The organism is Paraburkholderia piptadeniae (assembly GCF_900007165.1).
GTDB lineage: Bacteria > Pseudomonadota > Gammaproteobacteria > Burkholderiales > Burkholderiaceae > Paraburkholderia > Paraburkholderia piptadeniae.
The window spans coordinates 62,617-120,287 of the sequence record NZ_CYGY02000063.1 but is presented as its reverse complement, the minus strand read 5'-3'; the positions used below and the strand labels follow the sequence as shown (position 1 = coordinate 120,287).

Below are 57,671 nucleotides of genomic sequence, written 5' to 3'. Positions count from 1 at the left end.
GTTCGCCACGATAGTTTGTGCTGCGGAAACATCTTTGTCATTCGCGGAAAAATGACAAAGTAGCGTCGATCATTCAAAGACGGAGAGATTGGGTAGCATTGGACAAAATAGTAGAGCCTCGCGCGATAGGGGTGCGCGAGCGGAATAAAGTCAACACTCAGGCTAACATCTTGGACGCCGCGCGAATTCTCTTCGCGGAAAACGGCTATTCTGCGACTTCCATCGAAACGATCGCCTCTTCGGCGGGTCTGTCGGCTACTACCCTTTACAACCATTTTGATATGAAAGCGCAGATCCTCTTGGCAATAATCGCTCAATCGGATGCAGAAATGATGCAGTCGGAGCAACCAACTCGGCGGGCAAGAGATAATAAGGCTGATTATATCGCGGGTTTTCTGAGTCGGCTTACGCAGCATTCGCTGAAACGTATCGATCGTAGAACGTGACGATATGCGATCGCGTATTCCTTGATCAGTGGGAAGAACGAAGACATCAATGATCAATATCGCCAGATCAATGAGAATCTGCTGGCCTATCTGGTACCGATGCTCAAGGTACTAATCACGCGTGGGAAGCTTCCGCCCGTCAGTGAAACCCATGCATTGGGGCAGATAATATTCGACATGTGCCAATGCTGTTCATTTGTCTGATCTCGAGTGACAAGTTATCTGAACAGGATCATCAACAAGCGCTCCGTCGTTATGTTTCATATGCTATCGGTGCCGAAGTTGAGACCGAAAAATCTGCAGCGAAGCAGTTTTAATCGACTCTCCAAGGCTAACTATGTCGATTCCGTATCCTCAAACACGCCCGTCCTGGGCAGTGCAAAGCGTTGTCGCCCTCGCATACGCAGGACTCGGCTCCTTGCTGACCACGCCAGATGAACCTAAGCCTGGTTGTTTTGCATTTTTTGGTGTTCCGTTTGTAGGAATACGAATCAACGAAGTCGGTTGGCGTGGGCGGTCCAGACGGTTTGCGTCAGGGCTCTTTCGCGGTTGCGCCCTTATAGCGTGGACCTATGTCAATTCCGTCGAGACCAACGGGGTCTCCGATTCCGGCGATGTAGAGGTCAACCCGATGAGCTATGACATCGGCCTGTCCAACACCGAATCGGTGAATCGGTCATCAAGGCAGTCCTTAAGTGCGGTCACACGCCGGTGGTAGCTGGCGAGATTCACACCATCTCTGAAGCCACGATCCGTGCTTTCTCAGAGCATCACGACAAGAACATTGACGTCGTTAGGTTCGACGGCCACCCCGATCTGATGGATAACTACAAGGGGGATCGCCATTACTGCGGGTGTCCAATGCGCCCCTTGATCGAGAGTGGTCATATCGATCCGAAGAAGGTCGCATTCCTGGGGCTGCGCGGCTTCGCGAACGCAGCCGGCGGAATCAAGTACAGGCCGGGATCTGGGCGTGCGTTTTTATACAATGGAGGAGTTCTGTGAGCGCGGTCTCAAACCTGTCATGCAGGAAGCGATCGAGCGTGTGACCGACGGTACGGACCGCGTCTGCTGTACTTTCGACACGGATGTGCTCGACCATGCTGCCGCACTTGCAACGCAGTTTCCGGGGCCGCTAGGATTACCTGCGTACGACGCGATGAGGCTCGTGCAAGGCTTCGCGCAAGCCGGCGCTGGTGCGTTTATGGCGCGACGATCTGGATGAGAGGTTCTCATCTTGATTGCTGCGCGGTATGCGTTCGACATCACGGAATACGCACCTCTGATCGACGCGAATCGCAGTACCGGGAGCCTGCTTCCAACCCCGATGCATCGTCGTCGGTGCGAGTTGAGACACTCCCATGATGTTCGGGGTTTTTGCTGACCTGCAACGCGCCCCTCGGATGGATTTTGGGTGGGAGCGCAATCGAGTACCTTTTCAATAACGGAAGCCGAGGGTTTTCTCAAGGTGAAATTGGTTTGCCCTCGATCAAGCTCTACCACGGCATTCTATCCTATCCTGTGCTTGGCGGTAGTGGGTTCATCCGCTCATATTTTCTTCTGCAAGACTCCGACGTGTATCGAAAGAAGCCAAGTATCGTGTGTTGATACAGGCGATCGCGTGAGGAATTTTATACGATAAAGCAGATCGTAGAGTTTTTTCATAGTCAATCATGGTCTGGTGTCGATTATCAACTGATTTTCTTCGAACGAATGAGGTCGGTTCGATAATGCATGGCATGTCTTGTGTTGGTGGTGTTCGAAATGAGAGCGTCGGTGACTGGAGATGAGATCTAGGACTTTAAATGGCTGACGAACTCGCGTCGACTCGTTCATGCTCGATTCTGCGAATCTATGGGGGAGTTCACGGAGTAGGATCAAGCGCTTGTCGCATATGTCTGGAGAAGGTACGGTTGCCCGGTGACGTGTTGAGTTGCGTAGCCATGTCGGGATCGTGCCTATGCCTTATCGGACGACGGAATTGAGCAGTCTAGCAAGCTCTTCCGGGCACCGGCTTTGCCGGCGGTCGTGGCTTACAGCTTGGCGCCAACAAGCGCTCGCGCGAGCCGAAAGGGGAGTTTTCACTGGGTATTGAGTGGTAGTGCAAATTTAGTGGGGGGTGTATGGAAGCGTCAACAAATGAATTGCCGGGCAACGCTGGGCAGGCAAACTGGTCGAATTGGCACTGGCAGATGAAGAATTCGGTGACCACGCTGGAACAGCTCGCGAGGTGGATTCACGTCACGCATGCTGAACGCGATGCGATCGAATCCGTTAGAGGCAAGTATCTTTGGCGTATCACGCCATACTATGCCTCTCTCATGGATCCAGAGGATGCGGACTGTCCTGTGCGTCTTCAATCGGTCCCGTCCGCCGCGGAAATGCTGATATATCCGGGTGCCGGAATCGATCCGGTCTCCGATGCATCGTATCGCAAGACGAATCGAGTGATCCACAAGTATCCCGATCGCGTCGTGTTCCTCGTCACGTCGATGTGCCCCGTGTATTGTCGGCACTGCACGCGAAAATACCATACAACGGACGTTGCGGGCACCTACTTCGGGGAGAGTGAAGGCGTATCGATGGAGCCTGACTTTGACTATCTTGCTTCGCATGCGGAAATTCGCGACGTGCTATTGACGGGGGGTGATCCTCTCTCGTATAACGATCGGAAGCTAGAAGAGATCGTCTCGCGGCTTAGGATGATCCCTCACATTGAGATAATTCGTATTGGAAGCCGGTGTCCCGTTGTTTTACCGATGCGAATTACAGAGGAGTTGTGCCGGATGCTGGATAAGTATCAGCCAATCTGGTTTCAGACGCACTTCAATCATCCAAAGGAGATTACCAAAGAGGCTTCTGCTGCATGTGATCGACTGTTGCGGCACGGAATTCCGGTCCAAAATCAATCAGTCTTACTAAAGGGTGTGAACGATAGCGTCGAAATCATGCGGGCGCTCGTTACCGGACTTCTGCGCATCCGCGTCAGACCATACTACCTTTACCACTGCGACAATGTTACGGGTGTGTCGCACTTCATGACCACTCTCGAAAAAGGTCTCGAAGTAATTGACGGTCTGTTCGGACACACGACCGGCTTCGCGGTACCTGACTACATCATTACTACCGATCTTGGAAAAATCCCCGCCGGCCGCAGCTACGTCAGGCGATTGGACGACGGCTGCGAAATCCGAAATTACCTCGGGCAGACAGAGATCATCCAAAACCTTTAACTGGTACATACAGACGGGGCTTATGGCGCGGCTTCCATTCCTAGCCGCTCGCAATACGGAAACCGAAGCATCGTGCGCGGCGAACTGTACCGCATGGCCCTGTCGGCTGATGCTGCCACACACTTAGCCGAGGCACTGAAGCGCATTGCCGATATGCTCGACCGCGACTGGAATGCGATCGGCATGCATCGCGTGGAGTTACGTAAGCTTGCCATGGCTGATACGAAACCACAGGAGTGCTGCCACCGGTGCCGCGGAAAGCACTGCGCGGTACGCGTCGTCCACGCGCGGATGAGCGGCGTTTCAGGATTCAGCCCGCATTTGAAAATCCCTAACGACTTCCTTCCTTCGGTGCAACTCATGGTAGCCAACGTGCAAGACGCTCTCGTAGTCCGTTCAGCGGTGCTCGAAGATGCGGATTCCCTCAGCAGAGTCGCAATCGCGGCCGTGCCGTTTTCATGTCCACCCGATACGACCGAAGAAGCGTTGTCCGCGTTTGTAAGAGAAAACCTTCAGCCCGAACACTTCATTGAACACATGACGGCTTCGACGCGTACGCTGTTGGTTGCGGAGTGTGCCGGTCAGATTGCCGGCTTTTCGCTTCTATACGACGAGGACGTGCCGGATTGTGTGCCCGGCGCTAGCCCGATTGAGCTTCGACGCATCTATGTGCACGCGGACTATCACGGCGCTGGAGTTGGACCTGCCCTGATGGATGCGTCGATAGGGCATGCGCGGTCCCTGGGAAGAGACTCCATCTGGCTGGGTGTATCTGAGTCCAACGAACGCGCACAACGGTTTTATGCGAAGAACCGGTTTGTCAAGGTCGGCGAACACTTCTTCCAAGTTGGACATGAGCAACAGTTGGACTATCTACTCGCCAAGCGGGTTGATACGTCCATGTCACAAGTATCGGAGTGAGCAATGACCAGCGACTTTCCGCAACCGATGGCCGCACGTCTGGTGCCACGTTTCGCTGGTATCCCGACATTCATGCGTTTGCCACACGATACAAACCCAAGCAGTACCGAACCCAACAGGAGACAGACTGTAGTGGCAAGTGCCGAGGCGAACATCTGCCAATTTTCGGCGACGATTTGCCAGTTCATGATTGCTCCCCGTTGCTTATCGCGCCCCAGTGGCGGCGCCAGTGTGGTATTTTGTGGAAACGTGTTTCAATCCAAGCAGCGACAGCGGGCAGGAACCAAATAGATCAGCTGAGACCTTCGAGCAGTTTTCGATGTTCGGCTACATGGCCCACTTACAGCAAAACCGGTTCACCTCGCGGTCCTCAAATGAGAAGATAAATTTGGACAACTATGCATCTCGCTGCGTCATGCGCATGGCGTAGTTTTTCATGACTCTAGCACGTCATTGCAGTACTTGTTGTGCGAACAGCTTCCGCACCAAGAAATCGATCCACGGAGAAGATCCTCCCCAGCCAGTCTTATACCAGATTATCTCGGCCTTGATCAAAGATTTTTGCGCTTCGTCTGGTATTCCAGTGTGGAAGCCTGGGCGTCCTCCTATTGAATGGAAACTGATCACCAATCTGCCGGTTTGCTCTCGTGCCGCGGCAATCGAGAAGCTCTAGTGGTACGCGATGCGCTGGAAAATCGAGACCTTCCACAAAATCCTGAAATCGAGCTGCAAAGTGGAAGAATCCCGGCTTCGTACAGCGGATCGGCTAGCGGACCTGATTGCAGTTCTGCGTCCTAAGCTGGCGCATATTCTGACTCACAATGCTCGGCCGCTCGGCGCCGCAGGCCCGCGCAGAGCTCGCGTTCACACGCACCGAAATTGAACTGCTTGAACACGTCGTTCACGACACGTCGACACGTCTCACAATGCGCAGGCACCGCCGCTCGTGCGCAACGTGATAAGGCTCGTTCAGTTCGGCGGTTACCTTGCGCGCGCCAGCGACCCTCCGCCAAGCAATACCATGATGTGGCGCGGGATGCGACGTCTGACTGACATCCAGTTCGGCTATGAGCTCGCGTTGCTTGCAGGCAGATCAGGAGTCGAATGCATGGACTCAGTCGATGTCTCGAAAATGCACACCTGTCCTGTTCCAGCCGGGGCGTCCATGTTATAGGGCTACCACTACCCTGCTCGCAAACAGCGCCGACCCCATGAGGCAATATCCGACACCCACCCCTCGACACATCTGCGACGGATGCGTCTCGAATTCGGATAGCCGGTTGGTCGCGCGGCGCCAGCCGCCTCGACAGCTACGCCTGCGCCGACGGCATTGGGACATTCACGTGACCGGCCGCAACGATGCTCCGATCTTCGCCCGCAGGAACTCGAAAATCGTCGCAGAAGCACGAGCCCTCGCCTCTGGTTCGACGCCCGTGCCATGGCCGCCGTCGCGATGTTCCATGTACCAGACTTCGTCGTGCCCGAGAGCCTGCATCTTTGCAGCCATCTTGCGCGCGTGGCCGGGGTGCACACGATCGTCTGTCGACGACGAAGTGAAAAGAACGGGTGGATATGAAACATCTTTTTTCACATTTTGATACGGCGAGTAGCCCATCAATATTCGGTAGTGTTCCGGGTTATCTGGATTACCAAACTCGTCGACCCACAGCGCTCCCATCGATAGCAAGTTAAATCGCGACATGTCGAGTACCGGCACTTCCGAGATAACCGCGCCGAACAGCTCAGGACGCTGAATCATGCACGCTGCAGTCAACAAGCCACCGTCGCTTCCCCCTCTGATAGCCAGCCGTTCAGGGGTGGTGACTCCGGAGGAAATCAACGCCTGCGCAACAGCAGTGAAATCGTCGAAAGCCACCTGCCGCTTCTCACGTTGCGCCGCCCGATGCCACTCAGGGCCAAACTCCCCGCCACCCCGGATGCTGGCGATCGCATAAACGCCACCGGGTTCCAGCCACGAGAATCCCATCGTGCTCAAATAATGTGGACGGTCAACTCTGACTCGATAGCCGCCATATCCGTACAGCAGACAAGGCTGAGGGTTGCCTTCAAGATTGGACTCACGGCCAATCAGCCAATAAGGAATCTGCACGCCATCGGGCGCCGTGGCATGCCGTCGCAGTGCAACTAGTCCAGTTGAATCGAATCTCGGACGAAGCCGACGAAGCAGGCGCCAAGGGGCAGCTTCAGCGAGATCGGCGAAATACAGTGCCGGCGGCGTCAGAAAGTGGTCAAGGTAAATCAAGGCAGTATCGTCACGCGTCCAGTCGACAGCCGTCACCGATACCTCGCACCCCTCCGGCAACGAAAGCGCTCGCGCTTCCCACGTACTATCTGGCGAGGCCGGAGAGCGCCAGAGGGTTATGCGCGCCACGCTCTCGTTCCTGCAAGTGACCATCAGCAAATGCTTTGTGTACCGCACACCTGATAACACTTCCGTCTTCGACGGTACGAAAAGTACAGTGAAGTGGCGGTCGCCTTCGAGAAACGCATCACGGCGGATAACCAGCAAAGATCCTGCACTATATATCGTGGGATCGACATTCCAGTCGGTGCGCGGCGTGACGAGCAGCCATTCATTCCACTCGAAAATTCCAGCATCAGGCTGCACATCGAACCGCCGCCATTCGTTGGAACTCTCGTCGAGCCAATAGCGTTCCGCTTCAAAAAACGTGGTCGAGCGCGATGCGCGATGGCGAGCGTAAATCGGGTCGTAACGTGCTACCACAGCCAAATCGCCGGGCTCACATTCGAACACAATCGGTGCGTCTGCAATGTGGGTTCCGCGCGCCCATCTGCGCACCTGTCGTGGAAAGCCGGTGACGGTGACGGCCGGAGCCGCGTTTACCGCGCTGTCATCCCACTCCACATATACCGTATCACGATCGATCCACGTTACTTGGTGATGACCGGGTTCTGGCAATTGAAACCCGTCCTTCACAAAAGTGCGGGCTCCTACGTCGAACTCCCGCACAATGCAGGCATCGGAGCCGCTAGGCGAAAGGCGTACTAGCGCGCGATCATACGTCGGATAGATCAAGGTGAAGCTGGCTAGAACCCACCGCGTATCATCACCGTCCCGCTGGTTCAGGTCAAGCGCATCGATGTCCAGCACAGTCTCCCATCGTGGCTGACTCGCGACCCATGCGTCCCATGGTGTGCGCCGAATGAAGCCGAGAGGGTGCTGTTGGTCGTTCCAGATGTTATAGCCCCAGTCACCGTAGCGCGTGCATGTAGCGATGCGATCCTGGGCCAGCATGACGTCGGCAATCCGTTCGGTTAGCACGTCAGCGTGTGTCGTATTCCCATACATAGCCATGGTACGTGCGGTCTGCGCACATACCCATGAATCGACTGCTGGATTGCTGAGTTCCTCCAAACCGATATACGGGTCTGAAGCGGCGTCCAGTGGGGACCACATGATCTCGGATTGCGAAGCAAACATAGCTCTTCCGTTTGATTGAAAACGTTGTTCGGCAACCCCTTTCGGTGGGAGTTGGTTGGCTCGTCAAGCTGCTTATCGTTTAATAACTCGATGCGCTCAGATTAGGACAGTGTGCGGCGCCAGATGCGCCGACACCGAAGGCTTCGGGTCCACTTCTCAATATGGAAATGCACTGTATCGCGCATTGGGAAGCCTGTTGGCGGTGGACTAGCACTGCTTAGCATGCCACTATTTTGGCAGCCCAATCGCATATGCCCTTGATTGATATCAATGTGCGCGTCGAACTGCGGGCGTTTGAGCTTGCCCGAAAGCCCGTCTTCGAGCAGGTCTTGTGCTACTCGATCTGAAGGATGAGAAAGGACCGATAGTGGGACACGAACTAGGCTCTGTAGAAAAAGTCATGTTCTGCTAACTCGCGAGCCTCTTCCCGGCAGTGCCGAATCTTCTTTGGTGCACCCCGCCGATTATCGATGACTGAGGCTGACCCGGAATCAGGGCACCGCTCAGAATTGGAAATGTCCGGCTCCGTTGGATGGGCCGAATTCGCTCGACACGCTTGCTGGCGAGCTAATTCGGCCGGCGTCATCCACTGCAGTGCAGAATGGGGACGCGCCTCGTTATAGTACTCAGGCCAGACATCGATTTTGCACCTGGCATCTTCCAGCGACAAGAACCAGTGCGAGTTCGAGTTCAGGCACTCCTCGCGGAAGCGTCCATTGAACGACTCATTCTTTGCGTTATCGGTCGGCTTGCCGGGACGTGAGAAGTCTATTTCTACGCCGTTCTCGTATGCCCATCGGTCCAGCGCCTTCGAGATGAATTCGGACCCGTTGTCTGCGCTTGATAAAGCGCGGTAGTGGCCGATCTGATGTGATGCGATCCAGCGCGGCAACCACGTCTTCGCCTCTGAGCGAGGCCTTGACATCGATAGCCAGACACTCACGCGTGTAGTTATCAACGATCGTGAGCGTGCGCAAACGCGACCATCAAACAACGCGTCAGCTACTAATGGTATGGTCCACCCGCTTCTTCTATGGTAGTGGGCACTACCACCCCATGGAGGCTGCCATGAACTCGGTAACTTTAGGGATCGACCTCGGAAAGCGCTGGTTTCACGTCGTCGGCTGCGATGGTGGCGGCCGTGTCCTGCTGCGCGAGAAGTTTAGCCGCAGTCAGCTACTGCAGTTCATGGCGCAACATCAACCATGCCTTGTCGGAATCGAAACATGCTGCGGTTCGCAGTATCTGGCCCGCAAATTCCAGGGCTTCGGACACGAGGTCAGGCTTTTACCGGCACAGTACGTCAAGCCGTTCGTCAAGTCGCAGAAGAATGACTTCAACGACGCGCAGGCTATTGCCGAAGCTGTCAGACTTCCCACGATGCGGTTCGTGCCGCTCAAGACCGAGGAACAGATGGATGTTCAGGCGCTGCATCGTGCCCGCGAGCGGGTGCTCCAGCAGCGCCTGGCATTGACCAACCAGATTCGCGGACTGCTACTCGATCGCGGTATCGAGATCGCACAAGGATTCTATGCCCTGCGCACTACCTTGCCTGCGCTACTCGAGGACGACGACTCGGGCCTGACGCCCATGTTGCGTGATCTCGGACGCATGCTGCTCGATATGTGGAACCGTACGGAAGCAACAATCGACCAGATGAACAACCGGATAACGTGCATGTCTCGCGACAGCGAACTCTGCCGGCGTCTTCAGACCATTCCGGGCATCGGGGTCCTGCTGTCAACTGCGATCGTCTCCGCTGTCGGCGACGCGTCCGCTTTCAGGCGTGCCCGCGATCTCGCTGCCTGGGTTGGACTCGTGCCACAGCAGCATACAACCCGCGGCAAGCCACGTCTGCTGTGCATCACCAAGCGCGGGAACGGTTATCTGCGACGTCTCTTCGTGCAGGGTGCACGCGCGTTGTGGGTATGGAAAGACAAGCACCCCAACGATCCGGTCCAGCGGTGGCTGCTGCAGCTCGCCGAGCGTCGGCACATCCACATTGCGATCTGCGCACTGGCCAACAAGCTCGTACGCATTGCATGGGCTGTCATGCGCAGTGGTATCGAATTTCAGCACCGGTACCACATCTGAGCACCAGCGAGTGTCCCGATCATCATTACCTTCCGCAACCCGCGCAGCGAAACGGCATGGCGCAAACGACCACCCGTCGCTTCCCCAAACCCGTCTGGACTTCCGGCAGTCAACATGCCGCGCAACTAATCGGGATGGGAGCGTGCGACTACATCATGCAGGCCAGATCCGCCAGCAAGCGGATCACGACAGGCCGGATAGATAAACGCGAGTCGTCCACCGCCACCAGTCCGCGCTTGCGGTTTGCGGGTGGACCATAGAAAAATCCATACTCCAGATCTCGTTGACCGCGGTGACTGTCTGCTTCGGTTGTCGCGGTCTTGCTGACCTGTTTCGCCTGGGCCGCTTGTGTCGCAAGGACAAACCCTGCTCGCGATAGAGCCCGTAGACCCTTTTTGTGGTTATCGCGCCAGCCTTCCCGGCGCAACATCACGTCTGACTGGTCCAGAATCCCGGGTCAGCCTCATTTTCGGAGAAGAAGACGAACATGAAGAAGCGCTTTGAAAAAGCGCCGGCCCTTGAATGCGGGTAGCCGACCGATCGTGATCGTATAGACGCAATGAAGGCGACGCCATGCTTTCCCCAGAGCACAAATGTGACTGTGTCCATAAAGGATGTTCGCGTTGAGCATGGCCGTCTACAACCTGGTACGCACGCGCTCACCGGGACAGGTCTTCCCGTAGTGGCAGCAATCGTGGTAATGAGGCGAAAACAGGTCTCAATCCGTCGAAAAAGAATCTGGGTTTGAGTACAAACTTCGCAATGGAAAATTGCGACGATAGCAGCATAGAGCGAGGAACGTTGCTTCTGGAAAGGTGTATTTTCACATCCTTTTAGTTTAGTTAGCAGGACGGTACGACACCTGATGTTGCCACTGACAACTCAGCATATAGTTGTCTCCGCCCTCGACGATTGGATTTTCCTCGCGCGAGAAGGTCTGCAAGAAATCATCCAACGAGGCGCCAGAAGTCGCGAAGGATGGAGCCAGTGGCGGCCGTTGCGCGGCAACCGCGATGCAGGGTGAAAACCAATGGTTACCGTGAAGCGCCTCAGCGCTGCTTGTAGCATGTATGACAGATGTGGGCGGTTTGTAGCGGACGTGACATCGCAAACTTGATAAGTCACAATTTGCAAAAACTGTAACAGTGCGGTGTAGCTGGCGTTTCCGACAATATCCCACGATTGGTACAGAAAGTGCCCGAGAGCATTAGCAATGAGTGATGCCCACGAGGGGATATTTTCAAATTTAGCTATCTAGACTGCGCGCGTTACTAGTCGCGAAGAATACTTGAACGTGTCAACTTTCGCCACCCTTCTTCTACGGAACAGGTGGCGTCGACAAGGTCCAAGAATGCGCTTGCGGTGCTGAGGGACGGTGGGAAGAAAGTCATCATCATTCAGTGTATCTCGAATGCGGAACATCGACGGGATCGAAAGGCAAATCAACGGACAGGGAAGTACGTTGCCGGACAACCAGTCACAAGTCGGGAAGACCATAACTGAGCCGACTGCCTGACGAATGCCGAACTACGGATATCGCGCAGCGTCCCGATTGCGGAGTGTCGCGACGACTTGCACTGAACGTGAGCTATGAGCAAAGGACGGACGAGGCGGAACATGGAGGTAGCCACTCGTGATCTGCAGAGATAGTGTTTTCGAACGCCCTGTTGCGACCGACCGACTGAATCTTAGCTGAGGAGTGAGAGATGTTTAGCCGCACCTTGATGCGCAAGCTTGAGGACTTTGAAAATCCCCGAATCGTCGAGTTGAATAGCGACCTATATGGAGCGAGCTTTTTTCTTATGAAGCTGCTACCAGCGCGGTTTATGCTTGAGCGAGCCGTAGAGGAGGGCTTTCTTAGACCCGGAGGCACCATTTGTGAGTCGTCTTCCGGCAGCTTTGGTCTCGCATTAGCCATGCTTGCTGCACGGCACGGTTACAAACTTGTTTTGGTTAGCGATTGGACATTAGATCGGCATCTTCGGAGGCGCCTGGTCCAACTCGGCGTACGCTTGGATATTGTCGACAAACCTGCGCGCAGTGGTGGGCTTCAGCAGGCCCGCTTGAACCGGCTCGCCCAGCATTTAAAGGAGATGCCCGGCAGCTTTTGGCCCTCCCAATATTCAAACCTAGCTAATCCTCTAGCTTACGGTAAATTCGCCGAATTACTGATTGAGAGGCTGGGAGAAATTGATTGCTTGGTGGGCCCGGTCGGATCAGGAGGATCCATGTGCGGGACGACACGCGTTCTCAGAGCCTCGTTCCCCGAACTGCATGCGATCGGTGTTGATACACCAAATTCGGTGTTGTTTGGTCAGCCTAGTGGAAAGCTTGTAAGATTAGCTGGTCTAGGAGGGGAGATCGTTCCCTCCAACGTCGATCATAGAGAATTCGACGAAATTCATTGGCTGACTCCCGTTGAAGCGTTTCACTCAACTCACCAACTGCATAGGAATCGAGGACTATTTATGGGGCCCGCCAGCGGTGCCGCCTACAGAGTGGCCAACTGGTGGTCAAGTAAGCATCCGAGAAAAAAGGTTGTTGCTATCTTTCCCGATGAGGGTCACCGCTACGGCGAAACAGTTTACGACGACGCCTGGCTCAAGTCATTTGCTGGGTGGCCTGATGCAGTTCGTCGAGAACCCGTGGCCGTAGAGACGCCTACGGAAAGCTTGAAGGGCTGGTCGTGCTATACATGGGGAAGGCGGACACTGGAGCAGGTCCTTTCTAGTCTTCTCGCTCCTGTATCGACAAGTTTGATCGAAACGCGGCTGCAGCCTTTGACTCAGCATCCGGTCGAACCTAGTCCGAAACAACGAACTGAGCCGGGCGAATCTTCGAAAGGCGACGTCAGTCCAACGCTGATTGCCTTGTCCCATTCCGATGGTGCACTTGTTAGCCATCTAGAATTGGACCATGATCAGGCGCAGTTCGTGGATCCCTTGTACGTGGTATTTTCTGAGTTGCGCAATAGCTCGAATCCGAATCTGGAGCACCCTTTCTCGGTTGCGATCCGGGACGAAATCGTTGGGTTTTTCGTCCTTCGTGAAAAAGCTGCTCTGCCCGAATGGGCACCGCCAGATGCTATTACTCTTCACAGCCTTCGTATAGCTCGATCACGTCAAGGCAATGGGTACGGTAAGGCGGCACTTCATCTAGCCAAACAATGGGTCAAGTCGAATAGATTAAGCGTCAATCGACTCATGCTCGGTGTTAATACGCGCAATCGCAAAGCTAGGCGACTCTATAAACAAACGAATTTTCTTGAAACAGGTGCTAGTTACTGTGGTCCGCATGGAATGCAGGATATACTTGAATGCGAAATAGACTCTCGAAACTGAACTGCCTAACGAACGCGGATACTCTTTCGAGGAAGTTTTGGAAATTTTTAAACGACGAGAACGAACGGTCCACGATCAAGGATTGTTGTGGGGGCCATGCCGGACGAGTGAGAGTCGCGGCCTGCCGCAATGCGGATGTTTCGTGACTTCGAAATGGGAGTAGTGGCGTGAAGGCCCTTCACCCTTCAACTTATAATAGTATGTCGATGGGGGTGTATATGCCCCTGTCGTTCAGAGAGCGATCGACCGTAGTTGTCCACGATGCAGTGCACGTCGAGGTCGGCCGGCACCGCCTTGTCAATTTCGCGCAGAAACGACCGGAATTCCTGATGCCGGTGACGCGGTTTGCAGGTGGCGAGTACGCGCCGTTGAGTACGTTCAGGGCGGCGAACAGCGTGGTAGTGCCATGACGAACGTAATCGTGGGTGACGCCTTCGACGTATCCGAAACCCATCGGCAGCATGGGTTGCGTACGCTCGAGCGCCTGACATTGGCTCTTCTCGTCTACGCACAAGACCAGGGCGTTCTCCGGCGGGCTCAGGTAAAGGCCGACCACGTCGCGCAATTTCTCGATGAAAAACTGATCGGTCGAGAGCTTGAAGCTTTCGCTGCGATGCGGTTGCAGACCCAACAGCTTGAAGTAACAGTGCACACTGGTCGGCGAGATAGCTGTTTCGGCGGCAATCGTCCGTACGCTCCAGTGCGTGGAGCCATCGGCGGCCCTGGTGTGCAGGGTCTTGTGAATCAGCTGAGCCACCCGCTCATCGTCGATCGTGCGCGGCTTGCCGGGGCGCACTTGGTCATAGAGTCCGTTGATGCGCGATCCAGAAACCGAAGACGCCACTTGTCCACCGTAGCGCGCGTGAGTTGCAGGCGCTGCGCGATCGCACTGTTGGGCTCTCCGTCAGCCGCAGCCAGCACGATGCGCGCCCGCTTGACCAGCGCAGCCAAAATCGAGCGAGAACGTGTGATCGATATCAGTTGCGAGCGCTCGTCTTCGTTCAGCACCAGTTCCGCCTTAGGTCGTCCCATCGACGTGCTGATGTCTCCCGTTCCACTGACGCCAACATGCTACACGAACATAGATCAGTTAACAATGGAACGGAGCACTAGGAACAGGACTCGAAGGAAGTGCTCGTGAAGAAAGAGCGCCCGATGGGGCACAATGCGCTGCTTGCCGGGGCGCAGCGGCTTATGAGGTCGGCAAATAAAAGCGCCTCGCGCAACGCCAGTCCGTCAGGCACGCTACGGATTGGTGGCGCAGCCAAGTTGCTGGATAAGGGTGCCCCGCTTTAGAGCAGGTCCTTCGGTATGCTGAGGCTTTTCGAACGGGCAAGAACGTACATCTCGCCAAGCTCATCAAACAATGAACCCTCGAGGCCGATAACGTCTCCTTTGAGCTTTGGATTGGGTTCGACGGACACTATGCGCCATTCCATGCGTAGGGTCTGCCCTACTAGCACGGCTTTGCGGAACTGGAACTCGAACTCCAGACCAAGACCCGCCCTGCGCTCCGTCAGGAAGGTTGCAACCATGCCCATCATCAGCGCCGAATATTGCGTGCCACTGACGACGAGCTTGCCGAATCTGGTTGCTTTGGCAAACACGTCGTCGTGATGCAAGAGACTGTGGTCTCCGGCAAGTGTCGCAAACCGCCGTACGGAATCAACATCGAACGTAACCAGTTGCGATGTGGTTTCGCCTACTTTATAGCTAGAGTCTGGCATGCAATGGCTCCACGAACTGTCTGGATTGGAGGTCAATAATTGCTGTGGTCAAACATCAGAGCAGCGACATGAGATCGCTTATGGTGCCTCTGCCGGAAGGGAATCCATGTAGCAACGAAAGAAGGTCACCGGCGCTTTCGTTCAGTTTCGTATCTTGCGTGTGTCTGACGCATTTAATAAACTTCTGATCGATTTCCTCCAGACTCATGGGGTTCTTGGGATTGCCCTTGGGGTAATCGATCGAGTCCTTCAGGCTCGAGCCATCTCTGAGATGAATATCGATCTTAATTCTCCCATGGGCTCCCAGCTTGGGGTCTTCGCATTCTGGATCGTGCAGCGATTGCACTTTCCGGCTAACCGCCAGTACGTCTGCGCGGCATATGGCTTCTTCGGTGAAGTCATTTATGAACAGGTCTCCCGTCAGCAGCGCCGTTGCAATGTTGTACGCGACGCTGAATCGCGCCTCCACTACGCTCGACGGAGTCTGTTTCCCCTCGACTGGCAAACATACGAGGTCCCGTATCTGCTGGTTTGTTCTGATCTCAATACGATCAATCTCGTCCGCGTGCCACGTCTTCTGACCAGCGAGCGATCGGGCAAGTGCTACGGCTGACGTATTTGGACGGCACGTCGGATAGGGTTTGAAGGCGATATGGTCAACGTTCCTGAAGTCCCTTCCAAGGTTGTCTTCGATGACATTGAGATTTGAGCCTGGCTCAAACGCAGAATAGTAGCCCCATCGCCCTGTCAGAAACTGATTCGCTCCGCTCAATCCGGCAGCGGCAAGTAGAACGGCTTTGACTGCATGCGATGCCACGAGACCCTGCTGGTAAAAAACCGCGGACGCGCCGTCGATCATACATTGTGTTTCGCCGAGGGCCGATGTGTAGGCGAGTCCCATCGCATTGACAAGAGCCCGCGCGTCCAGTCCAAAAAGTTTGCCGGCTGCCGCGGTAGCCGCGATTACCTTGCTGAGGTCATAGCGACCGCTTTCCAGAAGCGTTTCGCGGCGAGCTTTTCCGAACCGAACAGACAAATCCTGTCCTACCGCGTACGCCACCAGAAAATCGAGCCCGCTGATCGGCTTTTCGGTCAGTTCGGCCACGGCGAGCAAAGGAGGGAAAATCGCCACGCTCGGATGCATCCCTAGCGAATCGACCACATCATCGAAGTCGAATACTCGCGAAGCCGCGCCATTGAGCAGGGCGGCCGATGGCGCAGGCAAGGCGCGTTGACGCCCGAGCGTACGGCATTGCCCTTCACCGCCCCATTGCTCGACCACATCGGCAAGCAGCCGCACCTCCGGCTCTGATGATCCCGCGAGTGTTACGCCCAGAATGTCGATCAGTGATTTTTGGGCGACCTGCACGGCCGGCTTACCGACGCTTTCCGGCGTCGCGTCAATAACATGTCTTGCAATGTGCATTTCGAGAGTCACTGGTGTCCTCCAACCGTTGAATGCAATGTAAAGAAGTTCTTTAGGCGATCGTCAGTGACGGTGCGGCGATTTCGTTCACTGGTTCTATCCGGATCAGTGTTTCGCCAGCCCTAACGGTCTGGTTTTCTGTCACCGTAATACCCCGTACGACGCCGTTGACAGAAGCGTTCAGCGTCGTAATCATTTTCATTGCTTCCACACGCATCACCGGGTCGTTGACATGCACATGACTACCAATATGGACCAAGATTTCCAGCACGGTGGCCGGCATTGGAGCGACAATCAGTGGAGATTTACTACCCGTCCGTTTTGATTCGGACATAACCGATGCACGCTTCCGTCCGGCGCGGACGTCAAACTGCGCCGCATAGCCGTCCGCAAGCACATGAATGCGGCCGTCGGCGGTCTTGCCGATACTGAATTCGCGCGGAACGCCGTCTACGGTGCAGTGCAAACGGCGTGGCATGGAGCATTGATCGACGCCACAGTCGACGTGCTGTATTTCAATATGGAGACGCGTCTCATCGACGATCACGTCGATGATGTTCGCGTCGGCACTAGCAAGCGTGACGTCGACGGATTCGTTCGAGTCGGCGTCACTGGTGACATGAAAAGCGGCAGTCCTGCTACGCCCTGTTCCATTTAGGTTCGACACTGATACTCTCCTAGATTACGTCAACGTACGAGCGTAGTTGGTTGCGCATTCGCCAGGGCGACGCGGGCGCAGCCGTTGTCGCCACGTCCGCCGACGGCTCCCTGCGTCTTGCGAGCCAGGCCGACACTGCGGCAATAGCGACAAGACCCTTCTGGATCTCAGTTTTCTCGGGGGCAGAGACGCTGAACTCCCCCACCAGTCCCAGGTTGTAGCCGCCGCGAATGAAATCCGGATGGCGAAGCAACCAGTGGTGAAAGGCAACGTTGGTGGGAAATCCCACGACCTTAAACTCCCGAAGCGCCTCTGTAGCCCGAAACAACGCTTGGGTCCGATCGCGGCCGTGCACGATCAGCTTCGTGCACAGGCTGTCAAAGAGCGGGGACTGCACCATGCCAGACGTAATCCCGGAATCGACGCGAATTCCCGGCCCTTCCGGCACGGCATAGGACAACACAACGCCGGCTACCGGGAAGAAGCTGTTCAGCGGGTCCTCCGCACATATCCGAAATTCGATGGCATGACCGGCCAAGTGAATGTCGTCCTGTTCAAGCGCCAGCGGCTCGCCACTCGCCACCCGGATCATCTGTTCCACGATGTCAACGCCGCAGACCGATTCGGTTACCGGATGCTCGACCTGGATACGAGCGTTCATCTCGATGAAGTAGAAGCGGCCGGTGGGATCCACGAGAAACTCAACCGTCCCCGCACTGTCGTATCTGATTGCCTTTGATATACCCAACGCCGAGCGATACAGACTCCGGCGAACGCGAGCACTCAGGTTGGGGGCGGGCGCCTCCTCGACGAGTTTCTGGCGCCGCCTCTGGACGCTGCATTCGCGGTCACCCAAATGTAATACCGTGCCATGTTGGTCCGCAATGATCTGCACCTCGATGTGCCGGACCTTCTCGCCAAGAAATCGCTCGACGTAGACTTGGTCACTTCCAAAGGCACCTTGTGCCTCGCGCCTGACTTCCTCGAGCACGCCGACGAGTTCGTGTTCATCCTGAGCAACGCGAATTCCGCGGCCGCCCCCGCCCAGTACAGCCTTCACAATGATCGGAAAGCCGATCTGCCTTGCGATGCTCACGCACAAATCCATGTCCGCCGGCATCATGGCGCCCGGAATCACGGGGACGCCAGCTTCTTCAGCGGCCTGTCTCGCCTGCAGCTTGTCGCCCGAGAGACGGATCGCGTTCACATTGGGACCGACAAATACAAAGCCCTCTGAAGCACAGAGCGCCGAAAATCCGGCGTTTTCCGCGAGCGGTCCATAGCCCGGCGCGATTGCGTCCGCAGGGAGAAGCTTCGCGGCCGCGATGACTTCGGGGATCGCTTCAGATGGTGTGCGAGCCTGTAAAGGAATGCGTCGATCCGCTGCCATCACATAAGGCGCGCCCATATCTTCAACCGGGTACGCGACAGCCGTTTCGATACCCAGTTCACGGCAAGTTCGAATGAACCGCATCGCGATCTCACCGCGGCAGCACAGCAGCAGCCTGCGGATCATGACGCTGCTCCTGCGGCCGTTAACGCGCTGTTCACTCCGCGGCCAAGCGTCGTGTGTGCGCGTGTGAACTCATTCGCGGTGATAGCGCCGGCGACCGAGATTTCCCCGGCTAGAGCCACCGCGGCGGCGATCTCCGAGAGCTTGCGAGCATCCTCCTCGCAGTTGATCATTGCGAGACATTCGCGCTGTACAGGAAGGCGCGTGCCGCCGCCCACAGTGCCGACAATCATGTTGGGCAGGGTCACCGACGCCAGTAGATCGCCGTTATCCCGCGGTTCAAACGACGTGGTGGCGTTCTTGAACGATACGGTCACAAACGCCGGGTCTTGTCCGCACGCGATGAACAGCGCAGTCAGTGCATTTGAAACGTGGATGTTGGGGGCGGTTGCTCCCCGCTGCGCGAGAAGTGTATTGCATGCACCGAGAAACCGGTTCATTCGCGCGGCCGTGGTGCGCATGATTTCCCGAAGCGCTTCTCGCGGAATGAGAACGCTCGCCGAGACATAGCGCCCCTTGGCTTCATCGGGCACAAACCGTTTGTCGCCGCCGAGGGTGTTGTAGTAATCGGAGATCAGATCGCCGGCATTGGCCAGAATGTACCTGCAGGCCGCTTCGTTGGCTTTCGTGGCCATGTTCAGACCCATCGCCTGACCGGTCTCGTAGACGAACGAAAGGCCCACCAAATCGCCCTGATACAGCGGACTGATTTCTTTTACCCGAGCGTACCGGCTCGTGTCGTTCGCCGCATCGGCTACCGCAGCCGCATTGGATCGCAGCCATGCGTCGAACTGTGTCGCCAGAGAGGCATGCCGAAGGACGACGGCAGAGACTTTGATGAGCGCGTCGCCGAAGAAAGCATACGTGCCTCTGCCGGCCAGTGCACTGGAGTTCTCCGGTGCGGTTACGCTGCATCCGCCGCTCGCCGTGATGATCCGCATGCCGCGCGAAAACGAGGCAACGAGCGTACCCTCCGTCGTAGCAAGCGGTACGACGAAATCTCCACGCGCCCGAACGCCGTTGATCCTCACCGGACCCGCGACGCCAACCGGCACACCCACAAAGCCTACGACGTTCTCGCACGTTCCGGTGACCAGCTCGGTCGGAACGCGCTCCCCTGCCAAGTAAGGAAACGACCGACCGGTGCGATCCTCCAGCCAGTGAAGGCGCGTTGCGATCGCATCCGTGCTGTAGTCGTTCTCTGGAAATCGGGGAATCTTCATGTCGTGTCCCTCACAGTTGAATGTTCGAGTGGCGACGTAGCGGTGTACTCGATATTTTCTCGGCTAGAAGTTCGAAGCTCGATATGAGCGTGTTCCGCACTTCTTGCAGAGCAACGATGTTGTCGATATATCCCTTCCGAGCGGAATACATGCTGCTCGCATGAGCCTCGCGATATTCCTCGATCAGTTCGAGGCGCCGTGCCGCCGCCTGTCCGACGTTCTCGAGTTCCCGTTTGAAGATCACAGAAACGGCACCCTCCGGCCCCATGACCGCAATTTCCGATTGGGGTAAGGCAAAAATGAAATCCGTCGCCGACGCGTTCGCGAGAGTTGGGTAGGCCCCACCATACGCCTTGCGCAGCACGATGGCGATTTTCGGAACGTTGGCCTCGCAGTACGCATGCAACAGCTTCGCGCCCGCTCCGATAATGCCGCCGGTTTCCTGCTCAAGACCAGGAAGATAGCCAGGCACGTCAATAAGCGTAAGGAGCGGTATGTCAAATGAATCGCACATCCTTACGAATCGGGCCGCCTTGATGGATGCGCTAACGTCCAGACACCCACCCTTGAAGGCGGGCTGGTTGGCGACAATACCGATGCACCGGCCTGCGAGATGGGCGAAAGCACAAACGATATTCCGAGCGAATTCTTGCTGAATTTCCAGGAATTGACCGTTATCGACAATTTCCTGTATCACATCGAGTACGCTATATGGTTCAGATTTCTCTGACGGGATAACAAATTCGAGCTTGCCGGTGGCGCGGTACGCTATATCGCCCTCATCCCTGAACGGCGGGCGGGTGGTGTTGTTCTGGGGAAGATAGCCGAGCAGGTCACGCGCGAGGGCGACGGCGTGAGGTCGTCCTTCCGCGCGAAAATGGGCAAGACCAGTTACCTGAACGTGCATGCGACTACCACCAATCTCGGCGTTGGTCACACTTTCGCCGGTTGCGGCCCGAATGACGGATGGCCCGGTCAGAAACATTGAAGCATCATCGCCGGCCATGATAATGAAGTCGGTCAACGCGGGCGTATAAGACGCACCGCCGGCGCAGTCACCGAATATCACAGAGATCTGTGGCACAACACCCGATGCCTTCACAGTCTTGTAGAACACATCGGCAAACTGGACTCCCGCATCCACCCCTTCGTGGATCCTGATGCCAGAGGATTCGTTCAGCCCAATAATCGGGGCGCCAATGCGCAGCGCGAGATCAAGGAGGTTGGACATTTTGACGGCGTGCATTCGACTGGAACTGCCGCTCAGGAACGCGCGATCGTGCGCGTATATGAGAACGGTGCGGCCATCGATTTTTCCATGGCCGGTGATCAGACCGTCGCCCGGCACGGTGCGGCGTTCAGCGCCAAAGTGACGCGAGTCGTGTTCGACGAGGCGATGCGTCTCGATGAACGTGCCAGGATCGACGAGCATCGCGATGGCTTCTCGCGCGTTCATTGGACGTGCGTCGAGCACGGGAAAACGTTGAGACTTGACGCTCATTGCTCTTGCTCTCTCAGGCGGCAAGCTACTGTCGTCGCCAGTTGTATGGCTCCAAAGCAGTGGTTCACGAAAAAAATCCCACCGTGTCGGTTTAAGCCGATTCCCCGCCGCCAACTCAGATCCAAGATTAGCGTGTCCAAAAGTTGCGCCGCTGGAATTGACGCCATTTTGATCGCAGCCGCCGCTTCTATCACGAAATTTGGGATGGGGCGAGAGATATACTCGCATTCATCTGCAAACGATGTCCTGCAAACCGTTGCTGGATCCCCTTTCTTACTCCGATAAAATTACACCGCAAAGCAAACCGTAATTTTTCGGCGTAAACATCAGATCTCTCCCAGCGCGAATCGTAATTGATTCACCGACAATCCCATCAAAAAGGTTTTTATTTTCGTGGATGAAAGAATTCGAATTCGCGTAGTCGACAATTGAAAGACGTCTGGGGTCTCCGGAGCCGCTAGCCTTTGCACTTACGCGCCCTACGCATAGGGCCTGATCTGAACCGTCGATGAGAAGACCGCCTGCTTGCTTCAATGCTTTGGCTGCAACGCCCTTGGACCACCTGGTCGCAACGGTATCGATAGCGATGTCCCCCCTAAGTGTTAACCTCGGAACTTGACTATCGACATAGCAACTGAATCCATAATCAGAAATTCTCCGAAGGGTTGCATGATCTCGCTGGCTTCCGATGACAATGATCTGTCGCGGCCTGTGGAGTTCGTGCAATACAATCGCAAACAGGAGCACCCTATAGTCTCGGCCGATCAGCATTACGTTGCAGCTGCCAACCGAGACAACGAAATTCCTACAGATCTTTAGGGGGATGCTCAAAGGGTCGATTAGAAGCGCGTCGGAGAGTGACGTCTCCGGAGTGAGCGGGATTAAGTCACTTGCGCTCGCAGTGACGCAACGAAGTAGTCTATGCTCCGTGCCAGCGCCCAAAGAAGATTCGAAGTCGACGGTCGCTCTTTTGGGCACAACCACCATTCGGTCACTATTAACGGCTGTGCGCGACGAAGGCGAGCGGATTACACCGATGCAAGTATCGCAGTGTCGAGACGAAACGTTTGGATCTGCAAGAAATGCCTTGAGATTATTACATGCGATGCCTGCCGCAAACGGTTCTACCAATACACGCTGCAGGCTCGTGGAACGTTCGAATACCAATGATGACGGCGAGGATCTTGGGGAAAAGTTCATTGACGGATTAGATTCTTGGCTAGTTGACCGGTATCGTTTCGGCAAGTGCGACTTCGCCGAGTCTTTAAGAACACGGGGCTTCCGACTTGATTGCGACTTTCAAAGATCGCGATTTGCATGGCCGGCGGGGGCCGGTGCGACTGGAGGCGACAATGATCGAGCTACTTGCGATGCACCTTCGCGGCATCTGTGAGTCGATCGACGCCAGATCCGTGCCACGTGAGTACGGCACTGCCGACGCTGCTTCGACGCTTCGCTCTGTCTCATTCCTGACAATTCCGGCTCAACCTATCGCATAATTGGCGCAGTCACGACAATGCGTCGACACGGATTTCATTCTGTACATCTGAATTACAAGTTTGTGTTTCCGCTTTCGGGCCGCGTTGCGTTCGCCCATCAGCAGATTGATGCTGACGTTCGCACAAGATGAGTACTTGCGCATCACCTTTATGAAGATCTCGGTCACGTCGTCGAGCGCCTTCTGAAGCTGCGCCTGGATGAAGAGCACGGCAAGCGCATAGCGAGCGACGGAGGCTCGTAGCGGCGTGCGCACCAGATCGTCGATCGGGACGTTGACGATATCGGGCAGCTCGGTTTTCGTTTGGGCTTCCTCGCGTGCGAGCTTGGCCAGCCACGCTGTTTCCTCGTCGGGATCGAACGCTCAAATGCCGAGATAAGAACGGAGCACCTTTTGGTGACGAATCCAGGTGCCGGACTGATCGTAGCGCGAGATTGCCGTCCGAGACAGCGGGCGTGCCCGCAGTGCGATGCGAATGTGGTCGATGATCGCAACCGGCACGTCCGACAACATTGGGAAGTAGCTGAGCCGCTGCAGTAGCTTCATATGGACCATAATCAGGACAGCCATCGATTCCTGCCGGGGATTGTCGGCGCACCAAGTATTTTCGGCGAGGTTGGCGTGAACGCTGCTCTCAGCTCGGCTGTGCTCGGCGCAGCCGGCAGGATGGGGTAGATGGTTTCGTGGACAGTCGTCATCCCGGCTGCCGACGTGAGAATATCGTGGTTGTGACCGACGCGTGGCGCGAGTTTTCGCGTACGGTGGTGAACGTCGCGCCCCGCGCGAGTGCATGGGTGGCATGTGTGTGCCTCATCCAGTGCGGCGTGGCTCGCCCGCAATTTGTCGGCGAGCATCGATGATCGGACTCAATGGCGTCAGGCGCAGTCCGGAAGAAGCGGCGTAGCACGTCCCGCAGTCGCGGCGTGGTAATGCCGCCCTCGTCCTCCAGGTTGCCGGTGAGCGGCGTGTCATGCGTCCAGCGTGCCCGACTCACGTGTAGCGCGCGCTGCGAAGGTACTGGTCCAACGCTTCGCTCGCCAGTGATGGGAGAACGACCTTGCCGGGGTTCGCATCCTTACCGCGCCGCGAGCGCTCGTCGTGCGCGCCGATTCGATGCCGCCAAGCGTGGCGCCGACGAGTTCGCCGGCGCGTAGGCCGGTTGCATAACCAAAATCGAGCAGAAAGCGCAGTCGCTCCGCAGCGGATGCCGTCCACCCGTGCGGCCATTCAGGCCCATCAGCAATGACTCCAACCAGATCCACTCGCCCGCAGTAAAGGCGCGTAAAGCGTCAGAAACGCTCGCGCCTCGAGCCGTCGGCTTGCCCGCGCCGCCGTCGTCCGCGATCTGCCCGCGATTGCCCGCGACGGTTCAGCCAGCGGCGCCTGAATTCGCGCACCACGTACGCGAATCGATGTCGAACGTGAGCGTCCGAAATACGAGGTTCCTGAGTTGCCCGAATTTTTTGCGGTGCAGGGGCGGTGGATTGGCGGTCTTGGATAGGGTTTTCGCTATAATTGCGGCAGTTTCTGGGACCACGATCCAAGTATGGCACGAACTCGAGCAGACAATTTCGACGACGTTAAGGCGGCAATCCTGGCTGCAGCGGCGCGCGTCTTTGCGGAAAAGGGCTTCCGGAACGCGAACATCATCGACATCGGGGCTGCGTCCGGCGCGTCGAAGTCGCGGATGTACCACTACTTCCCGTCGAAGGAGGCGATGCTTTCGGAAATGTTGCTGGAGCATGTCAACGGTCTGTTGACGATTGCGCGCGACATTACCGGGTCGAAGCTTCCTCCGGAAGAGAAACTTCGGAAATATGTTCTCGCTCACCTGAACTACTACTTTGGCATGCGGGATCGTCACAAGGTGCTGCTCACGGACGCTGAATATTTGCCCGAAGCGGTGCTGGCAGATGTTCGGGGCTCGGAGCATCAACTGGTTCAGCAACTCGGTGCCGTCCTCAAGGAACTGAACCCCGAGAGGTTCAAGGCACGTCTGAATACATCCGCTCATGCCATGCTTATCTACGGAATGTTGAACTGGACACATACGTGGTACGAGCCCGAGGGCGCACTGAGCCTCTCATCCCTTGCCAGCAAGGCCGTGGACCTGTGCCTGCATGGGGTGCTCTGAATTTTTTTGCAAATTAATTGACCGTCCAGACGGCCAATGATACATTTTGACTCATAGATTGACCGTCTGGACGGGTAATTCTTCGTACAAGGGAGGGAAACGCATGTCGATGAACAAGGAAGCCATCGCCGACACGATGGAGCTGCCGCCGCCAATCACCGAGCCGAATATTTTTCCAGTTCGGTGGGATCGCAAGACCATGAAACTGGAAGAGGTCTGGGACGCCTCGCTAAGGGATGCATGGGACCCGAAGAAGTTGCCCTGGGATTCATTGAGCTTTGAGCAGTACTCGTGGGAGCAGCGCGAAGCAATCGCCTACTGGTGGACGTTGCTGGGGGTTTTCGACGGTTCTGGGCCCCCCGTCTTCGCGGCCGCCGTGATCAAGACCTTCGAAGAGCATGAGGAAGATCCTGTTCGTCGCGCCTTCTTCTCAATCACCCGTGACGAAATGAACCACGAAGTGGTCTGCGGCATGATGGTCGAGAAGCTGCTTGGCGGTGTGTCCAGCGCTCTGGATTACGAACCGAAGACCGAACTGGGGCGTCGTCTGAAGCGCAATGTTCATTGGCTTTATCACAACGGCGCGCGTTACTGGAACGGCTACAAGAAGGCGGTGCCCAAATATAGTCTGGCGGTTTTGTTCTCGTCTTTCATGATGGGCGAGATCGCGGCCGCGTCGATCTTCCATCAGATGGCCAATGGCTGCAAGGAAATCCTTTTCAAGGAGGCCTTCCGTAGCATCGGGCGCGACGAAGCGCGTCATATGGCTATTTGCATGACGCTGATGGAACGCGACTACCCGAATCTGCCGCAGGAGGATGCTGCGATCATCACAAAGCAGATCCGGGCCGGCTATCTGTTCCTGTCTGCTGTCCTGTTCGAACCGCCGCCCGAATTCTGGGACTTGCCGTCCGACTTCATAGCAACGCAGCGCGAATCTGAGGCGATCGCTCGGGCGGCCGGGTTCTTCATTCCGGACTACGAGCAAAAGAAGGAAAACTGGCGCAAGTCGATGCTCAACCTGAAGGGCCTGCTCGACAAATACGGGATTGCGTTCCCGGCGATTCCGGAAGTGGGCATTCAGGGACAGGAAATCACGGCGATTGATTGGGATGACATCATCCCGGTCTTCTAAACAGTCATGGGCGCGCTTTCCGGATATCGCTTCATCGAAATGGCAGGCCTCGGTCCGGCGCCTTTTTGCGGCATGATGCTCGCCGACATGGGCGCGGAAGTCATACGTATCACGCGCAAGCCGGGCCACGAAAAGCCGCTGATCGATGAGGCTTCCGACATACTCAATCGAGGTCGCGTCAGTCTGGAACTCAACCTGAAGAATGCCCGGGACAAAGAAATCGTTCACGAGCTGATCTGCAAGGCTGATGGCCTGATCGAGGGATATCGTCCCGGCGTGATGGAACGTCTCGGCCTCGGGCCAAAGGATTGCATGACGCTCAATCCGGGGCTGGTCTTTGGTCGCGTCACGGGCTGGGGGCAGGACGGACCGCTTGCTGGCAGGGTAGGGCATGACATCAATTATCTCGGATTGTCGGGTGCCTTATCCGCCATTGGCCGCAAGAATTCCGGTCCTTTGCCGCCACTGAACCTCGTGGCCGACTTCGGTGGCGGTGGGATGCTCCTTACGGTGGGTATGCTCTCAGCACTGCTCGAAAAGAGGACATCCGGACGCGGCCAGGTTGTCGATGCCGCCATGATCGACGGATGTGCTTTGCAACTAGCCATGATTCTCAGCTTGAGGAACATGGGCACGTGGCGAAATGAGCGTGAAAGCAACCTGCTCGATGGTGGGGCTCCCTTTTATAGCACTTATGAGTGTGCCGATGGTCGGTACATGGCCGTTGGCGCGATCGAGCCGGATTTTTACAGGGTTTTTCTCCGCGTTTGCGGAATCGACGACGCTGTGATGCAGGCACAGTGGCGTCGCGACCTGTGGCCCGTTCAGAAAGAGATCGTCGCCAAGGTGTTTCTGCGCAAGACGCGCGAGTCCTGGACTAGGCTGTTCGAGGAGGCAGATGCGTGTGTAACACCGGTACTGGAGCTGGATGAGGCGCCTGCACATGAGCACAACCGTGCTCGTGCAACGTATTCGGTGTCCGCCGCCGGAATCTCGCCAGGCGCCGCGCCGAGGTTCTCGCGGACTGGCTCGCTCGCCGGTGCTCCGGACGACAGTACACCGGAGCGATGCCTGGCTGTGCTTGCCGGCTGGGGTGTGAGTCAGTCGTCGATTGCGCATCTCGGCGGCTCCTGAATCGATGCCAATAAATATCATCGACCGTATGCACGGTCATTTTGGGACATGCTGGTAAGGAGGCGAGATTGTCTTTCTTGACGAAATACTTCGACGAGATTCAAGTCGACGAATCGATGGTTACCCGTGGCCGGACGATCACGGAGTGCGACATTGTGCAATGGTGCGCACTGACCGGAGACTGGTATGTGTTGCATACCGATGCCCACTACGCCGCGCAGACGCGTTTTGGTCAACGCATCACGCCGGGGCTTCTGGTCCTGGCTTACGCGGCAGGCCTGGGTATACCGCCGGACGCCCCGGCAATCATCGCCAACTACGGAACCGACAACCTTCGCTTCACGGCCCCAACCTATATCGGTGACACGCTTCACCTTGAAGCCCGGGTCCTTTCCACGGAAACAAAACGGGAAAAGCGTGACGGTGTCGTTCGCCTGGCATGGAACATGGTGAATCAGAACGGGATCATGGTCATGACAAGCGATCTGCAGATATTGATGGCCTGTAAGGAGATAGCCAATTGACCACTATCGAAAAAGTCGGTGCCCAGAGCGAGTCGATCATCGCTGTACACGATGCTGGGCTGACCACCATTACCATGAATCGTCCTCGGAAGAAGAACAGCTTGACCATCGAAGGCATGCAGGAGATTGCCGCCGCGGTCAAGGAGGCTCGCTCCAGCGGTAGCCGCGCCATTCTTATCCGCGGCAGCGGCGGAAGCTTCTGCGCGGGGCGCGATCTTTCAGATGTCGATCCAAAGAACGACGACACACTCCATGTCTTGAGAGACCAGATCAATCCAGTGCTGGCCGCCGTTCGTCAGTGCCCAATCCCGACCGTTGCGCAGATCGAAGGCCCGGCGCTGGGATTTGGCTTTGGTCTTGCGCTTTCTTGCGACATCGCCTATGTCGCCGAGACGGCCTTGCTCGGAAGCCCGTTTCGGAATATCGGTCTGGTCATGGATTCGGGCGGGCATTATGAGCTGCGTGAACGCCTCGGCCGTGCGCGGGCGGCTGAGTTGATTTTCACCGGCCGGCTGTTTTCAGGACTGGAAGCAGCTCGGATCGGCCTGGTTAATCGCGCCGTTGCTGCCCCGGATCTGGAATCCGTCTCTAACAAATTGCTCGCTTCCATCATCAGTGGTCCAACGCAAGCATTCAAGGCAAGCAAGAAAATCCTCGATGAAGGGCATACCTATGAACAGACGGTCGAGCTTGAAGCGATTGCTCAGGCCGCGCTGATGCACACTCGCGACGCCGCGGAAGGCCTTCAGGCTTTCCAGGAAAAGCGCAAACCCACCTTCGTTGGTCGCTGAAGCAAGCGGTCGAGGAGATGAAAAGATGACCAATAAGGTCTTCGTCGTCGGCGTCGGTATGGTGCCGTTCATGAAGCCGAGCGTCGCGCGCCCCTACACCGACATGGGCCCCGGTGCCGTGACGCTTGCCCTGAAAGATGCCGGACTGTCCTACGGCGCAATCCAGCAGGCCTACGCCAGCTATGTGTTCGGTGATTCCGCGGCGGGGCAGGCCGTGCTGTACAAGGTCGGGCTGTCCGGCATTCCGATCTTCAATCTGAACAATTATTGCGCGAGCGGCTCGTCAGCAATATTCCTGGCGCGCCAGGCCATTGAATCGGGCGTGGCCGAATGTGTGTTGGCGGTCGGTTTCGAGCAAATGCCGCCGGGTGCGCTAAAAAGCAGCTTCACGGATCGACCATCGCCAGTCGCCGCGTTTGCCGATCGGATGCGCTCGATTCAGGGCTACGAGGACGGCATTCCACGCGCCGCGCAGTTTTTTGGCGGCGCCGGTCGTGCCTATATGGAGGAATACGGCATAGCACCGGAAACCTTCGCGATGATTGCGGTGAAGGCCCGTCGCCACGCGGCGCGCAATCCGAATGCGGTCTTCCGGGATGAGGTCACTCTGGAAGAGGTCATGGTTTCACCGACGGTCTTTCATCCAATGACCCGGCTGCAATGCTGTCCGCCGACGTGCGGTGCTGCCGCCGCCGTCCTTTGCTCTGACGTGTTCGCGAGGAAGCACGGACTTGATATGCGGGTAGTCATCAAGGCGCAGTCGATGAGGACTGATACGCCGGTCACCTTCGAGTCACACGATATGCGCCATGTGGTCGGCTACGACATGACGGCCTCGTCCGCGAGGGATGTTTACGAAAAATCCGGCATCGGTCCGGAGGACGTCGACGTTGTTGAACTGCATGACTGCTTCACGGCCAACGAATTGATTACTTACGAAGGCCTGGGGCTGACGCCACCAGGTACGGCCGAGAGGTTTATCAGGGACGGCGAGAACACATATGGCGGCCGCTACGTGGTCAACCCATCCGGAGGGTTGCTGTCGAAAGGCCATCCGCTTGGAGCGACCGGGTTAGCGCAATGTGTCGAACTCGTGTGGCAACTTCGCGGAGGGGCCGGAGCGCGCCAGGTCGAGGGGGCGCGCACGGCGCTGCAACATAACCTGGGTCTCGGCGGTGCATGCGTCGTGACCCTGTATCAGTCGGCCTGAGAAGACGGGTGACATCATGGTTGAGCATATTTCGCAACCGGCTATCTCCGCCAACGAGGAGCACCGTGGCGATAGCGCCGGCCCCACTGTGAAACTCACGCGCGAGCTGCTTCATCGCCGTTCCTTCGATTGTGCGGGCTATCAGCGCGACGATGGAATGCTGGATATCGAGATCACACTGATTGACAGCAAGCCGGACGATTTTCTGCTGACCCGGGGTACCCGTCTGGGCGGACAGCCGATGCACCACATGGCGATGTGGGCGACGGTCGATGCCGACTTCCGGATCGTCGACGTGGTCGTCAACTCGCTTGCGACGCCGTACCCGGGGATTTGCGACACGATCGGCGCTTCCTATCGTCAGATTGTCGGACTGAATCTCCTGCATGGTTTTCGCTCAGCTGTCAGCAAATTGTTCGGCGGTATCGCAGGTTGCAGCCATTTGACCGAAATGCTCTACCTGATCCCGACGTTGGTGATCCAGAGCAGAGCCGAGGAGCGCTGGCAGCGGCGCGACAACGGACAGCGACCGTTCGAAATAGATGGCTGCCACGCCCTTAAGGCAAGTGGTGAACTCGTCAAGGAGGTCTACCCGGATTGGTGGAAAAGCCAGAAGACATGCAGTGAGTAGCCACGAACCAATCCGGTGGTGACCGTATGCATCACAAGGAATATATGGAGGAGACGATGGATATGAGCGTGCGTAACCATGTTGCCGAAGACTTTGCGAGCCGAGACGAGGTTCGTGCCATCCAGGCGCGCAAGCTGATCCGCCTGGGTGAAAGGCTTCAACACTCCGAAGTATGGAAGAAACATTTCAGATCGGCTGGCGTGAGCGCTTTGGACTTGACAGGGCTGGATGTGCTCTCCAACTTCCCGATGCTCGAAAAGATCGATCTGCGAGCGATGTACCCGTTTCCGATGCTGACGGTCGAGCTTGACAAGGTGATGCGTTTCACGGCCACGTCGGGCACAACGGGCCTTCCGGTCCTGTTCGGCTTCACCGCGAAAGACTGGCGCGAAACGGTCGTTAAGCAACTTTGCCGAATTTTCCGGACAGTTGGCATCGTGCCGGGTGACCGGGTCTACCAAGGGTATGGCTATGGCCTTTGGGTGGGGGGCTCGTCGATGGACGAGGCGATTCAAACCTACGGCGCGGTTAACTTTCCGATCGGGCCCGGCCGCAGCGACCTGATGCCAACCTGGATTCGCGACCATGCCTACGATGCGACCACCATGTCGCCGCTCTGGCTAATGACGCTGATCACGCATGCGCATAAGGTCGGCGTTAATCCCCGGAAGGACTGGAAGCTGCGTGTCGGCCTTTTCGGAGGCCAGTCGGTCTCGACTGCCTTTCGCGACCAGATGGAAGCGATGATGCCGGATGGTTTCATGGCTCATAACATCTATGGCTCCACGGAGGCCGGAGGCCCGATTGTCGGCATCTCGTGCGAGCATTCGCATGCCGCCGACGAGATGCACCTGATCAACGACGATTCGGTCCTCACTGAAATCATCGACCCTGTCAGCTTCCGACCGGTCGGGCCGGGGGAGGTAGGCGAACTGGTGCTGACGACGCTGGACAAGGAGGCCTCGCCGGTCGTGCGCTGGCGCACGCGCGACCTCGTCCGACTGTCCGACCATCCATACGGCTGCCCGTGCGGCCGCCATGGCTTTCCGCTGGTCGGCAGGATCATCGGGCGTTCCGATGACATGATGAAGGTGCGTGGCGTCATGGTCTTCCCGTCGCAAATCGAGGATGTCATCGCCAGTCAGCACGGCACTGTCAAGGAAGCCTGGCAGGTCTATATCGATTCCCAGGATGGCAGCATGGACCAGATTGAAGTGGCTTTCGAGCGGGCCAATCAGGCCTCGCTTTGCGCCACCAGCCTCGAAGGGGAACTGAAGAGCCTGCTGCGAGCGCGGCTCGGCCTGACCTGCACGGTCAAGTGCTACGAGGAAGGCCAACTGCCGCGATACGAGGGCAAGGCAACCCGGGTCGTCAAGCGTCAGAAGTCCTGACCAGTCCCCGATCGTAGAAACGGAGTATTCAACGTATGAAAACGATTCGCCTTCATCCTGCCGGCCACGAGGTCAAGTGCGGCGCCGGCGAGACTGTATTGATGGCGCTGGAGAACGCGGGTTATGCGTTGCCCAACAACTGCCGTGCGGGTGCTTGTGGAGACTGCAAGGTCAAGGTTCTGTCGGGGCGGTTCGACCAGGGCATCGTGCTCGATATGGCCTTGTCCCAGGAAGACAGGAAGCAGGGCTTCGGTCTGATGTGCATGGCCAAGCCTTTGTCCGATGAGCTTGTACTCGAATGGGGTAGTGAGCAAGCCAAACTGAATCTGTTTCCGCCACAAACCAACCAGATTTATGTCGTGACCGATCGTATTCGGCGCACTGGGCGTATTGTCGAACTTCGACTACGTCCGCTCGGCCCCCCGATGCGCTATTGGCCGGGGCAGTACGTCCTGTTGGGGGACCCCGAGGGGAGGATTCCTCCGCGCTGCTATTCTTTGGCCAGCGCCCCAAAACCGGATGGGGAGCTGACCTTGCAAATTACGCGTGTCGAAGACGGCAAGGCGAGCAGTTGGGCGCACGATCAATTGAGGGTAGGGGAGTCAGTTTCAGTATCCGGACCCTATGGAACGTTTATTGGTGACCCATCGGTCGAGACTCCTGTCCTGTGCATTGCGGCCGGCTCCGGCTTGGCACCGATTCTGTCGCTGGCCGACGCGGCTCTCCGGCGCGGATTTCGCCAGCCTGTCACGCTGATGTTCTCTGCAAGGACCCTTGACGATCTCTACGAGAGCGGTTTGTTCGAATACTGGACCAAGAAGTATGTCAATTTCCGTTACATACCCACGCTGACTCGAGACACCCACGGCGGTTTGACTGGACGGATTCCAGACGTTCTGCCGAAGCAATTCAAAGACCTTTCCAATTACAGCGTCTTTATTGCAGGCAGCCCGACGTTCGTCGACGCATGTGCATTGGCTGCAAAACGCTTGGGGGCCAGCGAACGCTTCATCTACACGGAGGGCTATTATGCTCAGGTCCACGCTTGCGCCCCGGCATCCGTCGTGTCTCAAACGACAGTCGCCGCATAGGAGTGCGGTATAGAAGTGTTCTTTTACGGAAGGAAATCAAATGAAAGCAATCGTCGTCAGGGAGCCGGGCGGGGTAGAGGTCATGAAAGTGGAGCAGGTTCCCGATCCAGTGGCCCGCGAGCGAGAGGTCGTCATCCAGATTGAGTCGTGCGGAATCTGCTTTCACGACATCGCGGTGCGCAATGGTACCTTGCGCCGTGGAGTGAAGATGCCATGCATTCCGGGCCATGAAATTAGCGGGACCGTGGTTGAGGTGGGTAAGGGTGTTACAAACTATCAATCTGGCGATCGCGTTGCTACGTCCCAGCGCTATCACATTTGTGGTGAATGCCGACACTGCCGCAGCGAGCATGAGGCGCTATGCGCGGAGAACAAATTTCTTGGCGACTGGGGCATGGTTGGAGGTTATGCGGAGTATGTAGCCGTCGCAAGCAACACGATTGCACGGATACCAGAGTCGGTGTCATTCGATTGGGCTGCAGTAGCTGCGTGCCCTGTCGGGACTGCTCTGAACGGGATACGCGACGTGGGTTGCGTAAGGCTGGGAGAGTCGGTGCTGATTACCGGTGCTGGAGGTGGGCTGGGATTGCAGGCGATTCAGATTGCACGTATGGCCGGCGCATTTGTGATTGCGCAAACGACCTCACCGCACAAAGTCCCGTTGCTCCAGGCGGCGGGGGCACATGAGATCGTGCTGCATGAACGAGGACAGGACTTTTCAGGCGAAGTGAAGCGCTTGACCTCCGGAAAAGGTGTCGACGTCGTGGTAGACAACGTGGGTAGCCCATTATTTGAATCGATGCGAAAAAGTTTATCGGACGGCGGGCGCTGGGTCATGATCGGCCAGGTTACTGGAGAATTCGTACCATTCAATCCGGCGCAGCTCTTCCTGCGCAACCAGTCCATGTTATCCGTGACAAGCAGTTCGAGAAATCATCTCGATGACGCTTTGGTGTTGATGGATCATGGATTCGTCAAGCCGGTTATCAGTGAAGTATTGTCATTGGACGACGCGGCATTGGGGCATTCGCTCGTGGAGTCAGGACGAGCCGCAGGGCGAGTGGTTTTGCAGCCGAAGCGATGAGTCGATGATGCTCGGAGAGTTTTGCCGCGAGCGACTTCCGTTTGAACCGCCTGCATGAGTACAGTGCATGAGGCTGCCTACCCGCTGCTGCTCGCCGAGGTAGGCGCCGATGAATTGCGCAAGGTCTACACGCCTAACGTGGGGTAATCGTGGCGCAAAATCTGGCGGTGATAGTTTGCAAAACCGCTTGCAGCAAGGCGCACCGACCTCGCGTTTTTGCGCAGTCGACGGATTTGTAAGTCATTTAGCAATCGGCGCTTTTCGGAAGAAACCGCCGGATTTTTCACCATTCGAACGATTACCCCGTGAAGGCCGGTTCGAACGGCATGATTTATTTCGGCTCACGCTCATTCATCGACGAGCTGCTCGCGATGACGCGCGCGGCCAGCGACCGATAACGGTTGCGCGACCGTTGCGCGTTGCCGCGCGGGCAGCGCCCGAGCGCGCCGCCGTCAAGCGCGGTGCGACGATGTTGACGACGCCCCGCCGCCGGCCGTTCCTGCAAGCGCGCGCTCGGCCTCTACGACGTCGTCGATACAGCGTACGAAGTACTCCGCCGACGACGTCGGCACCGCGCTTTCGCGAAACAGCAGGTACAGGTTCCTCGCGACCGGCTGCTCGACCAGGTCGAGCGTCTTCAGCGTGTCGGATGCGTCGCCGCGCAGCGCGAGCTGGGTCCACGCGGTTACCACGTCGCTGTTGACGGCCAGCGCATAGAACAGCGTCTGCGACGCACAGCGCGTGACGCGGCGCGGCGCCGGCAACCCCGCGCGCTCGAACAGCTCCTCAAGAAACACGCGGAAATCGGCCGACCGCCCCGTATGCAGCCACTCGGCGTCCTGCAGGTCTGCGAGCGATTTCGCGCCGGCCAGCTTCCCTTTCCGGCTGACCGCGAACCACATTGGAAACGTCTCGAGATGCACGCAGCGCACGGACGTGAAGTCCTGCGCATCCGTGCCGGCGCCCAACGCAAAATCCAGCGCGCCGTTCTTCAACTGCTCGACGAGCTGCGACGGACTGCCTTCGACGAACTCGAGCTGCACGTCCGGCATCGCACGGCGAAAGCGGTTGTACGCGGCCGGCAGCACCGTGATGCCCGCGAGCGGCGTCATGCCGATCGCGAGCCGGCCCTGCTGGTTGTCGCGCAACTGCGCCATCTCCTCCTCGGTGCGCGCGACCTCGTTGACGACCAGTTTGGCCCGCTGCAGCATCGCCCGCCCCGCGTCGGTCAACGTGACGCCCGACGAACTGCGCACGACCAGCATCAGTCCGAGTTCGTCCTCGAGATCGCGCAGCGAACGTGTGACGGCCGGCTGCGTCAGGTGCAGCGTGCGGGCGGCCTCGTGGATACTGCCTGAGCGGGCGACGGCCACGAGCGCGCGAAGCTGGTGAAGTTTCATGCGACGAATGGCTGGGGGCGAGCGACGGATTGGGGGGGATAAACAAATGTTATCAGGATAAAAACTTGCGCGTATCTGGATGTTTTCCCCGGACTTAACATCCAGCCAACTCTCAGGACACCCCATTTCCTATGGAGACACCCATTCCTATGGAGACATCCCCGATGCAAGACGCCGCCACGTCGCTCGCCGACGCGCCGTCGGCCCCGCGCCGCCGTTCTGTGCAGACACGGACAATCATCGCCACCTCGGCCGGCAACGCGCTCGAGATGTTCGACTTCACAGTGTTCAGCTACTTCGCCGCGCTGATCGGCAAGACTTTCTTTCCGGTCGATTCGGGCGTCGGGCCGCTGCTGCTCGCGATGGCGACGTTCGGCGTCGGCTTCGTGATGCGCCCGCTCGGCGGCATCCTGATCGGCAACTACGCAGATCGTGCAGGCCGGCGCGCGGCGCTGACGCTGACGATCCAGCTGATGATCGCGGGCACAGCGATCATTGCACTGACGCCGTCCTATGCGCGCATCGGCGTCGTCGCGCCGGTGTTGGTCGTGATCGGCCGGCTGCTGCAGGGCCTGTCGGCCGGCGGCGAGGTCGGTGCGTCGACGACGCTGCTGATGGAATCGGGCCCACTGTCGGGCCGCGGCTTCATGGTGAGCTGGCAGGTGATCAGCCAAGGCGTCGCGGCACTGCTCGGCGCGCTCTGCGGCGCGCTGCTGTCGGCCGTGCTGTCGGCCGACGCGCTCGAAAGCTGGGGCTGGCGCATACCGTTCCTGCTCGGCCTGCTGCTCGGCCCGGTCGGCTTCTACATCCGCCGGCACCTTGACGAAACCCACACGTCGGCGCGCGGCAGCGCGGTCCGCGAGGTATTCACGCACTATCTCGGCCGTGTCGTACTGGGCACGCTGCTGAGCGTCGGCTGCACGTCGACGCTGTACATCTTCGTGTTCTACATGCCCGCGTATGCGGTGCGCACGCTGCACCTGCCGATGGCGACCTCGCTGCTCGCCGGCTGCGCGTCGGGGCTGTCGATGATCGTCGCCGCGCTCGTCTCGGGGCGGTGGATCATTGATCGTCTGCCGCGCCGCAAGCCTATGATTGCCGTCACGTGGCTGGTGTCGCTCGCCTGCGTGTATCCGGCGTTCCGGCTGCTGATCGCCGCGCCGTCGGTCGAATTGATGGTGGCGATCGTCATCGTCGTGATGGCCTTCGCCACCGCCGGCAGCTCCGCGTTCCTGCTGCTGATCATGGAAGCGTTCCCGCAGCACGTGCGCGCTACCGCGCTCGCGACGATCTACAGCGTCGGCGTGACGGTTTTCGGTGGCTTCGCGCAATTCAACGTGACGTGGCTGCTCCATCGCACCGGCGATCCGATGTCGCCCGCGTGGTACGTGCTCGCATGCGGCGCCGTCAGCATGCTCGCGCTGTGGCGCTTCCGGGAGCGCCCCGCCGACACGCGCGACGACGACGGCCGCTAGACTACGCCCGACGCCGTCCCCTTTCCCGACGACGCGGGGCCCCGGTCCGGCACCGGCCCGCGCCACTCCGTACCCGAACCGGCCTGCCCGCGCAGGCCGACAGACTCCGCGACGTCGACGCGTGCGCGAGCGTGCCGCTGCGCGGCCGCGATTTGCGCGCCGACGATCGCAACACAACGACATGAACCTGCGCAATTCAACCCTGATGGCTGCGTATTGCGCGGCAAGCTGCACGTGGACCCCGCCGGCCCGGGCAAACGTGCAGATCTACGGCGCGCTCGACAGCTTCCTGCAGTACGCGCGCATCGGCAGCCAGACGAGCGCCGGCCTGATGAGCGGCGGCGCATCGACGTCGCGCTTCGGCTTCATCGGCAGCGAGAATCTCGGCGGCGGTCTGCGCGTGAGCTTCCGCCTCGAAAGCGGCTTCGATCTGATGTCAGGCCGACCGCAGAGCGCGACGTCGTTCTACAACCGCGAAGCCAATATCGCGATCAGTTCCGTCAGCTGGGGGACGATCAAGCTCGGCAAGCAGTATCCGGCGATCATGCCCGAAGCGGCCGACCCGTTCTATCTCGTCGGCCAGTTGTCGCCGTTCGCGAGCACCGCGATCGTGGGGGGCGACCTCGGACACGGCGCTGCATCGTTGCCGGGACGCATCGAGAACGCGATCAGCTACAAGACGCCGACCTACGGCGGGCTCGACATCACCGTGCTCTATGCATTGCGCAACGCCGCCGGCGCAAGTACGGTCGCGAGCAACGCGGGTGCTGTCGCCAACTTCGCGCGCGGCCCGCTGATACTGAGCGGAGCATACAACGCGATCTGGGCCGCCACGTCGTCGACGCTGGGCGGCTCGCCCGACGGCCCGCGCACCGACTCGGTGATGGCCAGCGCATCGTACGCGTTCGGCCCGACGCTCATGTCGCTCGCCTACACGCTGATGCGCCCCACCGCACCTGGCACGCGCGTCGCGCAGGTTTATTCGGTCGGCGCGATCTGGCAGCGCGGCCCGCACGCGATCCGGGCCGACCTCGCGTATCGCGTGATCGCCGGCCATGCCAGCCACGCGCTCGGCGCGCTGCTCGGCTACGACTACCAGTTCTCGAAACTCACCGGCGTGTACGGGCGGATCGGCGGCTTCAAGAACACAGGGCAATCGGCCCTGTCGTTCGGCTCAGCGCCGGTGTCCGCGCCCGGCATGAGCAGCACCGTCTTCGCCCTTGGCCTCCGGCAGAAATTCTGACCGCGCCAGCCTTTTCATAGGAGAACTTCATGACTTCACTTGCTCTCGATTTCATCGACAGTCAGCGTGCGCAGTTCACCGCGCTTTCCGACCGGATCTGGAATCTCGCCGAACTGCGCTACGAGGAGTTTGCGTCGTCCGACCTGCATATCCGGATGCTGGATGCCGCGGGCTTTCGCGTGACGCGCGGCGTTGCGGACATCCCGACCGCGTTCGTCGCCGAAGCCGGCAACGGCGGCGGCCCCATTATCGGCATCCTCGGCGAATACGACGCGCTGTCCGGTCTCAGCCAGGAAGCCGGCGCCTTCACCTGCCGCCCTTCCAACGAGATCGCGAACGGCAACGGCCACGGCTGCGGCCACCATCTGCTCGGCACAGCCTCGCATCTCGCCGCCGCCGCCGTGAAGACGCATCTCGAACGCACGGGCCAGCCCGGTACCGTCCGCTTCTACGGCTGCCCGGCCGAGGAAGGTGGGTCGGGCAAGACTTTCATGGCGCGCGCGGGCATGTTCGACGATCTCGACGCCGCGCTGTCGTGGCACCCCCACGTGTACACCGGCATCTTCCCGGTCGGTTCGCTCGCGAACATCCAGGCCTATTTCCGCTTCACGGGCACCGCGTCGCACGCGGCTGCGTCGCCGCATCTCGGCCGCAGCGCGCTCGACGCAGTCGAGCTGATGAACGTCGGCGTCAACTACCTGCGCGAACATATGCTGCCTGAAGCGCGCGTGCATTACGCGGTGACGAACACAGGCGGCCTGTCGCCGAACGTCGTGCAGGCGAATGCAGAAGTGCTTTACCTCGTGCGTGCATCGCGCAACGACCAGGCGGTGGAACTGTTCGAGCGCGTGAAGAACGTCGCGCGCGGCGCCGCGCTGATGACAGACTGCCAGGTCGAGATCGTGTTCGACAAGGCCTGCTCGAACCTACTGGAAAACGCCGTGCTGAACCAGGTCATGTACGGCCATCTGCAGGCGATCGGCTCGGCCGGCTTCGATGCGGATGACGAAGCGCTCGCCGACGCATACCAGCAGCAGACACTGACCGCACAGAACATCGAAACGTCGTCGCGCTCCCTGAACCAGGCATGGCGCGATCCAAAGGCTCTGTTCGATGGGATCGATCCGTATGAGCCAGGCAAGGGGCGCCCGATCTGCGGCTCGACCGACGTCGGCGACGTGAGCTGGGTCACGCCCACTGCGCAATGCCACACGAGCTGCTATGCGTTCGGCACGCCGCCGCATTCGTGGCAGTGGGTCGCGCAAGGCAAGACTGCGCTCGCGCACAAGGGCATGGTGCTCGGGGCAAAAACGATGACGGCGACCGCGATCGACCTGTTCGCGTCGCCGGACACGCTCGCGCGCGCGAAGGCTGAACTGCTCGAGCGGCGCGGCGGTCGGCCGTATGTGTGCCCGATTCCAGACGACGTGGAACTGCCGTTCCGTCGTTGAGCGACTGCCGCGGCGCCGTGGTGCCAACACAAGCGGCGGCACGTGACAAAACTGGCCGCCGGCAAACCGGATCTCGGCCACGTTGGGGTAATCGTTCGAATGGTGCAAATCTGGTGGTTTCTTCCGAAAGGCGCCGATTGCTCAGTGACTTACGAATCCGTCGACTGCGCAAAAATCGCGGTGCCGATGTGCCTTGCCGCAAGCGGTTTCGCAAACTATCACCGCCAGATTTTGCACCATTCGAACGATTGCCCCACTTCGCAATCAGCGAAGTAAAGGCGTCACTTCGCATCAGACCGCATTCAATCTGTCAGTTCCCGTTCGTTCGAGACCATGAAGTCCGCTCGCAAGGTGGTTCTTATGGTTGATCTCTCGCGTAGTTTTGAGCCGCTCGCGCTACCTCGTCCTCAGGCGCGAACCGATACGATGTCTTCAGTCCGAAGCTAAAGCGACGGCTCTGTCACGTTGGCGAGGCTGTTCGGCTAAGATTGGGGAATGAAGAAGACGAAAACGCTGTATCACGGGCATGGGTTTCCCGCTACGGAGTCATCAGTTGCGCGGTCCCTGGTACTTCCCGCTTCAACCTGAGCCTGCGGGACGTCGAAGAGCCGCTGTTTGAGCGCGGTCTGTGCGTGACGTACGAGACGATTCGCCGCTGGCGCGACAAATTTGGTGCACCTTTTTGGACGACGTGCCAGGGATGCGCGGCGCAAGCCAGGTTCGACATGGCACCTTGACGAAATGTTCGTGAGCCTTCGCGGTGAACCATAGGTGCTGTGGCGAGCCATCGATGAGCACGGGAGCGAACTCGATGTCCTGCTGCAAAAGCATCGCGACAAGACTGCAGCCAAACGCTTTTTCAGACGCGTGCTACGTTCAGCGCCTTTGCCGCGAAAAATCGTCACTGACCGGTTGCGCAGCTACCCGGCGGCGAAGGCAGAAACATGAAACATCGTCAAATTATCAGGATGTAGATTGATGACGGAGATGGTGGAAGCGCGAAAGGGTGGCACAGATCACTGTCACCGGAGAACGAGGTAATTTTTCGTAGCAACTTCTCGATCACTGGTTAAAAAAGACCGCACCGGAGAGAAACGTCCGGTGCGGGGCCCAAAAACCAATGAGACGTTCCGCTACGGGGGTGACGGAACGACCGCAAGTATAGAGCGGAACGATCGACCAAAGCTGACCAATGCTGTAAGCGGCTTCCCCGGGCCGTTCGCCCTATCGCATACGTTGCCGCATGGCCTCATACGTTTCGAACGCCGGATCAATGAGTGTGCCTGTCCGATTCAGAATATCGCGGAACTCACAGATACCGAAGCCGGTGCGTCTATCGCTTCCGCAGCATTCACCAGGACTATATCGACAGATCGCGCCCGCGACGCTGCAGCCACGATGCTCCGTATCAGGCGTCGCGCATAGAATGCGTGAGAATAGTGTGTTCAAGTGCGCCGCCTGCATCAGTGAAGGCCGGGTACGCCGCCATCGAAGATGGAGCCGGAAATCTCTGGTTTTGAACAGGACTGGTACTGTGTCAGGCTCAATTGACTCGAACGCAGTAAGGCGAAGTTGTGCAGCGCTAATGGAAATCCCGGCAGTCCGCTAGTTCTAATATCAGTGACATCTGCGGTAACGACGAGTTTTCTCCATGTAAGCCAACGATTTTTCTGAGATCACTCAAGAGTCAGCCACAGGCAAACAATATCTTGAAACCGGGCGAAGTTCAACGTTTGGGTGATGGTGTTCAAGTCTTATGGGGGAGCCTTCATAGGCGAAAAGCGGCGCTGTGCTCGGTCACTGCCGCCTCAGCCGGACGCGATCTTGTCACGCAAATGAGTGCACTTGTTTGTCGGCGAGCGGCTTTAATGAGTGTCGCGCCGCCAACTCGAGCAGACGCGCGTCACATTCAAATCCGGCCTTGCAAACATCAGTTTCCTCCCTCATATAAAACGGCGCACGCACAGATGCAGTGATGATTCGTTCGTCTTAAACAACGTCGATGGAGTGCCACATGTACCAGTGGACATTAAGTTTATAAGTAAACGTCCTGAAGGCCTCACAAAAATGAAACACGTCAACCGGACGCCGCCTATACGCGCTGTAGCTTGCCAACACAGGAGATGGTGGAAGCGCTTCTTGCATGTTGCGATGCGCGATCAGTGAGTAGATTCAACTTACGAGACGCCGATGCTTATGCTGATCGTATTTGCGGGGTGCTCAACGATGCGGACGAGTTCCATGCAAACGACACAAACTTAACTGATAATAGGTCGCAAATTACGGTGCGGGCGAATCTCCGCACGGCGCGTGCCTTTATCCGTTGACTCGACCCCGCAAACTCTGAGCTCCCGGCATTTCCTCATTGGCCATGAGATGCACTGGCCACTGCTATCAAATCAGCCACGACTTAAGCATCGAGTGATAAGGCTATTTGCATGTGCATGGTCGTCGCGTAAAGCGTCCGCGCTTCTGTGCAGGAAGCAGGTGGGCGATTTTATTCGCTCTGCGTAGTTTGCCGAGCCGTCGGACGCCGTAATGGTCGTAGCGGCGTACACGTGCGGAACGTTGCTTCCTAAATATCGGCTGAATTGATGTGATTTTAACTATTGGCTGGACAACAGTGCCTAGCGCGGTCGAGATTCAAACAATCTAATGAGCAATTCGCTATTCCATCACGCATCAGAATTCGTCAGCCTCGTGTGTTTTTCTCACTCTACAATTGCTTCGCTTCCGCAATCAGAAACAGCTGGTCACGTTAAGCTTCGCAACGCCACCAAAACCTCCCTTTGTCGTTGCGGGCGTTTGCCTAGCCTGCCTGTATCAGTAAGATTTCGAGGCCATTTTACCTGCCCAAAGTTTATTTACTCATAAGTCAGTAATATAGGAGACAGACGGATGTCCAAAGAACGAGCGCACGAGCCTTGGGTTCCGTCCAATTTCTGCAAGCTGTTCGTGAATCCGCAGTCCCATCTTTTCGCCGCTTTGCAAAGGGCGTCGTGCGACACCGGTGCGCTTGACGTGGCTCCAGACCAACTCGTCCGGATTGAGGTCAGGCGCGTAACCAGGCAAGAAGTGCAAGGTCAATTTGCCCTAGGTGCTGGCGACGTACTCTTTGACGACGGCTTTCTTATGCGCGGGCAATCCGTCGACGATCAGATGGACCGCCTTCCTGCGTTTGAACATCAGCTTCTTGATCAGCGTCACAAACAGCTCGCCGGAGAGCCCGCCTTCATGCGTCGCAAACCAGAAGGCACCCTTCGAGTTGACTGCCGACGCAGCGCTCATGCTTTGCCGCTGACCAGGACGTTCGACGACCGGTGTCTCACCACGCTGCGCCCACGTCTCGCCATGCACCGAATCAGCGCGAAATCCGGATTCGTCCCAGAAGAAGATGTCCGCGTTTTCCAGTCGTGCCTGTCTGGCAATGGCCGGATACGTATCGCGCTGGTAAGCGCGCTGCAGTGGCTTTTGCGGTGTCAGGTTCAGGCGTGCGAGCAGCGCGCCGATCGACGCCAGACTCAACGTGACATCAAACTCCTGTTGCACCAGTTCGCGAACCACGTTGCGCGTCCACAGACCGAAATCGAACCCGTACTGCATCGGATTCTTGCCGTTGATCCATCGCAGCACACGCTGCTCCTCAGCATGCGTGAGCTTGCGGGGTCGGCCCGTGCCTTTGGTCGAGCGCAACGCTCGCGCTCCACTGTCTCTCGCCTGTGCGCGAATCTTGTAAGCCCACGATCGATTCATTCCGAACGATGCCGCGACCTCATTCGGATGTTCTCCTTTGGCCATACGTTGAACCGCCAGGATCCGCATTTCTTCAAGGATATTGTGAGCCAACGCTCTGCCGTCTCTTTTCATATGAGGCGTCGACGTGGGCAAGGGCGTCCAGTTCACAAACTTGTCCGCTAAGTTACTAACCTATGAGTAAGCATTCGATACCTGGGTGGCGCGGGCTCTTTATTCGTCCCACGATCTTTGCACGAGTATCTATCTTCAGGACCGCACGTTTTCTAGGCCAACGTTCTATCTCAAGCATCATCATGGCTTTAGCAGGAGCGCATATACACGGACTAGATGTGATTAGACGTAACGTATTCTTTGCGAAGGAGCGCTCAAGCGCTCGGCGTGAAAAAGTGGTACGACCTGCCTTGAACACCGCGTTCGGCGATAAGCTGTTGCCTGTCTCGAAACGCGCATTGGTTCCCATGGTGCCGGAGTGAGCAAGCACCTTTATCTCGTCCCACCGTGCGACAAACTAACTTTACTAACTCCGGCAGAAGAAGCCATGGCGGTCTTGACTACGTTTACGAGAGAAAATGCGGTGTCGGTTAACTGCTGCGATACAAAAACGATATGTATCGTAGCTTCAATCCGTAATCTTGCACAGATCGAAGGCGCGTACGGATCGGACGCTGCGCTGGCCGTGAGGCATATTGTGCATGAGCGCGCGCGTGAATTTTCTATGCGCAAGTCTGGAATCGTAACGTTCAGCGGTGGCCTTATCTTTTTTGTGATGCCCCGAGATGATTATAGTGAGTCAGATGATGTGCCTCATGTTCTGGACGACAACAGCATCGTCGAATCGGTCATCGCGGCACTCGGCGACGAACCGGTACCAACCGTCACAGGCATGATCCGCGCGGCAATCGACGCTTCGATCCCGCCAGATGTTGACGAGCCGTTCGATCTTGACGAGGTCGGACCTCATGCAGCGCAAATGGGTGGTAAAACCTGGCGCGCCGGGTACATGACAGATATGCAGACTGCCAACGAGGTGTTTGACGCACTCGAACGCGGCGAATTGTGTTTTCGTTATGAGAAGGTCTGCAGCGCGTGCGACATCGGCATCATCGGATACTACGAAGCACTGCTGTGCACGACAGAGAATGGAATGCCCGTCAGTGTCGGCAACAAGATTCCCGTTCTCGAACGGCTCGGACTGATTGGCCGTCTAGATAAGTGGGTAGTGGCATCCGTCATCGAAACGCTGCGGGCATGCCCTGATGTCTCTCTCGGATGTAATGTTTCGGTTCAGAGTGCGACGCTCGACGGATGGTGGGCGACGATAATAGAAAGACTCACCAGAGAGCCGCAGGTAGCCAGGCGGCTCGTCGTCGAGATTACGGAAAGCGCGCTGTTTACCGACATGGATGCTTTAAGCGACTTTATTCGGGTGTTGCGACTGCTGGGATGTCGGGTTGCGCTCGACGACGTTGGCGCGGGCCATAGCTGTTTAAAGAGTCTCACCGAACTGCGTGTCGATATGGTGAAGGTCGATGGTTCATATCTGCGCCATGCCCGCGCGACAGACCGCGCGAGAGCGCGCTTGCGATCCCTGGTTCAGCTGGCGCGGCTGTGTGCATCGCACGTTGTGCTCGAGGGTATAGAGCGCGAGGCAGACGTGCAAATTTCCCTTGCATGTGGCGCCCAATGGGTACAGGGATACCTCTTCGATCCCATTTTTGGTTCCGATTTGACGCATCCGGTTACCAATCGCGATAGAGGAGACTGATTGGCTACACTCAGCCCCCCGACGCGCGGATCAGTCCGTCTCACGGGCAATGGAAGACAGAGAGACGTTTGGCAAGGTCTTATGCGCTGGGGGCAGCAATAGATTTCCGCGTGGCATGCGTCGTTCGACCCGGGCTTACGGAGGTCCGGACCAGCGTCAACAGACAATTGGCTGACCCGACGAGGTCAGGAAAATCATGAGCGACAATGATCGCCCGAAACCGAAAAATCGCGTCTCTATCGATATTCTTCGTCGACAACGCCTGTTATCGAGCCTCGACGAAAACGCGCTACGCGCTATCGCGGCGCACGTCCGAACCCGACAGTTTAAACGTCGCGACATGGTGATTCACCGGGGGGAACCGGGCTTTGCGTTGATGTTCCTGTTTTCTGGCCGCCTACAGCAGATTTCGCTTAATGAAGACGGTCGCGAAATCGGACTTGGCTTCATTGAACCCGGGGATTATTTCGGTTTGACATCCATTATTGACGGTCACCCGCAAACCAATTCGGTGGTGGCAATCTCCGACGCGCTTGTGGGGTATCTTGACCGCGAGCATGCCGAACGATTTCTCTTACGATCGGTGGAAGTCACCTATTTGCTTCTGTGTCAGCTATGTGAGTCAATCCGACAAGGATTCGATGATCGCTCGAGACTGGGGGTTACGAGCTCCCGTGCACGCATCTATGCTGTACTGTCAAGCATGACCACGGTAAGCCATGATGGCATGGTAACGATCGAAAGACCGCCAAGCCAGCGCGCCATCGCGATAACGGCGAACGTCAGCCGGGAAACCGTATCACGCGCAATCAACGTACTGATCGAAAACCGGATTATCAGAAAGGATCGTGGACGCTATCTCGTTCTTGACGAACAGGCACTACACCGCGCCGCGCTTGGGGAAGTCGCTTTCGGCGAGGCACGCAGTGAAGAGTCTCGATGACCAGGCATGCGTATCAAGGGGGCGTGCAGGGCAGTGCTTTTGTTCCGGAAATGCTACCGGGTCTTGATTCGGTCCCTCAGTCAACCCGTGTCTTATGTTAATGTGCGAAGGGCCGTAGTACGGTGAGCGTGCCGGGACGCCGGACATCCAATCCGCGCTCGACCGCATCTGGCGTTATCTGCTCATATGCGCTGCTTCTGCGGTCACCGATGGTAGTGTCACCGTCGTTCGAGAGCATGTTCTGACAGCTTGGAACAACTGCCTGCACTGCTTGAATTCCCGTCGCAGGATCGTAGCCGACGCCGGCTGCGATGCCTGATGTGCTGCCTGACGCATATGCTCCGGTCGTCGAAGGACTGACGTTGCGCATGCTACGCCCGAGCGCGTCACATGGCACGAGAGCACGCGCGACGTCGGGATCGCCGCCGATAAATGCATTACGCGAAGATTCCAGCATCGAAGGCTGCGAGACGGCGCGGCTGCGCAGGTTAGAGCGCCGGGCAGCGAGCGCATTCGGGGCGTGATGGTCCGTTTCCGGGCGAAGCCACGACGCCTTTCCTGTCTGCCGCTGCGTCGGTGTTGATGCGGTTTGCGAGGATGGCAACGTTCGTGTGACCACGTCGGACGTCTGCGCACGGGTTTGGACCGCATACGTTAGTGAGAGGATCAGCGCCAAAACGCGCATCAGGTGTGAGTTTTGTCCACTGGATCCTTTCATGGCTCTCGCTGCCCGATCCGTTGTGCAATGGCGTCAATCATTTTCTGGGCAAGCCGTCGCCGGTCATAAGCAACAGCCACGCGTGCTGCGTTTGATCGGTAGTGGTTGAGGCGCGCGGGATCGCCGGCAAGACGCACGACCGCCTCGGCGAGAGCGGCCGGGTCCTCGGGCGCGACGATCTCTCCAGTTCCGAGCAATTCGACCAGTTCTGAGGCCTCTCCGCGTGGCAGCGCTGCGAGAATCGGGGTGTGCATCGCCATTGCTTCGAAAATCTTTGAGGGCAACACGCTGCGAAACAGCGCCAGGTCGCGCAGCGGGACGAGGCACAAGTCACACAGCCCGAGCAGTGCAGGCATGCGCTCCTTTGGCTGCCGTGCCACAAAGCTGACGTTGTGGAGTGCAAGTTGTGCAGCGTGTGCCTCCAGTGAGCGCTTCTCTGCCCCAGCCCCGACCATGATGAACGTGATATCGGTGCGATGCCTGAGTCGTGCGGCCGCTTGGAGCACGTTGTGCAGACCATGCGCCATCCCGAGAGTGCCCAGATAACCCACGACGAAGCGCCCACTCAAGCCCAGTTCCTGAACGAGTTGCAGGTCGCGCGGTCCGGGGGTGAAATGCGTGAGGTCAACCCCGTTTTGCACGACTTCAATCTTGTCGGCGTCGATTCCCCGCTCGGCCAGTTCGCGTCTGAAGGAATGCGTCACCGAAATTATTGCGGCGGCGCTGCGATACAGATAGAGTTCGAGCGCTTCAAGCATCTTGATTGCGACGCCAGATCGCAATGCACCGACAGCGACGATAGATGCAGGCCATAGGTCTCTGAGTTCTAAGACGAAAGGACGGCGCCGCAGACCTGCGATGATGCGCGCGCCGAGCGCTGCGAAGAATTGCGGCGACGTGCCAATCACCACGTCGCAGCGCGGCAGCAGCGGAGACGCGATGATTGCAGCCATCATGAACGACACGTAATCCAGCGTGCGCTTGACGAAGCCTTCGTTGGCCGTCATGTACGTCTTGACGCGAACGACGTCGATGCCGTAGACGTTTTGGCGCTGCCACCAGCGGTTGTGATAGCCCGCGTAAAGTTTGCCTTCCGGAAAGTTCGGTGCAGTGGTAAGAACGGTCACCGAATGGCCGGACTCGACCCATGTACGCGCATGTTCGAACGTTCGTGAAGCAGGCGCGTTGGTCTCAGGGTAAAAATTATCAGTGACGAAAAGGATCTTCATGCCTGAGTCCGGAAGGAGAGGCGGGTGACGAGCGTCGCGTGCAAGAATGAGAGGCGTAGCACCTTGCACGGCACCTTCACACCGAAGCGGGGGTAATGGAAATCGTTGACAATATGGGCGGCTGAACCCGTATGCGTTACATGACAGACTACTTTCCCGTCCGCACTGCCGATGACGTGACCTGCCGCGCTTTCGATCAGGTCGATATGCGCAGCGAATCGCAGCGTCGCAAACGTGCCCTGAAGGTCTGCGATCGTGCGGCCGTCAGGTCTTTCGAGCCGGTCAACGATCAGCAAGGTTTCCTCGTCTCCGTGCCAGGTACGGCGATGGATGATCGAGCCGGGCAGGTGCGCATAACCGGTGTGCGCCGCGCTGATGCTCCAGGTGGCGCGGTCGATGGCGCCTAGAGAGACAGCTTCCCCTGTTCTGGGCGTGCCGCTGTTGTCCGCTCGCCTGGATCGTCCGCGATGGGTTTGCGCCCGCATGTCAATGTCGATGGGGTACGCGCGCCGTCCGACGCGAAACGCGCTCCATACGTCCGAGGAGTTTTGGGCCTGGTATGTCACCGTGTTGTGGGCGGACGTGCCGCGTTCGATCATCCTCTGCTCATCAGCCACGTAGGTACTTGTGCCCGCATCGATAATCAGCCGTTGACCATGGAGCGACAGCTCAAAGGTCAACGTATCTGCATGGGCGTGGCCAGGCAGATAGTCCGGGCCGACCCGCGCGACGTCCAGGAACGCCACGTAGTCACCGCATTCAGCACGGACATAGCCGGACGCATCGAGTGTGGTTAGCGGTGGCCGGTACGATGCAGGTTGCACCTCGAGGGCCAGTCTTCCAGCATACTTGGCAAGCACGGCATATGGCCGTGCGATGCCGAAAGCGGCGTCGTTGAACTGTACGATCTCGCCGTCCGGGTGTGTCATCGTTCTCAGCCACTGCATCATGCGCGGCAACGGCTTGCGCGCCAGCGAGAGGCAGTTCTCGGCGTCGGCGCAGCGCCTGTGTGTGCCGATACACGTGGCGAGGTTGACGATATCAAGCAGGTCCTCGATGAATATCGCGTGATACATCGGGCTCAACTCGATATGCCCACCATCCTCTAGCACCTGTCGCGGCAACTCGCGGCGCAGGATTGCGAGGCCCGTCGCGAGCCAGCAGGATGCTTCCGGCGTGTCGAAAAACAGACCGGCGCAGACGAGCGCCTTGGCGTTCGCGAACAGGTGATTGCCGAGCAAGTGATATTCGAGCCTTTGTGCCAGATAGCGCGCCTGAACATAGAGGCTTGTCAGTGCCACGCTAGTCATGGGCTGGCCCGTGCTTCCCCATTTGATCCAGTTGACGATGCGCAGCGACAGTGGATATGGCTCCCAGCCCGCGCCCATCCCAACTGGATTAGCGACGATCCACGCGTCAATCAGCCGGCCTAGCGAATGCGCATGGTGGTTGCGCGTCGACTGGTTCAGGTAGTTGAAGTAGTGCAGGTTGTACAGCCACAGCCGCTCGTACTGCGGATTGTTCCATCCGCCGTTCAGATCGCCGTCGCGGTTCAGGAAGCGGAAGAGCTTGTCGCCCAGATACTCGTCCGGGCTCGAAGCGAACGTCGCAGGCAGCCGGTCGAACGTGGCAGGTCGCACGGCCCCATCGATGTGCACGTTGATGCGCGCGTGCGGCAGCAAAACGTATCTGGCGCGATACAGAACCTGAACAGGACGCAGATGGCGAACCGTATGGAACAGGCGTAGCGCTTGCGATGGTGTCATCCCAGTTCCTGCGCGATATCGATCGTCACGCGGCTGACCTCGAGCAACTGAGCGAGGGGGATGGGTGCCGGACCATTGTTGGCGATAGCGTCGACGAACGCGGCGACGCAGGCTTCCTGTCCCTTGTTCTGCCGCCACAGGTTCAGCTTGGTGAACTGTGGCCAGCCATAGCCACGAAGTTTCAGGAAGTTGTCGAGTACAAGCGCCTTGCCGCTACAAAACACCTCGAGCCGCTCTTTCGGCAGTGACCGGTGGCCGTTCGCGAAGTAGTGAATAGTGCCGATGGATCCCGATTCGAACTGCAATGTGATGCTGGCGGTATCGCAGGACGCAGGTGCAGTCGCATTAAATCCGGTTGCCTCAAAGGACACAATCTGACTGTCGGCGAGATGGCGCAGTAGATCGATGAAGTGGCAGGCTTCCCCGATGATCCGTCCGCCGCCGCTTTCCCGGTCTTGCGTCCAGTGATCGGTTGGAATCATCCCTGCGTTGACAGTCAGCACCAGTGCCTTTGGTGCAGCCAGGGGCGCTAGCAGGCTTCTGACCCGGGCGACTTGTGGCGCAAAGCGCCGGTTGAAGCCGACCATCAGGATTGGTTCGGGCCGCGCACCGGTTCGCGCGGCCGTGCGTGCCTGCTCGAGTGCTTTTGTGATGCGTTGCAGTTCGTCATAGGTGAGGCATAGCGGCTTTTCGACGAATACATGCTTCCCATTCCGCAACGCTTCGATCACGAAGTCCGCATGCGTGTCATGGCGCGTCGCGACTACCACCGCTTGCGCGTCGCGCGATGCGCACAATCCAGCGGCGTCGGTTGATGCGAACGCTGCAGCGTGCTTGCGTCCATAGTGCGCGGCGGTCACCCCATTGCGTGACGCGACTCCGTTGATCGCTGCACCAGCACTTCGAAACGCGGGGATCAGCACACGTCCCGCATAATTGCCTGCGCCAATCACGTTCACGCGCACGCCAGATGCACCCTTGACCGGCGCGTTATTGTCCGCTGCGAGCGGCACCGTCTGGGCGTGCGAATCGGCTGCGACAATCTGTGTCGTGTTTGACTTCGCACCTGCGCTATCCGCTTGAGGATAATTGATCACGATGCCCAGAGAGGGCGTCCTCTGGACGAGAAGCGCGTACGCACGTTCCGCGTCGGCGAGTGTGAAGCGGTGTGTGATGAGGGTCTGAGGCGTGAGCCGCCCGTCGGCCATCAGTTGCAATGCGGCAGCGATATTGCGATTCTCCGTCCAGCGCACGTGACCAATCGGATAGTCGATACCCTTTTCTTCGTAGCGCGGATCGTAGCGTCCGGGGCCATAGGAGCACGACACCTGAAAGCTGAGTTCTTTTTCATAGAAGTCTGCGCGAGACAGGTTCAACCCCGCCACACCTACGAGAACGATACGTCCGCGTTTTCGGGACATCTTTGCGGCTTGTGCAACGGGCTCGTCACTGCTGGTGGAGGCACAGATCAGCACGCCGTCCGCGCCAATGCCGGCGGTGCGCGCAAGCACCTCCGCCACAGCATCTGCGCCCGCCGGCACATGGGAAGCGCCAAAGGTTGCCGCGCGCGCCGCGCGCACCTGATCGTGATCGATGCCAATCACTCGGCAGCCGTTGCTGATGAGTATCTGTACCGTCAGCAGGCCTAACAACCCGAGGCCGATCACCACGAAGGTTTCGCCAAGCGTTGGCGCCGCAAGCCGAACGCCCTGCAAGCCGATTGCGGCCGGAACTGCGAATGTCGCGTCCTCGTCCGTTACGTTGTCGGGAATGCGTACACACAGATTTTCTCCAACTGTCACATATTCGGCGTGTTTGCCGTTGGAGACAACGCGGTCACCCACCTGGAGGCTGCCGACATCAGAGCCTACCGCTGCGACCACGCCGGCATTGCAATAGCCCAACGCGAGCGGTTGATCGAGTTTGTCGGTGATTGCAGACAGCGTTGCCGCGAGCCCATCGGTTCGGACCTTCTGCAATGCGTCGCGCACGCGATCGGGCTGTTGCATTGCCTTGCCGAGCAGGCTCGCGCGGCCGAAGTCGACTAGCATGCGCTCGGTGCCCGATGAAAGCAGCGTGGTGGTCGTCTCTATTAGCAGGCTGCCGCGCGAGATCGTCGGCATCGGAACATCCCACAGCGCGGTGCGGCCGTCCTTGAGATTTTGCAAGACTTGTTTCACGGGTTTTCCTGATGGAGTTGCTTTGTAGCGGGGGAGTGCGCCGAAGGCGACGTGTGCGCTGCAGGTGCAACGTCAAAGCACTGTGGCGCGATGCGCGAGGCGAGCGGGGCGCCCAGCCGCTCGTAGTGCAACTCATAATGTGCTGCGCACAGGTCAATGGAAAAGTCGAGAGCGACATGCGCTGCGGTGCGGTGTGCGCGTGCCCGCGCAGATGTGGGGTTCGCAAGGCAATCGAGCATGGCCGACGCGAAGTCTGACGGTTCGTCTACGCGCGCCGCCAGATAGTCGAGATCGCCGAATACTTCGGCAACTTCCGGCAGGTCCGATGCAATCGTCGGCACGCCCGCCATGCAGGCCTCGATCAGCGCGACAGGCAGGCCTTCGTATCGCGACGGAAACACGAACGCGTCAGACGCTGCGAGATACTGTGGTACGTTATCGCGCACACCGGCGAAAGTTACCCGTCCGTCAATGCCTAGCGTCTGCGCAAGTCGCTGCGCGGACTCGCGCAAGCAGCCGTCTCCTATTAGCAGCAGATGTGTACGCGAGGCCGACGAGTGCGAGCAAAGCTGTGCGAACGCTTTCAGCAGTATGTCGTGTGCTTTCGGTGAACTCGCCAAGGTGCGACCGTGAAAGGTACCGACATGCACGAAGACGAAGGCGTCGGGTGCGATGCCAAGAGAGCCGCGTACACCGGTGCGTTCTCCGGGAGCAAACCCTGTCGCGTTGCGCTCTGTATTGGCATTCGCGCCGGCGCGTGCGACGCCATTGCGTACAGTGACCACTGCGGACTTCTGCGCGCCCCGGAAATAGTCGGCATAGGCATCGGCAACTCGCGCACCGCAAGCGACCGAGGTGGCGTACAAGCGGTCGAGCAGCCATGTCCCCGCGCGCGATCGCGTTCCCTGGATCGATGTGCTGTGGATCGTACGGATGAGTCGCTGGCGAACGGTCAACGCATTGACCGCGGCGAGCACAACGTCGGCCGCGTAGAGGTGCGAATGCATGACATCGGGGCCCAACGAGCGGATCGTCCGCGCGAGCGACATGGCGCCGTCCAGCCGCCTCATCGAATGCAGCGTACGGCCGCTGACCCAGACGCCAGCATGCTCAAGCTTATCGGCGAGCTCCGCGCCCCTTTCGCCGCGGACTCCGGCAAGTAGCGCGACGCCTACCTGATGTCCGCGTCGCGTAAGTGCGAGTGCGAGTTCGGCGACCAAAGTTTCCGCGCCGCCCGCTGAGAGCGTCGGTATGACCTGAAGCACTTTCATGGTAGTGTTTCCCACAGGCCGCGCCGCGGGGCGGCCAAGGTCCGCAGGTGCGAAAGCCACGCATCGAACCGGCTCTCCCAGTCACCTTCGCGCTGCAGATATTCCTCGGCCGTCGTCGCAACAAGACCGGGCGCGGCCCGTCTCTTCTGCACGATCGTGGCAACAGCTTTTGCGATGGCCGGCCATTGGTCCGAGGTGGGATCCGGATCGACGACGAGAGCCGCATTCAGAGCACCGGCCGCCTCGGCTGCATTGCCAGCAGCGTGATTGCAGATGACGTGCAGATCTGACAACAGGTACTCCCATATTTTTGTTGGCGAGGCCACCCGATTAATCACGTGATCGTCGCGAAAGATGATGCCAAAGTCGCCAACCCGAAGATGCGCATGAAGTTCTGACGGTGCAACGCTTGCGACAATTGTTTGAATGCCGTCGGTGAGACGCTCTAGCTGGCATCGTGCGCCATCCGGGTCGGCGGTGAAAACGACGAACCGCAGCCGCTCGACATACGCACCAAGCGTCGCGACAAAGCTGGCGATTGCGGGTAGCCGTTGATAGGCCTGCGTACCACCCGAATAGACGATGACGATTTCCTCATCGGCTATGCCATAGTTCTCCCGCGTGACACGCGCAGTTGCGTGCATGAAGCGGGCGGACGACTTCACATCAAGCAGAAACGCCTTTTTGTGAAACGCCGCCTTGCCAAGCTTTTTGTGCAGATGGCTGACCATGCCATTGGAAACGACAAGATAGGCATCGCAGGCGCGCAGCACGCGAGCTTCATGGCAATGAAACCAGCGCGGCGCCCGTGCTAACGATCCATGTTGTCGTTGCCGTCGGTATTCGGTTTCCTCCGGTAAGGCGCCATGCAAATCTGCAACTTGCAGTGCGCCCTTGCCGCGCCAGAGCGTGACGGCCGCAGCTTCATGCCCTTCTGCTTGCACGATGGCGGGCCGAAGCAGCAGGCGTGCGGCGAAGACCAGAGGCCGGCACCAGTACACGGCAAGGCGCCGGCCAAACTCATACCGTGATATTGGTGGCGCCACGCACTCAATGACGCGGCGCGCTCCCCGCTCTTTTAGCGGCGCGCCCCAGCTCTGTGCGCAATGGGCGATCGGCACGAAGCGCAGTACGTTAACGTCGAAACCGCGAGCGGTATAGCTATCGACCATCTGCAGTACGCGCGTCGCATAGCCGGACGTTGGGGCGTCCGCATTGAAACATGTGATCAGCAAGACGGGGCGGTGCGACCGCCATCGGTCTAACGTCACCATCATGACAGCGCGGGCGCAGCGAACGCTGCGGTACGATGTACTGGCGTATAGCGGTGGCGCAGGAACGTCACAATGCGTTCGCTGGCCCTCCCGTCGCCGAACGGATTCTTGCGTGTCGAGCGGTCGCGATAGTACGCCTCGTCCGTGAGCAGTCGCATGCATTCGCTGACGATGCGCGTTTCATCCGTACCAACCAGCGTTACGGTGCCCGCCTCGAGCGCCTCCGGGCGCTCGGTCACATCCCGCAACACGAGCACCGGCTTGCCGAGCGATGGCGCTTCTTCCTGAATGCCGCCCGAGTCGGTGAGGATGATGGATGAACGCCGCATCATCCACACGAATTCCGGATAATCCAGCGGCTCAATAAGGTGCACATTGTGGAGGCCTGAAAGCACGGATGTGGCAATGCGCTGCACGTTCGGATTAGGGTGCACCGGGTAGACGACCTGCGCGCCGGCGTCAGACGCGATCCGCTTCAACGCCTGACATAGCGAAGCAAGACCATGCTCGTGATTCTCGCGACGATGCCCGGTCACGAGCACGATCTTGCCATCGTGTTGCAGGAACGGATAGCGCCCATGCAATGCCGCTGCGACGCCCCCATGGCGGCGTGTGAAGTCGAGCGTCATCAGCAGCGCGTCGATCACCGTGTTGCCCGTGACAACAATCGAATCACTAGGTACGGCTTCAGTGAGCAAATTGTCTCGGGCGAGTTCAGTCGGTGCGAAGTAGTGCGTGCTCACAAGGTCGACCACCCGCCTGTTCAGTTCCTCGGGCCACGGCTGCGCGAGGTCCCCGGTGCGCAGGCCCGCTTCCACGTGTCCAATGTCGACGTGCGCATAGAACGCGGCCAGGGACGTGGCCATCGCGGTGGTTGTATCACCGTGCACGAGTACGCATGCCGGTTTCACTTCCGCGAGGACGTCCGCGACGCTGGTGAGAACGTTCGCACTCAGCGTGGCAAGGTCCTGATTGTTGCGCATCAGGTCAAGATCAATATCGGCGTTAATCTCGAAGTTGGCGAAAACCTGGTCGAGCATCTGACGGTGCTGGGCGGTGGCGCACACAACCGTGCGAAGACGCGTCTCGCGTCGCAGACGGTGGATTACCGGCGCCATCTTGATGGCTTCGGGCCGGGTGCCGACGACAATGAGAATTGTGGGCTGGGTCATGACAGATCAACGGATAAGAGTGATCGGATGAATGGCGATGCGCTCAGTGGACGTATGTATGGGCCGGGCGATGTTGTGGCCAGGCGCCCTCATGACACAAGTCCGGTTGCGGTGAATGCGTAGCCGAAGCCATGCGCGACACGAATTGGCGTGCCTTGCGGACGCCTGCCCAGCTTTCGACGCAGGCGGCTCACGAGTGCCTCAAGTCGGCGCTCATCGTAGTGGCGATAGTCGTAACCGAGTGCGGCTACGATTTCTCGGCGCGATACCGGTTTGCCAGCATGCGTGAGAAGTACAGAAAGCAGTGAGCATTCAGTGGCCGTCAGTTGCACCTGCTCGCCATCGGGCGAAAGCAGCAGCCATTTGCGCGATACGAGCAGCCAGGCATCAGAAGGCTTCGCAGCGTCCTGCGGATCAGTGTCCTGCATGTGCCGGTCCTGCGTGTCACGTATGCGGCGCGCCAGACTCTCCACGGTCGCCACGAGTTCACGTGGGTCATGTGGGCGGCTCACGCAGACATCGGCGCCGCTTTCGAGCGCGGCGATGCGCGCGTCCTGCTGCTGCGCGTCCACTAGCACCGCGATGCCAAGCCGTCGATGCGCGCGTAAGCGCGCGATCGTCGCCTCGCGATTGTCAGTCGACTCGTGACTGCCGACCAGGACAATGTCACAGGGATGTGCCGCAAGATGGCGGGTGAGCGTAGCGACATCTGGAACGTCGGCGACGTGATGGCCAGCCTTGCGCAATGTCGCGCCAAGCTGGGCGCGGGTAGCAGGGTCCCGCTCAAGAATGGCGATCAACATCACTGCACGCCGCGAAACGTGTGGCCAGATGACTGTTGGCGAAGCCATGCCGTCCATGCAGATCGATCGTTTGTCTTATGAGGTAGCGGTAAGGGATGCCAATCCCCGTCCGCGCGACGCCAATCAGCCGCCGTTTTATTTTCGTTCAATGCCCCGTAAATGGTCGCTTTCTGTTTCATGTAATGCCCCGTAGCCAGTTGCTAATTCGTCGTTTTAGGTGGTGGCCATGCGCTAAAAATTCTCCAGTCACGCTTGTTGAATCGTTTTTAATGATGCGTGCGGCCCTCGGAATGTCGGGCTGAATTATTCCTTGCTTCGACTAAAACGGGGGGTGACGGATATCACACATTGGTGCGGGTTATCTATTTTGTATCAGCCCGCTCCGTCGCAGCTTCGATTCGACCGCTTTTACATGCTAATCCCGACGCGGACGTCGTTTTGGTCGTGGACCTTGCATTGCAATACCGTCACTCGAGAAGCTCATGGCTCAAGATTTCTGACGAATTCCGATCATTAATGACGCAATGGGATAACGGTCGAAAATAGGCCTTTAAACTGGCGCCCGTCTGACGAGGGTCGTTGTTTGAAATACTGTTTTTGCGAATTCGACATCACACATTTACACGCATTGAAAGAGTTCAAACATGGAACCTGTAGCGGTTTTTGCACTAGCCTTTATATTCGCTGCCGCGCTGATCAAAACTCGGGGTTGGCATTTGAAACTGACGGGCGATAGCGATCTTGCCGGCGTGCAAAAAGTGCATGGCGTGTCGGTGCCGCGCGTGGGTGGCGTTGCGGTATTCGGCAGCCTCGCGCTTTTCGTGGGGACCACGTGCTTGCTGGGCAAAAGTGATGCATCGAATGAGCTGTTGATCCTTGTTCTGGCATGCTCGTTGCCGGCTTTCGGTTCGGGCCTGATCGAAGACATGACGAAAGCCGTCGTGCCGGTGGTGCGTCTGGCGATGTCGATGATGTCTGCATTGCTCGGCTATCTGCTGCTTTCGGCGAGCGTGGGACGAACCGGCATTGAGCCCTTCGATCATCTTTTGCAGTTCG

The 57,671-nt window shown here is 58.2% G+C and carries 43 protein-coding genes and 6 pseudogenes (1 of these 49 running past the window's edge); 26 read left to right on the top strand and 23 right to left on the bottom strand.

Annotated features, from left to right (window positions below):
• Positions 1-98 precede the first annotated feature (98 nt).
• From BN2476_RS30585 to BN2476_RS30560, 5 genes are all read left to right on the top strand, one after another.
• The gene (locus BN2476_RS30585; protein ID WP_160111789.1) at positions 99-446 is read left to right on the top strand and encodes a helix-turn-helix domain-containing protein; all 348 of its coding nucleotides are present in this window, start codon (positions 99-101) and stop codon (positions 444-446) included.
• Positions 447-1,109: 663 nt separating this feature from the next.
• Complete coding sequence (locus tag BN2476_RS49760) at positions 1,110-1,451, top strand: arginase family protein (protein WP_369122657.1); 342 nt, start codon at positions 1,110-1,112, stop codon at positions 1,449-1,451.
• On the top strand, positions 1,333-1,671 hold the full coding sequence (locus BN2476_RS49755) for an arginase family protein (RefSeq protein ID WP_369122656.1): 339 nt from the start codon (positions 1,333-1,335) through the stop codon (positions 1,669-1,671). Before BN2476_RS49760 ends, BN2476_RS49755 begins: the two co-directional genes overlap by 119 nt.
• Before the next feature lie 898 nt (positions 1,672-2,569).
• On the top strand, positions 2,570-3,679 hold the full coding sequence (gene blsG, locus BN2476_RS30565; protein WP_087737934.1) for an arginine 2,3-aminomutase: 1,110 nt from the start codon (positions 2,570-2,572) through the stop codon (positions 3,677-3,679).
• Positions 3,680-3,751: 72 nt separating this feature from the next.
• Complete coding sequence (locus tag BN2476_RS30560; RefSeq protein WP_143811083.1) at positions 3,752-4,600, top strand: GNAT family N-acetyltransferase; 849 nt, start codon at positions 3,752-3,754, stop codon at positions 4,598-4,600.
• A gap of 1,339 nt (positions 4,601-5,939) precedes the next feature.
• On the opposite strand, the gene BN2476_RS30545 is transcribed toward BN2476_RS30560, so the two are convergent.
• Both BN2476_RS30545 and BN2476_RS30540 read right to left on the bottom strand, forming a co-directional pair.
• A complete protein-coding gene (locus BN2476_RS30545) occupies positions 5,940-8,063 on the bottom strand; it encodes a prolyl oligopeptidase family serine peptidase (RefSeq protein WP_087737931.1) in 2,124 nt (707 codons plus the stop codon).
• 508 nt (positions 8,064-8,571) lie between these two features.
• A pseudogene (locus BN2476_RS30540) lies at positions 8,572-9,075 on the bottom strand (integrase core domain-containing protein); the annotation flags it as partial.
• A 56-nt stretch (positions 9,076-9,131) separates the two neighbouring features.
• On the opposite strand from BN2476_RS30540, the gene BN2476_RS30535 reads away from it, so the two are divergent.
• Positions 9,132-10,157 carry an IS110 family RNA-guided transposase gene (locus BN2476_RS30535; protein ID WP_087737958.1) on the top strand — a complete coding sequence of 342 codons (1,026 nt, stop codon included), beginning with the start codon at positions 9,132-9,134 and terminating at the stop codon, positions 10,155-10,157.
• A gap of 261 nt (positions 10,158-10,418) precedes the next feature.
• Here the strand turns inward: BN2476_RS30535 and BN2476_RS45810 are convergent.
• Positions 10,419-10,590: pseudogene (locus tag BN2476_RS45810) on the bottom strand (IS3 family transposase); the annotation flags it as partial.
• A 1,273-nt stretch (positions 10,591-11,863) separates the two neighbouring features.
• Between BN2476_RS45810 and BN2476_RS30530 the strand changes: the two are divergent.
• On the top strand, positions 11,864-13,498 hold the full coding sequence (locus BN2476_RS30530) for a GNAT family N-acetyltransferase (RefSeq protein ID WP_087737930.1): 1,635 nt from the start codon (positions 11,864-11,866) through the stop codon (positions 13,496-13,498).
• Positions 13,499-13,707: 209 nt separating this feature from the next.
• Here BN2476_RS30530 and BN2476_RS30525 read toward each other — a convergent pair.
• From BN2476_RS30525 to BN2476_RS48615, 10 genes and pseudogenes are all read right to left on the bottom strand, one after another.
• Positions 13,708-14,530 (bottom strand): annotated as a pseudogene (locus BN2476_RS30525) (IS630 family transposase); the annotation flags it as partial.
• Between the two features lie 260 nt (positions 14,531-14,790).
• The gene (locus tag BN2476_RS30520; protein ID WP_087737929.1) at positions 14,791-15,225 is read right to left on the bottom strand and encodes a MaoC family dehydratase; all 435 of its coding nucleotides are present in this window, start codon (positions 15,223-15,225) and stop codon (positions 14,791-14,793) included.
• A 55-nt stretch (positions 15,226-15,280) separates the two neighbouring features.
• The gene (locus BN2476_RS30515) at positions 15,281-16,663 is read right to left on the bottom strand and encodes an MmgE/PrpD family protein (protein ID WP_235851031.1); all 1,383 of its coding nucleotides are present in this window, start codon (positions 16,661-16,663) and stop codon (positions 15,281-15,283) included.
• Positions 16,664-16,703: 40 nt separating this feature from the next.
• Positions 16,704-17,318 (bottom strand): acyl-CoA carboxylase biotin carboxyl carrier protein subunit, encoded by a 615-nt coding sequence (locus tag BN2476_RS30510; RefSeq protein ID WP_087737927.1) that lies wholly within the window; start codon positions 17,316-17,318, stop codon positions 16,704-16,706.
• Between the two features lie 10 nt (positions 17,319-17,328).
• On the bottom strand, positions 17,329-18,825 hold the full coding sequence (locus tag BN2476_RS30505) for an acetyl-CoA carboxylase biotin carboxylase subunit (RefSeq protein WP_087737926.1): 1,497 nt from the start codon (positions 18,823-18,825) through the stop codon (positions 17,329-17,331).
• Positions 18,822-20,045 carry a hydroxymethylglutaryl-coenzyme A reductase family protein gene (locus BN2476_RS30500; protein WP_087737925.1) on the bottom strand — a complete coding sequence of 408 codons (1,224 nt, stop codon included), beginning with the start codon at positions 20,043-20,045 and terminating at the stop codon, positions 18,822-18,824. The genes BN2476_RS30505 and BN2476_RS30500 overlap by 4 nt, the downstream gene beginning before the upstream one ends.
• 10 nt (positions 20,046-20,055) lie before the next feature.
• On the bottom strand, positions 20,056-21,546 hold the full coding sequence (locus BN2476_RS30495; protein WP_087737924.1) for an acyl-CoA carboxylase subunit beta: 1,491 nt from the start codon (positions 21,544-21,546) through the stop codon (positions 20,056-20,058).
• Between the two features lie 1,483 nt (positions 21,547-23,029).
• Positions 23,030-23,299 carry a hypothetical protein gene (locus BN2476_RS30485; RefSeq protein ID WP_087737922.1) on the bottom strand — a complete coding sequence of 90 codons (270 nt, stop codon included), beginning with the start codon at positions 23,297-23,299 and terminating at the stop codon, positions 23,030-23,032.
• A gap of 108 nt (positions 23,300-23,407) precedes the next feature.
• A complete protein-coding gene (locus tag BN2476_RS30480; RefSeq protein ID WP_143811081.1) occupies positions 23,408-23,614 on the bottom strand; it encodes a DUF4158 domain-containing protein in 207 nt (68 codons plus the stop codon).
• A gap of 151 nt (positions 23,615-23,765) precedes the next feature.
• A pseudogene (locus BN2476_RS48615) lies at positions 23,766-24,335 on the bottom strand (site-specific integrase); the annotation flags it as partial.
• Positions 24,336-24,590: 255 nt separating this feature from the next.
• Here BN2476_RS48615 and BN2476_RS30470 point away from each other — a divergent pair.
• The 10 genes from BN2476_RS30470 (at position 24,591) to BN2476_RS30425 (ending at position 34,169) form a co-directional block, all read left to right on the top strand.
• Positions 24,591-25,178, top strand: a complete 588-nt coding sequence (locus BN2476_RS30470) for a TetR/AcrR family transcriptional regulator (RefSeq protein WP_087737920.1) — start codon at positions 24,591-24,593, stop codon at positions 25,176-25,178.
• A 103-nt stretch (positions 25,179-25,281) separates the two neighbouring features.
• On the top strand, positions 25,282-26,313 hold the full coding sequence (locus BN2476_RS30465; protein ID WP_087737919.1) for a hypothetical protein: 1,032 nt from the start codon (positions 25,282-25,284) through the stop codon (positions 26,311-26,313).
• A 6-nt stretch (positions 26,314-26,319) separates the two neighbouring features.
• Complete coding sequence (locus BN2476_RS30460; RefSeq protein WP_087737918.1) at positions 26,320-27,447, top strand: CaiB/BaiF CoA transferase family protein; 1,128 nt, start codon at positions 26,320-26,322, stop codon at positions 27,445-27,447.
• Positions 27,448-27,515: 68 nt separating this feature from the next.
• Positions 27,516-27,971, top strand: coding sequence for a MaoC/PaaZ C-terminal domain-containing protein (locus BN2476_RS30455; protein ID WP_087737957.1), 456 nt, complete (start codon positions 27,516-27,518; stop codon positions 27,969-27,971).
• Complete coding sequence (locus BN2476_RS30450) at positions 27,968-28,762, top strand: enoyl-CoA hydratase/isomerase family protein (protein ID WP_227746889.1); 795 nt, start codon at positions 27,968-27,970, stop codon at positions 28,760-28,762. Before BN2476_RS30455 ends, BN2476_RS30450 begins: the two co-directional genes overlap by 4 nt.
• Positions 28,763-28,787: 25 nt before the next feature.
• Complete coding sequence (locus BN2476_RS30445) at positions 28,788-29,972, top strand: lipid-transfer protein (RefSeq protein WP_087737917.1); 1,185 nt, start codon at positions 28,788-28,790, stop codon at positions 29,970-29,972.
• Between the two features lie 16 nt (positions 29,973-29,988).
• Positions 29,989-30,603, top strand: coding sequence for a DUF2889 domain-containing protein (locus BN2476_RS30440; RefSeq protein ID WP_087737916.1), 615 nt, complete (start codon positions 29,989-29,991; stop codon positions 30,601-30,603).
• A 26-nt stretch (positions 30,604-30,629) separates the two neighbouring features.
• The gene (locus BN2476_RS30435) at positions 30,630-31,994 is read left to right on the top strand and encodes a phenylacetate--CoA ligase family protein (RefSeq protein WP_227746890.1); all 1,365 of its coding nucleotides are present in this window, start codon (positions 30,630-30,632) and stop codon (positions 31,992-31,994) included.
• A gap of 35 nt (positions 31,995-32,029) precedes the next feature.
• Positions 32,030-33,085, top strand: a complete 1,056-nt coding sequence (locus tag BN2476_RS30430; protein ID WP_087737915.1) for a 2Fe-2S iron-sulfur cluster-binding protein — start codon at positions 32,030-32,032, stop codon at positions 33,083-33,085.
• A gap of 40 nt (positions 33,086-33,125) precedes the next feature.
• Positions 33,126-34,169, top strand: coding sequence for an alcohol dehydrogenase catalytic domain-containing protein (locus BN2476_RS30425; RefSeq protein WP_087737914.1), 1,044 nt, complete (start codon positions 33,126-33,128; stop codon positions 34,167-34,169).
• Between the two features lie 452 nt (positions 34,170-34,621).
• Here the strand turns inward: BN2476_RS30425 and BN2476_RS30420 are convergent, their stop codons facing one another.
• Positions 34,622-35,569, bottom strand: coding sequence for a LysR family transcriptional regulator (locus BN2476_RS30420; protein WP_160111788.1), 948 nt, complete (start codon positions 35,567-35,569; stop codon positions 34,622-34,624).
• 164 nt (positions 35,570-35,733) lie between these two features.
• Here BN2476_RS30420 and BN2476_RS30415 point away from each other — a divergent pair, with 164 nt between their 5' ends.
• The 4 genes and pseudogenes from BN2476_RS30415 to BN2476_RS30400 all read left to right on the top strand — a co-directional run.
• Positions 35,734-37,044, top strand: a complete 1,311-nt coding sequence (locus BN2476_RS30415; protein WP_087737912.1) for an MFS transporter — start codon at positions 35,734-35,736, stop codon at positions 37,042-37,044.
• A 181-nt stretch (positions 37,045-37,225) separates the two neighbouring features.
• Positions 37,226-38,287: a porin gene (locus tag BN2476_RS30410; protein WP_087737911.1), complete on the top strand. Its 1,062-nt coding sequence runs from the start codon at positions 37,226-37,228 to the stop codon at positions 38,285-38,287.
• A gap of 29 nt (positions 38,288-38,316) precedes the next feature.
• Positions 38,317-39,738 (top strand): M20 family metallopeptidase, encoded by a 1,422-nt coding sequence (locus tag BN2476_RS30405; protein WP_087737910.1) that lies wholly within the window; start codon positions 38,317-38,319, stop codon positions 39,736-39,738.
• 495 nt (positions 39,739-40,233) lie between these two features.
• Positions 40,234-40,680 (top strand): annotated as a pseudogene (locus BN2476_RS30400) (IS6 family transposase); the annotation flags it as partial.
• A gap of 1,926 nt (positions 40,681-42,606) precedes the next feature.
• On the opposite strand, the pseudogene BN2476_RS30395 reads toward BN2476_RS30400, so the two are convergent.
• Positions 42,607-43,605 (bottom strand): annotated as a pseudogene (locus BN2476_RS30395) (IS630 family transposase).
• A 427-nt stretch (positions 43,606-44,032) separates the two neighbouring features.
• Between BN2476_RS30395 and BN2476_RS30390 the strand changes: the two are divergent.
• Positions 44,033-45,259 carry an EAL domain-containing protein gene (locus BN2476_RS30390; RefSeq protein ID WP_087737909.1) on the top strand — a complete coding sequence of 409 codons (1,227 nt, stop codon included), beginning with the start codon at positions 44,033-44,035 and terminating at the stop codon, positions 45,257-45,259.
• Between the two features lie 196 nt (positions 45,260-45,455).
• The gene (locus BN2476_RS30385; protein ID WP_087737908.1) at positions 45,456-46,202 is read left to right on the top strand and encodes a Crp/Fnr family transcriptional regulator; all 747 of its coding nucleotides are present in this window, start codon (positions 45,456-45,458) and stop codon (positions 46,200-46,202) included.
• Between the two features lie 97 nt (positions 46,203-46,299).
• Here the strand turns inward: BN2476_RS30385 and BN2476_RS45800 are convergent, their stop codons facing one another.
• Genes BN2476_RS45800 through BN2476_RS30365 form a run of 4 tightly spaced genes read right to left on the bottom strand, consistent with a single transcriptional unit; the run spans position 46,300 to position 51,798 of the window.
• Entirely contained in the window at positions 46,300-46,920 is a 621-nt protein-coding gene (locus tag BN2476_RS45800; RefSeq protein ID WP_143811079.1) for a hypothetical protein, read from the bottom strand.
• A complete protein-coding gene (locus BN2476_RS30375) occupies positions 46,917-48,149 on the bottom strand; it encodes a glycosyltransferase family 4 protein (protein ID WP_087737906.1) in 1,233 nt (410 codons plus the stop codon). The genes BN2476_RS45800 and BN2476_RS30375 overlap by 4 nt, the downstream gene beginning before the upstream one ends.
• Complete coding sequence (locus BN2476_RS30370) at positions 48,146-49,915, bottom strand: heparinase II/III family protein (RefSeq protein WP_087737905.1); 1,770 nt, start codon at positions 49,913-49,915, stop codon at positions 48,146-48,148. Before BN2476_RS30370 ends, BN2476_RS30375 begins: the two co-directional genes overlap by 4 nt.
• On the bottom strand, positions 49,912-51,798 hold the full coding sequence (locus tag BN2476_RS30365) for a bi-domain-containing oxidoreductase (RefSeq protein WP_438942912.1): 1,887 nt from the start codon (positions 51,796-51,798) through the stop codon (positions 49,912-49,914). Before BN2476_RS30365 ends, BN2476_RS30370 begins: the two co-directional genes overlap by 4 nt.
• Between BN2476_RS30365 and BN2476_RS48610 the strand changes: the two genes are divergently transcribed.
• The gene (locus BN2476_RS48610) at positions 51,727-51,963 is read left to right on the top strand and encodes a hypothetical protein (RefSeq protein WP_235851029.1); all 237 of its coding nucleotides are present in this window, start codon (positions 51,727-51,729) and stop codon (positions 51,961-51,963) included. The genes BN2476_RS30365 and BN2476_RS48610 overlap by 72 nt on opposite strands.
• A gap of 128 nt (positions 51,964-52,091) precedes the next feature.
• On the opposite strand, the gene BN2476_RS30360 is transcribed toward BN2476_RS48610, so the two are convergent.
• The 4 genes from BN2476_RS30360 to BN2476_RS30345 all read right to left on the bottom strand — a co-directional run bounded on the left by BN2476_RS30360 (position 52,092) and on the right by BN2476_RS30345 (position 56,615).
• A complete protein-coding gene (locus tag BN2476_RS30360) occupies positions 52,092-53,366 on the bottom strand; it encodes a glycosyltransferase (RefSeq protein WP_087737903.1) in 1,275 nt (424 codons plus the stop codon).
• A complete protein-coding gene (locus tag BN2476_RS30355; protein ID WP_227746903.1) occupies positions 53,363-54,640 on the bottom strand; it encodes a glycosyltransferase in 1,278 nt (425 codons plus the stop codon). Before BN2476_RS30355 ends, BN2476_RS30360 begins: the two co-directional genes overlap by 4 nt.
• Positions 54,640-55,812, bottom strand: coding sequence for a non-hydrolyzing UDP-N-acetylglucosamine 2-epimerase (wecB, locus tag BN2476_RS30350; RefSeq protein ID WP_087737902.1), 1,173 nt, complete (start codon positions 55,810-55,812; stop codon positions 54,640-54,642). The genes BN2476_RS30355 and wecB overlap by 1 nt, the downstream gene beginning before the upstream one ends.
• Positions 55,813-55,901: 89 nt before the next feature.
• Positions 55,902-56,615, bottom strand: a complete 714-nt coding sequence (locus tag BN2476_RS30345; protein ID WP_160111786.1) for a response regulator transcription factor — start codon at positions 56,613-56,615, stop codon at positions 55,902-55,904.
• Here BN2476_RS30345 and BN2476_RS47760 point away from each other — a divergent pair.
• Together BN2476_RS47760 and BN2476_RS30340 are read left to right on the top strand one after the other, a co-directional pair.
• The gene (locus BN2476_RS47760) at positions 56,602-56,808 is read left to right on the top strand and encodes a hypothetical protein (RefSeq protein WP_218274555.1); all 207 of its coding nucleotides are present in this window, start codon (positions 56,602-56,604) and stop codon (positions 56,806-56,808) included. The two genes, BN2476_RS30345 and BN2476_RS47760, sit on opposite strands and share 14 nt — an antisense overlap.
• Positions 56,809-57,259: 451 nt before the next feature.
• On the top strand, positions 57,260-57,671 hold the beginning of the coding sequence (locus BN2476_RS30340; protein WP_087737900.1) for an MraY family glycosyltransferase. 695 nt of this gene lie beyond the right edge of the window; the window shows 412 of its 1,107 coding nt (coding positions 1-412); it begins with the start codon at positions 57,260-57,262; the stop codon falls past the right edge of the window.

What these genes read in the sequence shown, in the direction of transcription:
- blsG (WP_087737934.1), top strand. Translation starts at nt 2,570, where the DNA reads ATGGAAGCGTCAACAAATGAATTGCCGGGCAACGCTGGGCAGGCAAAC.
- BN2476_RS30545 (WP_087737931.1), bottom strand. Translation starts at nt 8,063, where the DNA reads ATGTTTGCTTCGCAATCCGAGATCATGTGGTCCCCACTGGACGCCGCT.
- BN2476_RS30535 (WP_087737958.1), top strand. Translation starts at nt 9,132, where the DNA reads ATGAACTCGGTAACTTTAGGGATCGACCTCGGAAAGCGCTGGTTTCAC.
- BN2476_RS30530 (WP_087737930.1), top strand. Translation starts at nt 11,864, where the DNA reads ATGTTTAGCCGCACCTTGATGCGCAAGCTTGAGGACTTTGAAAATCCC.
- BN2476_RS30520 (WP_087737929.1), bottom strand. Translation starts at nt 15,225, where the DNA reads ATGCCAGACTCTAGCTATAAAGTAGGCGAAACCACATCGCAACTGGTT.
- BN2476_RS30505 (WP_087737926.1), bottom strand. Translation starts at nt 18,825, where the DNA reads ATGATCCGCAGGCTGCTGCTGTGCTGCCGCGGTGAGATCGCGATGCGG.
- BN2476_RS30500 (WP_087737925.1), bottom strand. Translation starts at nt 20,045, where the DNA reads ATGAAGATTCCCCGATTTCCAGAGAACGACTACAGCACGGATGCGATC.
- BN2476_RS30495 (WP_087737924.1), bottom strand. Translation starts at nt 21,546, where the DNA reads ATGAGCGTCAAGTCTCAACGTTTTCCCGTGCTCGACGCACGTCCAATG.
- BN2476_RS30480 (WP_143811081.1), bottom strand. Translation starts at nt 23,614, where the DNA reads ATGGCTGTCCTGATTATGGTCCATATGAAGCTACTGCAGCGGCTCAGC.
- BN2476_RS30470 (WP_087737920.1), top strand. Translation starts at nt 24,591, where the DNA reads ATGGCACGAACTCGAGCAGACAATTTCGACGACGTTAAGGCGGCAATC.
- BN2476_RS30465 (WP_087737919.1), top strand. Translation starts at nt 25,282, where the DNA reads ATGTCGATGAACAAGGAAGCCATCGCCGACACGATGGAGCTGCCGCCG.
- BN2476_RS30460 (WP_087737918.1), top strand. Translation starts at nt 26,320, where the DNA reads ATGGGCGCGCTTTCCGGATATCGCTTCATCGAAATGGCAGGCCTCGGT.
- BN2476_RS30445 (WP_087737917.1), top strand. Translation starts at nt 28,788, where the DNA reads ATGACCAATAAGGTCTTCGTCGTCGGCGTCGGTATGGTGCCGTTCATG.
- BN2476_RS30440 (WP_087737916.1), top strand. Translation starts at nt 29,989, where the DNA reads ATGGTTGAGCATATTTCGCAACCGGCTATCTCCGCCAACGAGGAGCAC.
- BN2476_RS30435 (WP_227746890.1), top strand. Translation starts at nt 30,630, where the DNA reads ATGCATCACAAGGAATATATGGAGGAGACGATGGATATGAGCGTGCGT.
- BN2476_RS30430 (WP_087737915.1), top strand. Translation starts at nt 32,030, where the DNA reads ATGAAAACGATTCGCCTTCATCCTGCCGGCCACGAGGTCAAGTGCGGC.
- BN2476_RS30425 (WP_087737914.1), top strand. Translation starts at nt 33,126, where the DNA reads ATGAAAGCAATCGTCGTCAGGGAGCCGGGCGGGGTAGAGGTCATGAAA.
- BN2476_RS30420 (WP_160111788.1), bottom strand. Translation starts at nt 35,569, where the DNA reads ATGAAACTTCACCAGCTTCGCGCGCTCGTGGCCGTCGCCCGCTCAGGC.
- BN2476_RS30415 (WP_087737912.1), top strand. Translation starts at nt 35,734, where the DNA reads ATGCAAGACGCCGCCACGTCGCTCGCCGACGCGCCGTCGGCCCCGCGC.
- BN2476_RS30410 (WP_087737911.1), top strand. Translation starts at nt 37,226, where the DNA reads ATGAACCTGCGCAATTCAACCCTGATGGCTGCGTATTGCGCGGCAAGC.
- BN2476_RS30405 (WP_087737910.1), top strand. Translation starts at nt 38,317, where the DNA reads ATGACTTCACTTGCTCTCGATTTCATCGACAGTCAGCGTGCGCAGTTC.
- BN2476_RS30390 (WP_087737909.1), top strand. Translation starts at nt 44,033, where the DNA reads ATGGCGGTCTTGACTACGTTTACGAGAGAAAATGCGGTGTCGGTTAAC.
- BN2476_RS30385 (WP_087737908.1), top strand. Translation starts at nt 45,456, where the DNA reads ATGAGCGACAATGATCGCCCGAAACCGAAAAATCGCGTCTCTATCGAT.
- BN2476_RS45800 (WP_143811079.1), bottom strand. Translation starts at nt 46,920, where the DNA reads ATGAAAGGATCCAGTGGACAAAACTCACACCTGATGCGCGTTTTGGCG.
- BN2476_RS30375 (WP_087737906.1), bottom strand. Translation starts at nt 48,149, where the DNA reads ATGAAGATCCTTTTCGTCACTGATAATTTTTACCCTGAGACCAACGCG.
- BN2476_RS30370 (WP_087737905.1), bottom strand. Translation starts at nt 49,915, where the DNA reads ATGACACCATCGCAAGCGCTACGCCTGTTCCATACGGTTCGCCATCTG.
- BN2476_RS30360 (WP_087737903.1), bottom strand. Translation starts at nt 53,366, where the DNA reads ATGAAAGTGCTTCAGGTCATACCGACGCTCTCAGCGGGCGGCGCGGAA.
- BN2476_RS30355 (WP_227746903.1), bottom strand. Translation starts at nt 54,640, where the DNA reads ATGGTGACGTTAGACCGATGGCGGTCGCACCGCCCCGTCTTGCTGATC.
- wecB (WP_087737902.1), bottom strand. Translation starts at nt 55,812, where the DNA reads ATGACCCAGCCCACAATTCTCATTGTCGTCGGCACCCGGCCCGAAGCC.
- BN2476_RS47760 (WP_218274555.1), top strand. Translation starts at nt 56,602, where the DNA reads ATGGCGATCAACATCACTGCACGCCGCGAAACGTGTGGCCAGATGACT.
- BN2476_RS30345 (WP_160111786.1), bottom strand. Translation starts at nt 56,615, where the DNA reads ATGTTGATCGCCATTCTTGAGCGGGACCCTGCTACCCGCGCCCAGCTT.